This is a genomic window from Deinococcus seoulensis (assembly GCF_014648115.1).
GTDB classification, from domain to species: Bacteria; Deinococcota; Deinococci; order Deinococcales; family Deinococcaceae; genus Deinococcus; species Deinococcus seoulensis.
Genome location: NZ_BMQM01000009.1, coordinates 57,672 through 115,342, shown reverse-complemented (window position 1 = coordinate 115,342; position 57,671 = coordinate 57,672). Strand labels below are relative to the sequence as shown.

The following is a 57,671-nucleotide window of genomic DNA, read 5'->3' as shown; positions in this document are numbered from 1 at the left end:
CTGCTGCTGGGCGCCGTCGCGGACCGCCTGCCGCCCCGCGCGGCCATGCTGGGCATGAACGTGGCGCGCGGGGCACTGCTGCTGGGCGCGGCAGGGCTGGCGCACGCGGGCGCGCTGTCTGCTCCGGTGCTGGCGGGCATGGCGCTGCTGCTGGGGAGCCTGGGGGCGCTGCACGACGCGTCCACGCAGCGCTGGCTGGCGCACTTCGAGGACCGCCGGGACGCGAACCGGGCCGTGCAGGCCGGAGAGCAGGCGGCGCTGGCCGCCGCGCCGGGCCTGAGCGGCCTGCTGATCGCGCAGGCGGGCGCGGCGGCGGCGCTGCTGGGTGAGTCCCTGAGTTTCCTGGCGGCCAGCCTGCGCCTGCTGGGTCTGCGCGCCCCGGTCCTGGCGGACCGTGAAGTGCGGGGCACGCTGTTCGGGGACGCGGCGCGCGGCATGGCGTTCGTGTGGCGGCACGGGCTGCTGCGGCGGCTGGCGGTCACGGCGGCGTTCGTGAACTTCGCGCGGGCCATGACGTTCACGCTGCTGTCGTTTCATCTGTTACGCGTGTGGCAGGTGCCGCCGGTCTTGATGGGCCTGACCCTGACGGTGGGCGGGCTGGGCGGACTGACAGGCGCGTCCCTGAGCCGCCGCCTGTCGGGCGTGCCGGACGACCGGGTCATGCGCGGCGGCCTGCTGGCCCTGGCGGGCGCGGGCCTGCTGGTGCCGCTGGCCGCGCCGGGCGCGCTGGGGCTGGCACTGATCATGCTGGGCCGCGCCGCCGGAACGGCCTGCGTGGTCACGTACAACATCCGGCAGGACGCGCTGCGCCAGTCGCTCTCGCCGGCCGGCATGGAGGCGCGGGTGGCGACCGCCTCGCGCACGCTGCTGTGGGGCAGCCTGCCGCTCGGCGCGGCGCTGGGCGGCTGGCTGGGCACGGTCCTGGGCACGCAGACGGCGCTGACGGTCGCGGCGCTACTGGTGTTCGCCGCGCCACTGCTGCTGGGCCGCGCCCCCGTGCAGGACGTGCCTGCGCCCACCGGGCAGCCGGGCACGGCCTGATGCGGGCAGGCCCGTAAGGCTCAGCGGGTTTTCGTGACCTTGCTGAGCAGCGGGGGCTGGTCGGGGTTCAGGCCGCGTGCCAGTGAGAGGTGCGCGGCGAACAGGTAGAACGCCAGGGCGCTGGGGACCGTGTCGGTCAGGCCGTGCCCGGTGGCGGGCGTGGTGAGGGTGCTGCCGCTGGCGGGGCCGATGGTGCGCAGGTCCGCGCCGTCGGCCTGCAGGGCGTCCAGCGCGGCGCGGGTGGCGGCCCCGGCCTGATCGGCGGGCGTGAACGCCAGGACCGGGAGGCCCTCGGCGAGCAGGCGTCTGGGGCCGTGGCTGAACTCGGCGGCGGAGTACGCCTCGGCGTGAATGCCACTGGTTTCCTTGAGTTTCAGGGCGGCTTCCTGCGCCACGCCGTAGTGCAGGCCACGCGTGAGGACGATCAGGTTCTCCGCGAAGCGGTAGCGGTCGGCCAGATCGCGCGCCTGATCTTCGAGGGCCAGGGTGGCTTCCAGCGCGGCGGGCAGGGCGTGCAGGCCGCGCAGCAGGGCGTCGTCGCCGCTGAGGTCGGCGATGACGGGCAGCAGGGCGGTCAGGCTGGCGAGGTAGCTCTTGGTGGCGGCCACGGCGCGTTCCTCACCGCCGCGCAGGGGCAGGACGAACTCGGCGGCGCGCGCGAGGTCGCTGTCTTCCACGTTGACCAGCGCGACGGTCAGGGCGCCGCTGTCGCGGGCGGCGCGGACGTTCTCGACCACGTCGGGGCTGGCGCCGCTCTGCGACACGGCGATCACCAGGGCGCCGCGCAGGTCCAGGCGGGTGCCGTACAGCGTGTGAACGCTGGGCCCGAGGCTGGCGACCGGCAGGCCCAGCTGCGTTTCCAGGGCGTACTTGAGGACCGTGCAGGCGTGGTCACTGCTGCCGCGCGCGATGGTAACGGCGTATGCGGGCTTCAGGGTGCGGATGGCGGCGGCCAGGGCGCGGCTGACGTCGGCGTTTTCGGCGAGTTGGCGGCGGGTGACGTCCGGGGACTGCCGGGCTTCCTGCAACATCAGAGGGTCGGTCATGGGTTCTCCAGGGTGGGTGTTGCGGCCATAGGGGTTCCGGCAATGGGTCTGCCGGCGACATGCACGCCCTGCACGGTCAGCTCCGGGTCCAGGGTGACGAGGTCGGCGCGCAGGCCGGGCCTCAGTTCGCCCCGGTCGTGCAGGCCAATCGAGCGGGCGGGGGTCAGGCTGGCCATGCGGCTCGCTTCCGGCAGGGGAATGCCGGCGGCGACGGCGCGGCGCAGGGCGGCGTCCATGGTCAGGACGCTCCCGGCGATGGTGCCGTCCGGGAGGGTGGCCTTCCCGCCGCGTACCGTGACGGGCTGCCCGCCGAGTTCGCTGGGGCCGTCACCCAGTCCGGCGGCGCGCATGGCGTCCGTGATCAGGATCACGCGTTCCGGCGCGGCGGCCCGCGCGAGGCGCACGGCCGTGTCGTGCAGGTGCATGCCGTCCAGAATGACTTCCAGCGTGGCGTGCGGGTCGGCCATGAGGGCGCCGGGCACGCCGGGGGTGCGGCCCTCAACGCCGCCCATGGCGTTGAACAGGTGCGTGGCGCAGGTCTGCGCGCCCGCCGCACTCAGCAGCGCGAGCAGGCCGGTCACGGTGTCGGCGTCGGCGCGGGTGTGCCCGATGCCGACGCGCACGCCTGCGCGGGCAAAGGCCAGGGCCGCTTCCCGCGCGCCCGGCAGTTCCGGGGCGAGGGTCACGGCCCGCAGGACGCCCGTCGCGATGACCTGCGCCACCAGTTCCTCGGCGGGGTCCACCGCGCAGGGGGGCTGCGCGCCCAGCCGGTGCGGGCTGATGAACGGCCCTTCCAGGTGCGCGCCCGCGATGTCCGCGCCGCCGGGCACGCCCGCGCGCATGACCTCCGCCACGCCGCGCAGCGCGTCCAGCACTGCCTCCCAGGGGTTGGTGATGGTGGTGGGCAGCAGCGTGGTCGTGCCGTGCCGGGCGTGCAGGCGGGCCAGGGTGCGCACGCCGTCCGGGCCGTCCATGGTGTCCCCGCCGCCGCCGCCGTGCACGTGGGTGTCCACGAAGCCGGGCAGGATCACCCGGTCACGCGGGGCCTGCGGGTCGGGTTCCACGGCGCGGATCAGGCCGCCCTGAAGGGTCAGGCGGCCCGGCGTGAGGCTCCCCTGCGGGCCGGGCATCAGCAGCAGGCCGCGCAGGACCGTCACGCCCCCCGGCTCGGGCATCGCCTCAGGCATCGGTGGGGGTCAGGTCGGGGTAGACGGCGCGCACGGCGGCCTCGACCTCGGCGGCGTGGCTGAGGGTCAGGGCGTGCGCGGCCAGTTCGCGGGCCTGCGCGGCGTTCAGATTCAGCACCTGCTCGCGGCGGGGCAGCAGCGCGGGCGCGCTCATGGACAGTTCCGTGACGCCCAGCCCGACCAGCAGCGGCAACGCCAGTGGGTCGCCCGCCATCTCGCCGCACACGCCCACCCATTTGCCGTGGCGGGCGGCGCCCTGGCAGGTCAGGGCGATCAGGGTCAGCACGGCCGGGTTCAGCGGCTGGTACAGGTTCGCCACGCGTTCGTTCATGCGGTCGGCGGCCATGGAGTACCCGATCAGGTCGTTGCTGCCCACGCTGAAGAAGTCCGCGTGCCGCGCGAACTGCTCGCTCAGGGCGGCGGCGGCCGGAATCTCGACCATCATCCCGACCGGAATGTCGGCGGCAACCGGCACGCCCTCGGCGGTCAGTTCGGCGCGGGCGGCGTCCAGGTGGGCGCGGGCCTCCAGGAATTCCTGCACGGTGGCGATCATGGGGAACATCACGCGCAGCTGGCCGTGCACGCTGGCGCGCAGCAGGGCGCGCAACTGCACGCGGAACAGCTCTGGCCGCGCGAGGCACAGGCGGATCGCGCGGAAGCCCAGGAAGGGGTTCTCCTCGTGCGGGAGGCCCAGGGCGGGCAGGGCCTTGTCGCCGCCGATGTCCAGCGTGCGGATGATCACGGGGCGGCCCGCCATGCCTTCAAGGACGGCGCGGTAGGCGCGGTACTGTTCGTCCTCGCCGGGCAGGTCGCCTCGGCCCAGGAACAGGAACTCGGTGCGGTACAGGCCCACGCCCTCGGCTCCGGCGTTCAGGGCGCCCGGCACCTCGGCGGGCGCGCCGATGTTCGCGGCGAGTTCCACGCGCAGTCCGTCGGCGGTGCGGCCCTCCTGGCCTTTCAGGGCGTCCAGGCGGGCGTGTTCGGCCTGCGCGGCAGTCTGCGCGGCCTGCGCGGCGTTCAGGGCGGCGGCGTCCGGGTGGACGGTCACGGTGCCCGCGTCGCCGCTCACGATCAGCGGCGTGCCACGCGTCAGGCCATTCAGGGCGGCCTCGCCCACGCCGACCACGGCAGGCAGGCCCAGGCCGCGCGCCATGATCGCGCTGTGGCTGGTGCGCCCACCCACGGCCGTGACGACGCCCCGCACCAGGGCGGGGTCCAGTCCGGCGGTGTCGCTGGGCGTCAGGTCGTGCGCGACCACGATGGCCGGTTCGCGCAGCTCGGTCAGGCTGGCCAGGGGTCGGCCCAGCAGGTGCGAGAGCACGCGGGCGCGCAGGTCGCGCAGGTCGGCGGCCCGCTCGCGCAGGTACGGGTCGTCCAGACTCTCGAACATCCCGATGAACGCCCCGAACGCGCCGTGCACGGCGGCCTCGGCGTTCGCGCCGCCAGTCAGGGTTTCCTGAATGGCCGCGCCGAGTTCCGGGTCGTCGAGCAGCAGCAGGTGCGCGTCGAAGATCGCGGCGGCGTCGTCACCCAGGCGGGCGCGGGCGCCCTCGCGGACCCCGTTCAGGTCGGTGCGGCTTTCCGAGAGCGCGGCGTCCAGGCGGGCGCGTTCGGCGGCCGGGTCCTGGCCGGTCAGGGTGTCGAAACTCAGGTCCGGGGCGCTCAGGATGAAGGCCGGGCCGATGCCGGTGCCGGGCGAGGCGGCCACGCCACTCAGTGTGACCGGAGAGGCGGCGGGCAGGGTTGCCGGGTCAGGCACGGCGGGCACAGTGGTCGGGTCAGGCACGGCGGGCGAGGCCCTGTTCTTCCAGGCGGGCGGCAATGGCATCCACGGCAGCCTGCGCGTCGTCCCCGGTCGCGCGGACGCTGAAGCTGGCGCCACTGGCAAGACCGACACCCATGACGGACATCATGCTCTTGAGGTTCACGGCCTTGTCGGCGGTGACGAGTTCGATGGCGCTGGCGAACGGCGCGGCCACCTGCACGAGCTGGGCGGCGGGGCGGGCGTGCAGGCCGTGTTCGGCGGTGACGATGAAGTTCTGTTCGGTGGGCTGTTCCATGATGGTTCTCCTTGAAGGGTGGGGGCGCGGGCGAACGTCATGGCCGCCCGCGCGGGCTTGAGGGTCAGGTGTCGGACTTCAGGACTTGAGGGTGACGGTCTGACCGTCGATCTGCACGCTCTGGTCCGGGGCGAGGTTGGTGAAGATCACGGGCGTGATCAGGCTGGGCACGCGGGGGCGCACCGCGTCCAGATCCACGTCCACCAGGGTCTGCCCGGCGGTCACGCGGTCGCCCTGCGCGACGCGGGCGGTGAAGCCCTCGCCGTTCAGGCTGACGGTGTCGATGCCGACGTGCACGAGGACTTCCAGGCCACTGTCGGCGCGCAGGCCGATGGCGTGACCGGTGGGGAACAGCGTGACGACCTCGCCGCTGACGGGGGCGACGACGCGGCCGCCCGTGGGTTCGATGGCGAAGCCGTCGCCCATGACCCGGCCGCTGAAAACGGGGTCGGGGACGTCCGTGATGGGCAGCACGCGCCCCGGCATGGGCAGCGTGAAGTCGGCGGGCAGGGCGGGCGCGCCGCCAGCGGTCTGCGGGATGGGGTTGGGCTGGGCGGTGATGGCCGGGGCGGGCGGGCCGGTGCGGACCTGGGTGGGCGTGGCGTCGGCGGGGCGGGTCGCGGCGGGGTTGGCCTCGGTGTACGCGCCTTCCTCGATCACGCGGCGCATCTCCTCTTTCAGCTGGTCGCTGCGGGTGCCGTACACGGCCTGCACGCTGTTGCCGACCTCCAGCACGCCGGCAGCGCCGAGCATCTGGAGCTGGCTTTTATTCACGCGGCTCCTGTCGTTCACGCTGACGCGCAGGCGGGTGATGCAGGCGTCGAGGTTGCTGATGTTGCTGGGGCCACCCAGGGCGCGCAGGATGTCCACGGCCAGTTCGCGGTCCCCACCGGCGGCGCGGACGGTGGCGGCGGCGGTGTCCTCGCTGCTGACCTCCTCACGGCCGGGGGTCATGATGTTGAAACGGCGGATGACAGCGCGGAACACCACGTAGTACACGGCGGCGAACACGAGGCCCACGACCGGCACCAGCCACGCGCGGGTGCTCTTGGGCATCAGCAAGAAGTAGTCGATGGCGCCGCCGCTGAAGGTGAAGCCGCTGTGCGAACCGAGGATGTTCATGACCATGAAGCTCAGGCCGGTCATGGCGGCGTGGAACACGTACAGCAGCGGCGCGACGAACATGAACGAGAACTCGATCGGTTCGGTGATGCCGGTCAGGAAGGAGGTCAGGGCCGCGCTGCCCATGATCCCGGCAATGACCTTGCGCCTCTCCGGGCGGGCTTCCTGCACGATGGCCAGCGCGGCGGCGGGCAGGGCGAACAGCATGATCGGGAAGAAGCCGGTCATGAAGATCCCGGCGCTCTTGTCCCCGGCGATGTAGCGGGTCAGGTCGCCGTGCACGACGCTGCCGTCGGGTTTGACGAAGTCACCGGCGATGAACCAGAACGGCTGGTACCAGATGTGGTGCAGCCCGAACGGGATCAGCAGGCGGTTCACGAAGCCGAAGATGCCACTGGCCGCGACGGGCGCACCCTCGGTCGCCACCGTCGAGAAGGCGTTCAGGCCCTGCTGCACCGGCGGCCACAGGTAGGTCAGCAGGATGCCGACCACGATGGCCGAGGCGGCCGTGACGATCGGCACGAAGCGGCGGCCCGCGAAGAAGCCCAGGAAGGCGGGCAGGCGGATGTCCTTGTAGCGGTTGTACAGGAACGCGGCGAGCAGGCCCATCAGGATGCCGCCGAACACGCCGGTCTGCAGCGAGTTGATGCCCAGCACCCTGGCGTACGCGCCCTTGCTGGCGGCGCTCAGGGTGTCGAAGGTCGCGGCGTCACCCAGGCCCAGGTAGGCGCTGATGGTGGCGTGCATGACCAGAAAGCCGACCAGCGCGGCCAGGGCCGCCACGCCCGCGCCGCCCGCGAGGCCGATGGCGACGCCCAGCGCGAAGATGACCGGGAGGTTCCCGAAGATCACGTCGGACGCGCCGACCATCATCTTGCCGACGAAGTGCAGCCAGTCGGGAATGCTGGCGTACCAGGAGTAACTGGGGTCGTTGAAGGCCGAGCCGAAGCCCAGCAGCAACCCGGCGGCGGGCAGGACCGCGACCGGGAGCATCAGGGCCTTGCCGATCTCCTGCAGGGCGGCAAAGGCGGTCTTGCGGGGCGGTTTGCCCGGCGCGGTGGCGGGCGTGGTGGTGGGTGTGGTCACTGTGAACTCCTGGGAGTGGAAGGATGTTCGCGTTCAGGCAGGAGCGGGGCCTGCGGCCGGGGAGGAACGGGACGCAACGACCGGGACGCGTGGGCTGCGCGGAGGCAGTCACGGGCGCGGCATGGGGGTGGTGCGTTGGGGCCTCCACGGTCTGGCAGGCAGGGGAAGTCGGAACGCGGCTCGCCTTCACTCTAGGAGTGAAAATAATTTCTGTCAATTTTCCAGAAGCAAAATTAATTTTCAGTCAATGCGGACTTCATGCCCCCAGCCCCATCCAGACAGCCCCATCCAGACAGGCCAATCCAGACAGGACGCCGCGCACGCACCGGCGGCGGCCACCCGGACCCTCACCGCCTGCACCCACCCCACCCGAAAGGGACTGCCGTTTGTTCCATATGAAACTCACCCGTCAATGGGGGGCGCATTGACAAGAATTCTTTTCAGGCGCTACCGTCGCAGCATCAGACCCTCGCCCCAGCCCACCCCCAGGCCAGCCCACAGGAGCCCCGCCGCATGACCCGCAGCACCCCCGCCACGGGCGGCGCACTCGGCCGCATCCGCCTGCACGCCGACTCGCTCTCACCCAGCCTGCGGCGCGTCGCCGACCACATCAGCGCGCACGCCGACACCGCCGTTCACCAGACCATCACCGAGGTCGCCCAGAGCGCCGGAGTCAGCGAGGCCACCATCACCCGGCTGTGCCACAAACTGAACTACGCCGGGTTCCACGCCTTCAAGATCGCGCTCGCCAGCGACCTGGGCGGCCTGCGCCCACAGGGCGGCCCGCACGCCAGCACCGACGCGCCCAGCCAGATGCAGCGCCTGACCCAGCAGGCCGTCCGCAGCCTCGAAGGCACCGCCCGCATGCTGGACGCCCAGGTGACCGCCGACGTCGCCGAGCGGCTCGCGCGCGCCCCGCGCGTCGACCTGACCGGGCAGGGCAACAGCAGCCTGACCGCGCAGTTCTTCGCGCACCGCCTGCTGCGCATCGGCGTGCCCGCCGCCACCTACCCCGACCCGCACCTCGCGGCCGTCAGTATCTCCACCCTCCCGCGCGGCAGCGTCGTGATCGGCCTGAGCGGCACCGGCAGCACCCTGGACACCATCGGGCACCTGAAACTCGCGCAGGAATGCGGGCTGTACACCGTCGCCGTCACGCACCGCGCCGCCAGCCCCATCACCCGGCACGCCAGCGCCGTCCTGTTCACCGCCAGCCAGGAAGACCCCATGACCGACGGCGTGCTGGACACCCTGACCAGTCAACTGCTGCTGCTCGAGGCGCTGTACGCCGCGCTGCTCACCCACCGCCCCGAGGCGGACGCCATGCTGCGCGTCACGGCGGGCAGCGTGGTCGAGAAGAAAGTCTGATCAAGTCCGGCCTGATCCGGGTGCGGGGCGGCTAGGGTTCCGTGGCGGGCGGCCGGGCGGGCCAGCGGGTCTGCCACTCCAGGAAGTCCCGCGCAGCCAGGCCCGGTGAGTACAGCCAGCCCTGCGCGACGTCGCATCCGACCTGCGCGAGTTGCGCGGCCTGCGCCTGCGTTTCCACGCCCTCGGCCACGACCGTGATGTCCAGCGCGTGCGCCATCAGCACGCTCGCGCTGATGATCGCGCGGCTTTCCCGCCCGGCCTGCGTGTCCTGCCCGAGATCCTGAATGAACGCCCGGTCGATCTTCAGTTCATCGACCGGCAGGGTCCGCACGCTCACCAGTGAGGAGTACCCGGTGCCGAAATCGTCGATGCTGATGCGCACGCCGTCGTCCCGCAGCGCCTGCAGCAGCTCGCGCGTGCGGGCCGGGTTGTCGATCAATCCGGTTTCCGTCACTTCCAGCACCAGCCTGCCGGGGTTCAGGCCACTGCTACTCAGCGCGGCGCGCACCTGCGCGGCGAAGTGCGGCCCGGCCAGTTGAACGCTGGACACGTTCACGCTGACGCTGAGCGTCCCGTCCGGCCAGCGGGCCGCCTCGTGGCAGGCGGTGTCCAGCACCCAGCGGCCCAGCGGGGCGATCAGGCCCGCGAGTTCCGCCACCGGAATGAACTGGTCGGGCGGCACGGGTCCCAGCGCCGGGTGCGTCCAGCGCAGCAGCGCCTCGGCGCCCATCAGGCGGCCATCCTGCACGCCGATCTGCGGCTGGAACACCAGCGTGAAGTCCTCGCGGCGCAGGCTTTCACGCAGCGCCGTTTCCAGCGTCAGGGTCTGTAGCCCGGTGCGGGGGGCCGCTTCGAACACCTGCGAGAACTCCTGGCGGCGTTTGGCGGTGTACATGGCGGCGTCGGCCTGCTGGTGCAGTTCGCTGGCGTCGGCGGCGGTGTCTGGGTACACGCTCCAGCCCAGGGACGCCTGCAGCAGCACGCTGCCCGTCCCGCCGCCCGCGCTGATCTCGAAGGGCGTGTCGAACACCTCGCTCAGGGCGTCCGTGAGGGCCGGAACGCCCCCGGCGTCCAGGACCAGCGCGAACTCGTCGCCGCCCATGCGCGCCAGGACCGGCACGCCGTGCGCGGCGCACACGGCGTCCAGGCGGGCCGCCAGTTGCCGCAGCAGTTGATCCCCGGCCGGGTGACCGTACCCGTCGTTCAGGAACTTGAAGCGGTCCAGGTCCATCAGGCCGAACGCGAGCCGCCGGTCCCTTTCGGCCGCGGCGCGCAGTTGCAGGTCCAGGTGTTCGGCCAGCGTGACGCGGTTCATCAGGCCGGTCAGCGGGTCCGTGAAGGCCAGCAGGGCCAGGCGCCGCTGCTGCAGGTGCTGTTCGACCAGCATGGCGGCGGTGGGCACGCGGGGCCGCAGGGCCTCCACGACCGGCGCGGCCCAGCGGTGCGGTTCCGGGTGCGCGGCGACCAGCACGCCCAGCAGTTGCCCGGCGCGGCCGTACAGCGGCAGTTGGGTCATGGTGCGCACGCCCAGGTGTGGGGCCATGTCCTGCGCGGCCGTGTCGTTCAGAGTGGTGTCCAGCAGGTCCGGCACGGTGAACGGTTCGCCCCTGCCGTCCGGGTCGATCTGCTGCCAGAAGCGCTGCATGGTCAGCAGCGGTTCGCTCTCTACCCGCCGGGCGAACTGCGCCGAGACGGTCCCGACCACCTGCATGCCGGTGGGGGTCGCCATGACCAGCGCGGCCCGCCAGCCGGGGTTCATGAAATCCACGCCTTCAAGCAGGGCCTCCATGCTCTCGTGCAGCGGGCGGCCGCTCAGGGCCAGGCGGTTGGCTCGCGCCATGTGCGACTGCGCCTGCGCGGCCTGGTGGGCCTCGGTCACGTCGCGCAGGTTGATGGCCCAGTGGGTGCAGGTGTCGCCGTCCCGGATGGAGCTGGCATTCACCTCGACCCACTGGTGCGCGTCGGGCAGGTGCAGCAGCCCCCGGTACCGGTCGGTGGGGCGCAGGAGGTTCAGCATCTCCAGGATGGCCCGGCGGTTCCAGTCGGCCAGAGGCCATTCGGGCAGGGGCGTGTCGGGGATACGTTCCAGGCCGTGCGAGCGCAGGAACGCGTGCAGGGCGGGGTTGCCGTACACGACGGTCTGGTAGGACGGGCCGGGGCGGGCGTCCATGACCAGCAGGGGATCCACGGAGGTGGTGACCATGGTTTCCAGCAGCGTCATGCGCCGCGCCTGATCGTCCGGGACGGTCACGTCGGAGCCGTAGCCGATCACCAGGCGGACCTGACCGTCGTCTGCCGTCACGGGCCACATGGCCCGGCGGATGATCCTGTGCCCGGCGGGGGTCTGGAAGTATTCCTCCCACTGCTGCGCCTCGCCCTGACGCGCCAGTTGAAAGTGATGGTCACGCAGGGCGGTCCGGTGGGCCGGATGGCCGCGCCACTCGCTGTACTCGCGGTGGGTCAGGCCGATCGCGCCGGCCCGCACGGCCGGGTCGCGGATGGCGACCGGATTCACGTACAGGTAGCGGCCCTGCGCGTCGAACACCGCCACGTCCACCGGAAGGTTGTGCAGCACGTCCTCCAGGAAGGCGGCGCGCGCGGCAGCCGGGTCGGCAGCCGGGTCGGCAGCCGGGTCGGCAGCCGGGTCGGTGGGCAGCGCCGGGGCGTGCAGGGCCAGCAGCAGGGCGGGCCGGTCGCCGCTCAGGGTCAGGCGCAGGGCGGTCAGGTCGGCCGTGACGGTCTGACCGTCACCTCGCCGCAGGTCGTGCCGGGCCGGGAACGGCTGGCCCGACTGCGCGAACCGCTGCGCGGCGGCCAGCGCCCCGTCACGGGCATGATCGGGGAACAGCGCGCCCAGCGGCTGGCCGTCCAGTGCGCCGCCGGGCCACCCGAGCCGCGCCGTCAGGGCGTCCGTGGCACCCAGGATGACCAGCGTGGGCAGGTCGATGACGGCCAGGGCGTGGGCGCTGCGCAGCAGGACAGACAGGACGGCGTCCTGTTCGGGTGTCCGGCCGGTGTCGTTCACCCATACAGTATTCACCTCCGGTCGGTCCGGCGTCCCGGTCACGCTTCCGTCAGGCCGCGCAGAGGCATTCACCTCTTGTTCATCTGCGGGGTGGGTGCGGGACTTCCCGGCAGTACCCGCAGGCAGTGACCGCGCAGAGGGGTCAGAAAGAGTGCAGTGAGGTTTTTTTAGGGATACTGACCGGAATGCCGGATCGCCTGACCGAACCCGACCCGACCGCGCTGCGCACCCTGACGGGCAGCGTGGACCCGGTCGTCGTGGTGGGCAGTGACCTTCAGGTGCTGGGCGTGTCCGGGGCGTTCCTGGCCCTGAGCGGCTGGACGGCCGCGCAACTGGTCGGGCAACCGCTGACGCAGCTGTGCATGCCGCACGACCGCGAGGCGTTGCAGACGGGCGCGCACCTGTTCCTGCACCAGGGCGCGCTGCCGGACCGGCGGGACTTCACGCTGCGCGGCGCCGACCACGCGCCGCTGCCGGTACAGCTGCGCGGCGTGCGCTACGACCTGCCCGGCGCGGGCCGGATCGCGGCGCTGCTGGTGCGGCCCGTCACGCCGTTGCGGCCCGTCACGCAGTTCTACCGGCAGGTGCTGCACGAGTTACCGCTGGGCGTGTCCGTGACCGACACGGCCGGACGGTACGTGTACGCCAACCCGGCCACGCTGCCCCTGCGCGGCGAACGCGAGGCCCTGATCGGCCGCACGGACCGCGAGGCCGCCGACCTGCTGAACCTGCCCGGGGACACCCTGCGGCTGCGCGAGGAGGCCCTGACGCAGATGCGGCGCGAACCGGCGCGGCTGGCATGGGATGAGCGGCTGGCGGGCGGCACCGTGCAGGAACGCAGTCTGATTCCCATCCACGACGCAAACGGAGAACTGAGCCTGCTGCTGTCGTACGCCACGGACCTGCCGGAACGGGCGCGGCAGTCCGAACGGCTGACACTGCTGGAAGGCAGCATGCAGGCCAGCACCTCGCCGGTGTGCATCCTGGACGCCCGGCGGGGCGCGCAGCACGGCCGGGTCGCGTACGCGAACGCCGCGATGGGCGCCCTGCACGCCAGCACGCAGGCGCTGGGCACGCACCCGCTGGAGTGGCCGTGGCTGCCGCTGGACCGCCAGAGCATCCGGGCGCTGCTGACGCACCTGAACGACACGCCGCAGCAGGCGTTCAAGTACGACCTGCACCTGCCGGGCCGCCGCGAATGGTGGGAAGTCTCGGCCACGCGGGTGGGCCGCGCCGCCGCGCCCGGCAGTCACTGGGCGCTGATCCTGCGGGACGTGCGCGAGGAACGCCACGCCGACCTGTTCCTGCGCAGTTTCGCGGACGCGACCGTGACCTCGTTGCAGGACGCGCCGCTGGAGGACGTGCTGGCCCCCATCTTCCGGGGCGTGCAGCAGGTGGCGCGCGGCTGGAGTCCCGGCGTCGCCACGCTGGACAGCGAGTTCATGCGGGTCATGGGGCCGGTCCCTGCCCCGCTGGAACGGATGCTCTCACGCTACCCCACCCGCGAGGCCCGCGCCCTGTGGAGCGGCCGGGACCTGGAACGCCAGGGAACCGCGCAGGTCATTCACGACCTGTGGGATCAGCTGCGGGTGGGCGAGCAGGTCGGGGACCGCTGGATTCCGGCGGTGCAGACCAGCGTGGAGGTGCCCATGTACGACCGCGACCGGCAACTGCTGGGCCTGCTGGCCCTGACGCACCCCAACCGCATGGACGTCCCGCAGGGCGTGCAGCGACTGGCCGAGAACGTGGCCAGTCAGATCGCGCTGTTCATCGACCGGCAACGCAAACTCGAGCAGTTGCAACGCCTGGCGTACACGGACACCCTGACGGGCCTTCAGAACCGCGCCGGGTTCACGCGGGCGGCCGGGGCGCTGCTGGACACGCCGGGCGCGGCCGGGTCACTGCTGGCCGGGTCGCCGCTGGCCGTGGCGCTGATGGACCTGAACCGCTTCAAGCTGGTGAACGACACGCTGGGCCACGACGTGGGCGACCAGTTGCTGGCGGCCATCAGCGAGCGGCTGGCAGAGGTCACGGCGCGGTACCCGGCGCCGGTCCTGGCCCGCATGGGCGGCGACGAGTTCGCGGTGATCCTGAGCGACCCGGCGCAGATCGACGCGCTGAGCGGCGACATTCACGACGCCGTGACCCGCCCGTTCATGATCGGGGGCCGGCAGTTGCGGGTGGGGATCGCCATCGGCTGGAGCGTGTACCCGGACACCGCGCAGGACAGCGCCGCGCTGCTGCGGCAGGCCGACACGGCCATGTACCACGCCAAACGCGCCGGGCAGAGTCATCAGGTGTTCAGTCCGTCGGCGCAGCCCCGCATCTCGCACCTGACGCTGGAAACGGCGCTGTTCGAGGCGCTTCAGGAAGAGCAGTTCAGTCTGGTGTTCCAGCCGCAGGTGAGCTGCGCCGACGGGCAGTTGTGCGGCGCGGAGGTGCTGCTGCGCTGGACGCACCCGGAACTGGGCGCCGTCTCACCGGCCGATTTCATTCCGGTGGCGGAATCCACGGGCCTGATCGGTGGGATCGGGCTGTTCGTCCTGCGCGCCGCGCTGCGCGAGGTGGCCACCTGGCCCGCGCAGGTGCCGGTCAGCGTGAACGTGTCGCCAGTGCAGTTGCGCCAGCCGGGCTTCGCGCAGCAGGTGGCGGCCATGCTGAGAGAAGCGGGGGTGGCGCCGCACCGCCTGACGCTGGAAGTCACGGAAACGGCGTTCATCAACGACCTGAACGCCGTGACGGAGGCCGTGCGCCGCTTACGGGCGCTGGGGATCCGGGTGGCCATCGACGATTTCGGGACCGGGTACTCGACCCTGATGACGCTGCGGCAACTGCTGGTGCATGAACTGAAGATCGACCGGGCGTTCGTGCGTGACCTGAACAGCGGGGGCCGTGAGGGCCGCGAGAACCGCGCGATCGTGCAGGCCACGCTGGGGCTGGGGCAGGCGCTGGGCCTGAACGTGGTCGCGGAAGGCGTCGAAACCCAGGCGCAGGCCGACGCACTGCTGGAACTGGGCTGCCCGGTCATGCAGGGCTGGCTGATCGCGCCGGGCCTGAGTGCCGCTGCGTTCCGTGAACGCTTCCTGCCGGGTATGGGCGGGCCGGGTGTGAGCGGGCCGGGTGTGGGTACCGCCGGAGCGGAGTCCTGATCTGGACTGCCGTCTGTTTCGCTGACAACCCACCCCCGCACCGATCTGCCGACTCCACGTCTGGAATCCGCCCGGACCCAGCGGCTCTGTAAGCCGTTCAATCGGAGTCCGTATGAGTGCCCGGACGGCGCTGGGCGCAGCCCGTGACCGGGTGTCGGGTGCGCTAAAGTGGGCTGCGAACACACAGAACGCTCTGTTCAGGGCATAATGAAGGGACTATGGCACGAGCAAAAACGAAAAACGAAACACTGACCTCCGGACCCGTCTCCCCGTACGCGGCCTTCGACGCGCTGATGGCCACCGCCGCCGTCGACGGCCAGATCCAGGCGCTCGCCGACAGCGGCGCCGACACCCTGACCCTCGACAGCGCCCTGACCGAAGCCCTCACGGCCGCGCAGCGCCGCTGGGGCCTGGGCCTGCACCACCTGACCCACACCGCCCGCACCGACGGCGACGACATCCTGTTCCTGACAGACGGCCGCGTGACCGCTCCCCTCAGCGGCGGCGTGCAGGCCCTGGCCCGCGCCTACGAGGACATGCGCGCCACCGACGAACGCGGCCTGAGCCTGTGGGGCGCACTCGGCGAGGGCCACCGCCTGAGCGGCGACGCTCCCGGCGCCCGCCTGAAAGTCCTGATCGAGGACGCCCGCGACTTCGAAACGCACTGGACCGCCGGACGCGCCGAACAGTACTGGCGCACCTGGCGCAGCGGCGAGACCCTGTTCACCGAGGTCGCCCGGCCCGCCAGCGCCGAGGCGGCCCTCTCGGACGCCGCGTGGGACGTGATCACCAGCATCAAGGACCGCGTGTTCCAGCGTGACCTGATGCGCCGCAGCGAGGAAGTCGGCATGCTCGGCGCGCTGCTCGGCGCCCGCCACGCCGGAGCGCGCAACAACCTGACCCTGCTGCCCGACGCGCACTTCACCGTGCAGGCCGCCGTGCACAGCGCCACCGGCCCCGACGCCCGCAACGCCGACACGCACCGCGCCCTGCTGCGCGCCGCCAGCGCCGAACTCGACGAACTGCAATCCCACACCACCCGCCAGCTGGCCGAAGTGCTGCGACACGGACTGAAGAACAGCTGACGGGAACCTGCTGATAGAGCGTGGGTGAAGGTTGATGGAAGGGGCGATCACTTCTCCATCTGTATCGACTACCGACCTTCAACCATCAACTTTCACCCATCAACCCTGTGACGGCGGCGAGGCTGCCGAGCAGCGCCCCCAGTGCGGGGTTACTGGCGTCCCGGCAGGTGACGAGGCCCACGTCGAGCGTGACACCGTCCTCCAGCGGCACGAAGGTCACGCCGTCCTGCCGGGGGTTCACGAGCGGTTGCGGGACCAGTGTGACGCCCTGCCCGGCGGCCACGCGGCCCACCACAGCGCTCTCGGTTCCCCCGACAGCGCGGATGCGGGGCAGCACGCCGAACGCCTGACACAGCGCCTGCACCTGCTCGGGCGGCAGGGTGGTGGCGTAGGGCGTGCAGGTCAGCCACTCCTCGGCGGCCAGTTCGCGCAGGTGCAGGCTGGTCCGGCCGGCCAGCGGGTGCGTGCTGGGCAGCGCGGCCAGCAGCGGAATGTGCATCAGGGGGCGGGCGCTCAGGCGGTCGTGCCAGACGGGCAGGGCCATCAGGCCGGCGTCCAGCTCACCGGCCAGCAGGGCCTGACGCTGATCGGGCGTGCATAGCTCGGTCGCGTCGATCTGAATATCCGGGTGCGTGGCCGTCATGTGCCGCCACAGTCGGGGCAGCAGGTGCAGGCTGGCGGCCCCCAGGTACCCCAGGCGCAGGTGCCCGGCGTGCCCGCTGGCCGTGCGGCGCGCCAGACTGGCCGCGCCGTCCATCTGCGCCAGGATCGCCTGCGCGTGCGGCAGGAAGGCCTGCCCGGCGGGGGTCAGGGTCACGCGGCGGGTCGTGCGGGCCAGCAGGGGCGTGCCGATCCGGTCTTCCAGCGTGCGGATCAGGCGGCCCAGCGGCGGCCCGGTCAGGTTCAGGCGCTCGGCCGCCCGCCCGAAGTGAAGTTCCTGGGCGGTGATCACGAACGCCTGCAGTTGCCGCTGATCCATCCCGGGATTATACCGGATCTGCTTTTAATCGCGGCCGATTAAGTGGTTGATCCGCCGCAATGCCGGGCGTAGCCTGCACCCATGACCGACTCCACCACCTCCAGCGATTCCAGGCTCGTGTACACCGCTACCAGCGAGGTCAGCGGCGGCCGCAGCGGGCAGGCGTTCGTGGGCCGCGACCGCCTGAACGTCACCCTGCGCCCCCCGCAGTCCCGCACCGAGGGAGCCGACCCCGAGGAACTGTTCGCTGCCGGGTACGCCTCCTGCTTCCTCAGCGCCCTGCAGAGCGTCGCCCGGCGTGACAACATCACGGTCGGCACGCCCCAGGCCCGCGCGCACGTCAGCCTGCACGCCGAACAGGGCGGCAGTTACCACCTGAGCGTGCAGCTTCAGATTCACCTGCCCGGCACCGACGACGCCACCGCCGAGGCGCTCATTCACGCCGCGCACGCCACCTGCCCGTACAGCCGCGCCATCGCCGGGAACGTTCAGGTAGACCTGGAACTGCACAGCAACCCGCTGCTGTAACCCGCCGCTGTCCAGATCGAACGCCGCCCCGGTTCGTACCCGGGGCGGCGTTCGGCGTGACGTGCTCAGCGTCCGGCGCGTTCGGGCCAGCTGGGCGTGCGGCTTTCCTTCCAGAAGCGCACGAAGGCGTCCACCTGCTCCATGAACGTCTGGAAGGAACTGCTCTTGACCATGTACGAACTGGCGTGCAGGGTGTAGGCCCGCTCGATGTCACCCGGGTGGGAGGACGTGGAGAGCATCACGACCGGAATCCACACCAGCGCCGGGTCGTCCTTGATGGCCTGCAGCACCTCGAATCCAGACATGACCGGCATGTTCACGTCCAGGATCACCACGTCCGGGCGCGGGCCGGGCGCGCGCAGCAGCTCCAGGGCCTCGCTGCCGCCCGAGCAGGTCGTGACGGACAGCGCGTCGCCATGCTCGTGAAAGACTTCCTGGGCCAGCAGCAGGTCGGCCGGGTTGTCGTCGACCAGCAGCACATGGAACGGGCGCGTCAAGTGAGCCGCCGGCAGGCGAACGCGCGGCCCGGCGGCAGGCGCGCGGGCAGGCACAGGAGAAGGTCGGGATTCATGCAGACAGAATACAGAATGACCGGTCGCGTAGCGCCGTGAAACAGCGTTCCGGTCAGGGCACAGGGCCAGAACGTAGGGCCGGAACGCAGGGCCGGCGCACGGGGGGCGACCGACCGCGCAGGTGACACCGGCGCTGCTGTGGTCAGGTGCTGGCCTGCGGGTCGCCGGGCACGCCACTGCTGATCGTCGGATCGGTGTCGATGACGCTGCGGTTCCGGCCGCTGCGTTTGGCGTGGTACAGCGCAGCGTCGGCCCGGGCCACGGCGCTGCGCGGGCCGGTGCTGGCATGCGCGCCACCGACCGAGACCGTGATGGGCCAGCGGTCCGGGGGGTGCGCGGTGGCCTGCACGGTGGCCTGCGCGGCGCCCAGTGTGGTGGCCTGTGCGGCGCCGTCCGTGGTGATCGCGGTCCCGGCGGCCCGGGGAGCGGCCCCATCCTCACCGGGCGCGGCCGGGCCGTGGGTGCCGTTCGTGCTGTGGGGGCCGTTCGTGCTGTGGGGGCTGTCCGGGCTGCGGGGGCTGTCCGGGCGCAGGTCCAGGGTCAGGCCAGCGGCGCGGCGCAGGCGTTCGGCGACCGCGTGCAGGTAGGGCTGCTGGGTGTTGCGCAGGATCACCGCGAATTCCTCGCCGCCGAAGCGGTAGGCGGTGTCGCCGGGCCGCAGGGCGGCCGCCAGGGCCTGCGCCACCTGCGTCAGCACGCGGTCCCCGGTGGGGTGGCCGAAGGTGTCGTTCACGCGTTTGAAGTGGTCGATGTCGATCATCAGCACGGCGTCGCGGGCGGTCAGGTACACGAGGTCCTGGTCGAACTGGCGGCGGTTCGCCAGGCGGGTCAGGGGGTCCAGCAGCGCCTGCGCCTGAAAGCGGGTGGTGAGTTGCAGCATCTGCAGGCGCGCGGTCAGGATCGACCCGCCGATCAGGAAACCCAGCATGTTGAACGCCAGCAGCGGCAGGTACGACGTGCGCAGCAGTTCCGGGCCGCCCGGCAGGAGACCCAGGGTCAGGCCGTACGGAATCAGGACCGGCGCGGCGTAGTACCAGCGTTGCAGCAGCGGCCGGTTGGGGTTGGCGAAGTTCACGTACGGACGCAGGAGACTGGCCGCCAGGATCACGAGCAGCATGCTGCTGACCCCTACCGGGACGCCCTGCCCGCCCAGGTAGACGCGGTAGGCGACGCTGGGCACGGCGATCAGCAGGCCCATGGGCGCCCCGTACCGCAGCGCGGCGAAGGCCAGCGGCACGGCCCGCAGGTCCATGACGACGCCCGGTGCCAGCTGGGCGGGGAACATCATCAGGATCACGCCGATCGATGAGAGCAGCGCGGCGCGTAGCCACAGCATGGGGCCGGTCTGCTCGGGGGGCCACGAGCGGTACGTGGCGCTCAGCAGGTAGGCCAGCGTGACGAACACGCACAGGTTGACGATCAGGTCCTTCCACATCATCGGTTGCCCGCCTGACCCCGGGGGGCGCGCATCAGGTGCGGACCGGTGGCAGGCCAGTGAAGTCCGCTGCGGGGGCGGGATCGCCCAGGTCCGGTGCGCCTGAGTCCGGGGTGCGGGGGTCCGGGTCGAGCGGGGTCACCTGACCGGCCTGCTTGGCGCGGTACATGGCCTGATCGGCGCGGCGCAGCAGGTCGGCCGGGGTGCCTGGGGTGGACGCGCCACTCAGGCCCAGGCTCACGCCGACGCGCAGACCGGACGGCATGCGCAGGGTCTGGGGCAGGTCGGTCGCCAGTTGCTGGGCGCGGCGCGCGGCGTCCGGGCCGGTCAGCAGCAGCGCGAACTCGTCGCCGCCGTACCGGGCGAGCAGTTCACCCGGCCTCAGCAGCGCGCTGATCCGCTGCGCCACGAAGCGCAGCACGGCGTCCCCGACCGCGTGGCCCAGGGTGTCGTTGATGGCTTTGAACCGGTCGAGGTCCATGACGCCCAGCACCAGCGTGCCGCTGGCCGGGGCGGCGCAGGCCAGCGCGAGTGCCCGGTCGAAGGCGCGGCGGTTGGGCAGGCCGGTCAGGGTGTCGGTGTGCGCCATGAGGTCCAGTTCCCGCAGGGCCAGTCGCAGGCGCAGTTCCGAGAGCACCAGTTCCGAGAACTGCGTCAGGACGTCGAGGTCGGCGGCGCTGAACGCGCGCGGGCGGGTGTCCATGACGCACAGGGTGCCCACGGCGTACCCGTCGTCGGTGACGAGCGGCACCCCGGCGTAGGCACGCAGGTGCGGGTCGTGCCGGACGGAGCGCAGCGCGGCGGTACGCGGGTCCAGCAGGGTGTCGGGAATGACCAGCGGCGCGCGCTGATCGACCGTGAGGGCGCAGATGGACTCGGCGCGCGGGTCCTGGCGGGTTGTGAAGCCGGTGGATGCCTTGAACCACTGGCGGTGGTCGTCCACGAACGTGACCGAACCGTACGGCGCGCGGAAGTACCGGGCGGCGAGGTCCATGATCCGGTCGAACTGCGGTTCCGGGTCGGTGTCCAGGATGCCCAGTGCCAGCAGTGATGCCAGCCGCGACGCTTCGGGACCGGCAGGTGCGGATTGTGGGGGCCGTTGTTCGGTCACGGTGTGTGCGGTTCCACCTCCCGGCGGTCCTGTGGCCGTTCGCCGGGCGTCGGAGGTGACGGCTGGAAACGGGGCGCGGAGCGTTGTTGGCGGGTTTATCGTAGCAGGTTCCGTCTGCACGCAGTCCTGACAGGGTCCGGGCGTTGCGGGGGCGGCCGGCTGGGTAGGCAGGCGTTTTGACAGGGGGGGGCCGGGTGGGTACGCTGGGCGTGTTATTCGTTAGCCGTCTAAGTACATTGAAGCTACGCGCTCCGCGCGGTTTACCCGAAAGATGAACGCAGTGAGTATTTCCGAGTCGTTCCAGTCTTCTGCCGCTCGCCCGTGCGTTCCCGGAGGTTCCCCTTGACCCGCCCCGCCCGCCTGACCCTGACCGAACTGAACGCCCTGAGCACCGACGCCTTCGCCGCGCACTTCAGCGGGGTGCTGGAGCACTCGCCGCGCTACGCCGCGCAGGTGGCCGCCGCCCGCCCCTTCCCGGACGCCGAGGCCGCCGCGCAGGCCTTCATGACCGCCGCCCGCAGCGGCACGCCCGACGAGCAACTCGCACTGATCCGCGCGCACCCGGACCTCGCCGGGAAGGCCGCCCTTGCCGGTGACCTGACCCCGGAAAGTGCCAGCGAACAGGCCAGCGCCGGACTGGACCGCCTGAGCGCCGACGAGTACGCCGAATTTCACCGCCTGAACGCCGCGTACCACACGCAGTTCGGGCTGCCGTTCGTGGTGTGCGTGCGCGAACACGACAAGGCCAGCATCTTCCGCGCGGCCCGCGAGCGACTGTCGAACACGCCGGAGCAGGAACGAGGGGCCGCCCTGCACGAGATCGGGCGCATCGCGCGCCTGCGGGTGCTGGACCTGATCGACCCCACTCCCTCCCCCACTCACACCACAGGAGCCACCATGACCGACCCCACCCACACCGACCCCTCCAGCCGCCCCGCGCCCGTGAAGGTCCGCCTGGGCAGCAACAACTACGGCAAGGCCGACGTGCGCCTGTTCAAGGTGTTCCGTGACCAGCCGGGCCAGCCGCAGGGCCGCCACGACATCAAGGACGTGTGGGTGCGGGTCGGGATGCGTGGCGATTTCGACGCCGCGCACGAGGCCGGGGACAACACCGGACTGGTCGCCACGGACACCGTCCGCAACACCATCTACGCGCTGGCCAGGGATCACCTGACGGGCAGCGTGGAGGCGTTCGGCAAGGACCTGATCCGGCACTTCGTGAGGGGTGGCCCGCGCGTGAGCGGCGCGTACGCGACCTTCACCGAGCACCTGTGGGACCGCCTGCCCGACCCGGCCCAGGCGGGCGGACACGACCACGCCTTCGTGCGGCAGATGCCCAAACGCACCGCCCGAGTGGACGGCGACGGGCAGACCTTCACCGTCGAGAGCGGCATCGACGAACTGTTCATCCTGAAAACCACGCAGAGCGGCTGGGCGGGCTTTCACCGCGACACCTTCACCACGCTGCCCGACACCACCGACCGCATCCTGGCGACCACCGTCACCGCCCGCTGGACGTACCTGAACGCCGAATGCGATTACGACGCCGTGTGGGCCGAGGTGTACCGCACGCTGCTGGAGGTCTTCCCGGACCACTACTCGCACTCCATGCAGCACACCCTGTACCGGCTGGGCGAGGCGGTCCTGACCCGCTGCCCGGACATCGAACGGATTCACTTCTCGTTCCCGAACCGGCACCACATTCCGTACGACCTGGCGCGCTTCGGGATCGAGAACGGCGGCACGATCTTCCACGCGGACGCCGAACCGTACGGCGTGATCGAGGGCTGGGTGGAACGCGAGTGAGTGGCACCGGCAACAGCACAGGCAGCCACGCAGGGCTCAGTACCCACGTGCTGGACACCGCGCGCGGCCGCCCCGCCGCAGGCATCCCGCTGGAACTGCACGCCGTGCAGGGCGACACGCGCACGCTGGTCACGCGCGCCGTCACCAACAGCGACGGCCGCACCGACGCGCCCCTGATTGCGCGCGGCGAGCTGCGGCGCGGCACCTTCGAACTGGTGTTTCACGTCGCGGAGTACTTTGCCGCGCACCGCCCGTCCGACCCGGCTGCGCCCGACACGACACAGGCCGCCCCCACGCAGGCCGATCCCTTCCTGGATGTGATCACGCTGCGCTTCACGGTCGCCGACGCGGGCGCGCACTATCACGTGCCGCTGCTGGTCAGCCCGTGGTCGTACAGCACCTACCGGGGCAGCTGAGGGGCGCGTGCCCACCGACCCGCCGCAGACCCGACCGGCGCAGGACGCCCGGCCCAGCACGGCCGCGCTGCTGGAGCGCCTGCGCCGCGACTGGCAGGCCACCCGACCCGACCTGAACGCCCAGCCCATGCTGAGCGTGCTGCGCCTGACCCGCCTGGGCGCCGCCCTGCAGGCCGAGGTGGACGCCCCCCTGCACGCCGAGGGCCTGAACGCCGCCGGGTGGGACCTGCTGCTCACGCTGTACCGTTCCGGCCCGCCGGAGGGCCTGAGCCCCGGACAGTTGAGCGAACTGAGTGCCGTCAGTGGCCCCAGCACCACCAACCGCGTCGCGCGCCTGCAAGCCCGTGGGCTGGTCACGCGCCGCACCGACGACCGCGACCGCCGCTCGGCCCGCATCACGCTGACGCCCGCCGGACGCGCCGCCGTGGAGCGCCTGCTGCCCGGCCACCTGCACCGCGAGGTGCGCGCGCTGGCCGCCCTGACCCCCGCCGAACTGGACACCCTGGACAGGCTGGCCGCGCGGCTGCTGGGCGCGCTGGAAGGAGGCGCCAGGGAGTAGACACTGGGGAGTAGGCAGCGCGCTGGAAGTCGGCGGAAGTACACACACAGAAAGGGGGGCCGCACGTTCAGCGCGGCCCCTCCCCTCTGTGTCTGTCTGTCCCCGCTTCAGTCGGCGGCGTTCACGGCCTGGGGGGCGTTCTTCACAATGGGCAGACCGTCGGCGTCCAGGGGTTTTTTCAGGACGCCCAGCATGACGGTGCTGATCACGGTGCCCGCCAGGATGGCGACCACGTACATGGGCAGGTTGGTCACGGCGTTCGGGATGAACAGCACGAAGATCCCGCCGTGCGGGGCGCGCAGCAGGCACCCGGCGGCCATGCTGATGGCTCCGGCGGCGGCGCTGCCGACCATCAGGCTGGGAATGACGCGCAGGGGATCGCGGGCCGCGAAGGGAATGGCGCCCTCGGTGATGAACGAGATGCCCAGCACCCCGGCGGCCTTGCCGGCCTCGACCTCGTCTTTCGTGAAGCGGTTCTTGAAGACCAGCGTCGCCAGGAACAGCGCCAGCGGGGGCGTCATGCCGGCGGCCATGGTCGCGGCGATGGGGCCGTAGACCTTGGCGCCCAGCAGGCCAGTGCTGAAGGTGTACGCGGCCTTGTTGATGGGGCCGCCCATGTCGAAGGCCATCATGGCGCCCAGCAGCGCGCCCAGCAGACCCGCGCTGGTGTTGCCCAGGCCCTGCAGCCAGGTGGTCAGGCCGGTCAGGGCGGCCGCGACGGGTTTCCCGATCACGAACATCATCAGCAGGCCAACGGCCAGCGTGCCCAGCAGCGGCAGCAGCAGCGTGGGTTTCAGGCCCTCCAGGGTGCGGGGCAGTTTGATGGAGCGGGTCAGCCACAGCACGATGTACCCGGCCAGGAAGCCCGCGATGATGCCGCCCAGGAAGCCGCTGCCGGTCAGTCCGGCGAGGAAACCGCCGATCATGCCGGGCGCGAGGCCGGGCCGGTCGGCAATCGAGAACGCGATGTATCCGGCGAGGACCGGCACGAACAGCCCGAACGCGCCGTTCGCGCCGATCTTGAACAGGGTGTTGCCGAGCGTTCCGGCGTACTTGTCCTCGTAGATGAAGATGCCCTGATCCCCGAACTGGAACGAACCGATGGCGAACGCGATGGCGATCAGCAGGCCGCCCGCCACCACGAAGGGCAGCATGTGCGACACGCCGGTCATCAGGTGCTTGTAGAAGGGGGGGACGCCCGCGTTCTTGCTGGCCTTGGCAGCGGCGGCCTGCGCCACGAAGTCCGGGCTGCTGGCATCCGCGCCGCCAGTGGCCGACGCGCCGTGCACGGTCGCCTGGGCCTGCGCGGTACGGATGACTTCCGAGCCGTCCTTGATGGCGGGCTTGGTGCCGGTCACGTACACGCGCTTGCCGGTAAAGCGTGACAGGTCCACGTTCGTATCGGCGGCAATAACGACCAGGTCAGCGCGTCGGATGTCCTCGGGCGTCAGGGTGTTCCCGGCGCCGACGCTGCCCTGCGTCTCGATCTTGGCGGTGTACCCGAGTTTCTTCGCGCCGCCCTCCAGGCCTTCGGCGGCCATGAAGGTGTGCGCGATGCCGGTGGGGCAGGCGGTGATGCCGACCACGTGCAGCGGGCCGCTGGCAGCGGCGGGTGCGGCGGGTGTAGCAGCGCCGCCGGGCGCGGCGCGGCCGATCAGGGCGGCGGCGTCGCGGATGGCGTCCTGGGTGCTGGCGCGCACGACGGTCTTCCCGGCGAAGCGGGACTCGTCGATGTTCACGTCGGCGGCGAGGATCACGGCGTCGGCGGCGGCGATGTCGGCGGCGCTCAGGGCGTCCTGCGTGCCGACGCTGCCCTGCGTTTCCACGCGGACGGTGTGACCGGCGGCCTGCGCGGCGCGGCGCAGCGCCTCGGCGGCCATGAAGGTGTGGGCGATGCCAGTGGGGCAGGCCGTGACTGCAACGATGTGTGCCATGGGTGAACTCCTGGGAAGGACGGACGCTGCCGGAAGGGAGGTGGCAGGAGGCGGGCGGAGGGGAACGGCGGGCATTCGGCGCGCAGGTGCGGGTGCACCGGCGGAAGGTTCAGGCAGGCGGGAAGGTCAGGCAGGCGGGAGGTTCAGGCGGGCGTGACCTCGACCTGCGCGGCCAGCGCGGCCAGCGCGGCGGGGTCCGGCAGGTGCGGGCCGAGGCGGGTGATGCTGCCGGCGCTGAAGCTCGTGGCGCGCCGCGCGGCATCCTCGACGCTCAGGCCGTCCAGGTGGGCGCTGACCAGTCCGGCGACCATGGCGTCCCCGGCCCCGACGGTACTCAGGACCTGCACGCGCGGCGGACGGGCGAACACCGCCCCGGCGGCCGTGACGATCAGCGCGCCGCGTTCGCCCTGCGAGACGGCCACGATCTGCGCGCCACGCGCGATTAGGTCACGGGCCGCCTGCAATACCTCGGCGTCCCCGTTCAGGCGGCGGCCCAGCGCACCTTCCAGTTCGTGGATGTTGGGTTTGATCAGGTCCGGCAGGACCGGCGCGGCCAGCGCGGCGTTCAGGGCGGCGCCGCTGGTGTCCAGCGCCACGAACACCCCGGCGGCGCGCAGCCCGGCCGTCAGGGTGGCGTAGTAGTCGGCGGGCACGCCGGGCGGGAGGCTGCCGGCCAGCACGAAGGCGTCCGCGTCGGCACTCAGGGCGCTGAGAGTCGCGTGCAGTTCGGCCAGGGTTTCGGGAGTGGCGCTCAGGCCGGGCAGGTTGATGTCGGTGGTTTCCTGCGCGGCGCCGTCCACGAGTTTCACGCCCACGCGGGTCGCGCCGCTCACGCGGATGAAGGCGTCCGTGACGCCCTTCTCGCGGAACAGGGCCTCGAAGGGCGCGGCGTTGTCGCGGCCCAGCAGGCCGGTCGCGGTGACGCTGAGCGCGCCGTCCTGACCGGCGCGGTTCCAGTCCGCGAGGATGCTGGCGACGTTCACGCCCTTGCCTCCGGCGTCCTGTTGCAGGCTCTGTCCGGCGTTCACCTCGCCGCGCTGCCAGCCGTCGGCGCGGACGGTCAGGTCCAGCGCGGGATTCATGGTCAGCGCCGTGACGCGCCGCGCCCCGCCGTGGCGTGCTTGCGGCATGCTCATGGGCGGCGTGCTCATGGGCGCAGCAGGGCGCGGACGGCTTCCGCGTTCGGCTGGGTGAGGGCGCGGGCGGCCAGGTCGCGCAGTTCGGTCAGGTCGTGCTGGCGCAGCGCGGCTTTCACGGCCGGAATCTGGGGCGGGCTGACGGACAGTTCCCGCACGCCCAGCCCGGTCAGGATCAGCGCGCCGACCTCGTCCCCGGCGGCGCCGCCGCACACGCCGACCCACTTGCCGTGCGTCTCGGCGGCGTCCACGGTCAGCTTGATGAGTTGCAGCACGGCCGGGTGCATGGCGTCGGTCTGGCGGGCCAGTTGCGGGTGCAGGCGGTCCATGGCGAGGGTGTACTGCGTCAGGTCGTTCGTGCCGACGCTGAAGAAGTCCACCTCGGCGGCCAGCAGCGGGGCCAGCAGCGCGGCGGAGGGCACCTCGATCATCACGCCCAGCGGAATGCGGGCCGCGCCGAGTTCCTCACGCACGCCGTCCAGGATGGCGCGGGCGCGGCGGAAGTCCTCGAGGGTGCTGATCATGGGGAACATGACGTGCACGTTCGGGTGGTCTTTCGCCACGCGGGCGATGGCGCGCAGCTGCGGCATGAACAGGTCCGGGCGTTCGAAGCACAGGCGGATGCCGCGCAGGCCCAGGAAGGAGTTGTCCTCGCGTTCCAGGCCCAGGTACGGTACTTCCTTGTCGCCGCCGATGTCCAGCGTGCGGATGATCAGCGGGCGCTCTCCCATGGCCTGCGCCATGGCGCGGTACTCGCGTTCCTGCTCGTCCTCGCTGGGCACGCTGTCGCGTTCCAGGAACAGGAACTCGGTGCGCATCAGGCCCACGCCCTGCGCCCCGGCGTCCAGGGCGCCGCTGGCGTCGGCGGCGCGGTTGATGTTCGCGGCGATCTCGACGGGTGTGCCGTCGCGGGTCGCGCCGGGTTCGTGGCGGGCGGCGCGGGCGCGGTCACGTTCGGCGTTCAGGACGCCCTGACGGTCCCGCGCGGACTGCAGGTCGGCCTCGCTGGGGTTCAGGTACAGGCGTCCGGCGCTGCCGTCCAGGATGGCGGGCGTGCCGTCCGGGATGTCCAGCAGGCCGGTTCCGGCGGCGACCACGGCGGGCAGGCCCAGGCCGCGCGCGATGATGGCGGTGTGGCTGGTCGGGCCGCCCTGCGCGGTCACGAAGCCCAGCAGGGCGTCCGGGCCGAGGCGGGCGGTGTCGCTGGGGGTCAGGTCCGGGGCGAGCAGGATGGCGGGGCCGCCCTCGTAGGCGCGTTCCTCGCCGACGCCCAGCAGGCGCCGCAGCACGCGCCGCTGCACGTCGCTCAGGTCGGCGGCGCGTGCGGCCAGGGTGGGATCGTCGAGTTTCTGCAACTGGCTGATGCGGTCCTGCGTGACCTGCTGGTACGCCCAGGCGGCCCCGTGCCCGTCGAGGATCAGGTTCACGGCGTCCTGCACGACACCCTCGTCGGCCAGCAGTTCCTGGTGCGCGGCGAAGATCGCGGCCCGCTCCTCGCCGTACTGCGCGCGGGTGCGGGTGATCAGGCTGTCGAGTTCGGCGCGCGCGTCGCTCAGGGCGCCGTCGAGTTGCGTGGCGGCCTCGCCGGGGTTGCCGGGCTGGTCAGTGACGGTGAGTTCCCCGGCGGCGTACTGGCGGGTCTCGCCGATCACGAGTCCGTCGGCGGCGGGCACGCCCTCGATGGTCGCGCCGACCTGGGTGGGCTGCCATTCGGGCGCGCGGCCAGCGCTGGCGGGCGCTCCGGCCTGCGGGACGGGGGCGCTCAGGTCGTCGCCCAGTCCGGCGCGGATGGCGTCGGTCACGGCGCGCAGGGCGGCCTCGCTGTCGGCGCTGACGGTGAAGGTCGTGCCGCGCGTCAGGCCCAGGCTCAGGATCTCCATCAGGCGCAGCGCGTCGGCGCTCTGGTCGCTGTCGGTACGGGTCAGGCGCACGCGGGCGCCCAGTTTGCGGACCAGTCCGGCCAGTGCGGTGCCGGGGCGGGCGTGCATGCCCAGCGGGTTGGGCAGCGTGACCTGCGCGCTGAACGGCAGGGCGGCGGCCGGGGCGGCGCCGGAGGTGGCAGCGGGGCGCGTGCCGGTCAGGGCTTCTTGCAGGTCGGCCGGGCTGCGGGTGGTGGACAGGCGCTCCACGAGGTTGTCGTCGGACAGCACGCGGGTCAGGCGGCGCAGGATGTCGAGGTGTTCGTCGCTGGCGGCGGCGATACCGACCACCAGGCGCACCTGCTCGCCGCCCTCGCCCCACGAGACGCCCTGCGGGAGTTGCAGCACGGCGATGCCGGTGCGGTGGATCAGGTGGCGGGTGTCGGGCGTGCCGTGCGGGATGGCGATGCCGCTGCCGAGGTAGGTGTTGGCCTGGGTTTCTCGCGCCAGCATGCCCTGCAGGTACGCGGGGTCGGTGTTACCGGCGCCTGCGAGCAGCGCGGCGACCTGTCTGATGGCGTCGTCCTTGCTGGCGGCCTGCGCGCCGAGTCGGATGAGCTGTTCTGGAAGCTCGATCATGTGCCCTCCTTGGTGGGCCGCATTCGGCGCGGCCGTCACTCAAACCTGCTGATTCCTGACGAATCGTGATTAATTTTGAGCAATTAAGAGCATACGGTCCACGGGTCAGGAAAAGCAAGTCCCTGTCCGGTCAGGCCACCCACACCGGGAGAACCACCGACCAGAACGCAAAAACGAACCACCAGACGCCACGCCGCCCACGCACACACACGGAACAATCCTGATCATACCCACCCGCCCGGCGCGCTAGGATGTGCGCAGATGAACGCACCCCTCGCGGAGGACCGCCTCCAGCGCATCCTGGACCTGCTGGCCCGCAACGGCAGCATGCGCACCACCGCCCTGACCCAGGCACTCGGCGTCAGCGGCGCCACCACCCGCCGCGACCTCGACACCCTCGAACGGCGCGGCCAGATCCGCAAGATGCATGGCGGCGCCGCCCTGGCCAGCCAGGACCAGCAGTACCAGGACCGCGCGCAACTCCAGCAGACCGCCAAGCAACGCCTCGCCGGGGCCGCCCTGAACCTGATCCGCCCCGGACAGATCCTGTACCTCGACGCCGGCACCACCGCCCGCACCGTCGCCCAGGCCCTGCGCCGCACCCCCGAACTGACCCGCACCCTGCGCGTCGTCACGCACGGCATCGACGTGGCGTACGAACTGAACGGCGAGTGCCCGCTGTACGTGGTGGGCGGCGACCTGTACGGCAGCACCTTCAGCCTCACCGGCCCCGACGCCCTGGACACCGTCCGCCGCTACCGCTACGACCTGTTCCTGGTCGGCTGCACCAGCATCGACCCCACGCGCGGCCTGACGAACAGCAACCTGATCGAGGCGCAGCAGAAGGCCGCCATCATCGCGCAGTCCACCCGCACCGCCCTGATCGCCGACAGCAGCAAGTGGGGCCCCGCCGGATTCGCCACCTTCGCCACCCTCGACCAGATTCACGACTGGGTCACGGACCACGCGCCCGGCGCCGCCCGCACCGCCTTCGAGGCGCGCGGCGTGACGGTCCACACCACCGACTGAAGCGGACTCCGATTGAAGGGGCTGCAAAGCCCGCCGGGTCCGAGCGGATGCGAGTTGGAGAGGAAGCGGACATCCGCAGTGAAACTGGCGACCCGGTCACGCATCGGGTCGCCAGTTTCATGTGACTGCGCCCCGTCTGCCTGCATGGCGGGTGTGGCGGGTGTTCCTGCGCCGGACACACCTGCGGGGCTTCACAGCGTGAAGTTGATTGCCGTACAGTGAAATTCAAGTTCAGCTTCTGAAAAATCCACGCCTGCCCCAGTGCCCCCCAGGAGACTCCCATGACCCAGTCCACGACCCAGCCGACCACCCTGACCGACCTGCCCGCCGGAATGACCATCAGCGCCCCCGTGACCGACGCGCAACGCGAGATCCTGACCCCCGAGGCCCTGGCGTTCGTGGCGGACCTGCACCGCCGTTTCGAGGGCCGCCGCCAGGAACTGATGGCCGCCCGCGAGGCCCGCCAGGAACGCCTGGACGCCGGGGAACGCCCGGACTTCCTGCCGGAGACCGCGCACGTCCGTGAAGGGGACTGGCGGATCGCGCCGCTGCCCGCCGACCTGCACGACCGCCGCGTGGAGATCACCGGCCCGGTGGACCGCAAGATGATCATCAACGCGCTGAACAGCGGCGCGCGGGTGTTCATGGCGGACTTCGAGGACGCCAGCAGTCCCACCTGGGAGAACTGCGTGGACGGGCAGATCAACCTGCGCGACGCCGTGCGCCGCACCATCCGCCTGGAAACGAACGGCAAGACGTATGTGCTGAACGAGAAGACGGCCGTGCTGCTGGTCCGCCCGCGCGGCTGGCACCTGCCGGAAAAGCACGTTCAGGTGGACGGCCAGACCGTGTTCGGGGCCTTCTTCGACTTCGGGCTGTACGCCTACCACAACGCGGCGGAACTGCTCGCGCGCGGCTCCGGGCCGTACTTCTACCTGCCCAAGATGGAGTCGCACCTGGAGGCGCGGCTGTGGAACGACGTGTTCACGCACGCCGAGGCGACACTCGGCCTGGATCACGGCGTCATGAAGGGCACGGTGCTGATCGAGACGATCCTCGCGGCCTTCGAGATGGACGAGATCCTGTACGAACTGCGCGACCACTCGGCCGGACTGAACTGCGGGCGCTGGGATTACATCTTCAGTTACATCAAGAAACTGCGCGCCCAGCCGGGGCACACGCTGCCGGACCGCGCGAAGGTCACGATGGCCGTGCCCATGATGCAGGCGTACAGCCGCCTCGCCATCCGGACCTGCCACCGGCGCGGCGCGCCCGCCATCGGCGGCATGAGTGCCTTCATCCCGGTCAAGGGCGACGAGGCCAAGAACGCCGCCGCCTTCGAACAGGTCCGCATCGACAAGGAACGCGAGGCGACGAACGGGCACGACGGCACCTGGGTCGCGCACCCCGGCATGGTGGCCCTGGCGACCGAGGTGTTCGACCGCCTGATGCCCGAACCCAACCAGATCGGCAGCGACAAGCAGATGGACCTGACCGTCACCGCCCGCGACCTGCTGACCCCCCCGGAGGGCACGGTCACCGAAGGAGGCGTGCGCGTGAACATGAACGTGGGCATCCAGTACCTCGCCGCGTGGCTGCGCGGGTCGGGCGCCGTGCCCATCCACAACCTGATGGAGGACGCCGCCACCGCCGAGATCAGCCGCGCGCAACTGTGGCAGTGGCGCACCGAAGGCGTGAAGTTGGACGACGGCCGCACCCTGACCCCGGAACTGTTTGACGCGCTGTATGACGAGGAGAGCAGCAAGCTGGGCGCGGACTTCGCGGACGCCGCGCGCCTGTTCCGGCAGACCGCCACGCAGTCCCCTCTGATGGACTTCCTGACCCTGCCCGGCTACGAGGCCCTCGCCTGACCCGGATTCCACTCGCATCCGCCCGGACCCGGCGGTCTTTGCAGCCCCTTCAACCGGAGTCCGTATGAGCAGCGACGAACCGCGCGCGCGCGCGGGCCGGGCGCGCGGCACGGACGCACCGGGCAGCGTCCGCACGCTGGAACGCGGGCTGGGCGTGCTGTGGGCGCTGGCCGGGCTGCGCGAGGCGACGCTGTCGCAGGTGGCGCGCGCCGCCGGACTGTCCCCCAGCACCGCCTACCGGCTGCTGGAAACGCTGCGGCAGCAGGGCTTCGCGGAGTGGGACGAGGCGTCCGGGCTGTTCCGGGTGGGCCTGCGGGCGTATCAGGTGGGCGCCGCCTTCGACGCCGCGCAGGCACTGATCGGCGCGGCGGGCAGCGAGATGCGCGCCCTGGTGGCCGAACTGGGCGAGAGTGCCAACCTCGCCGTGCTGCGGCCCGCCGCAAGCGGTCTGGAGGCCGCGTACGTGCATCAGGTGGAGGGGCCGCAACTGGTGCGGATGTTCACGCAGACGGGTGCCAGTGCGCCGCTGCACGCCTCGGGCGTGGGCAAGGTGCTGCTGGCCCCGCGCGACCCGGCCGAGGTGCGCGCCGCGCTGGAGGCCGCGCCCCTGGTGGCGTTCACGCCGCACACCCTGACCACGCCGGACGCCGTGCTGGCCGCACTGCAACGCGTGCGAGAGCAGGGGTTCGCGCTGGACGATCAGGAACGAGAACTCGGTGTGCGCTGCGTGGCCGTCCCGGTGCGCGGCGTGGGCGGCGAGGTCACGGCGGCCCTGAGCGTCTCGGCGCCCACCTCGCGCCTGACGCCGGGGGACGTGCCGCGCTTCCTGGCGGCGGCGCAGGCGGCGGCCGCGCGGATCGGGGCGCGGCTGGGCTGGACAGGGTGAGTGGGCTGGCAGAGTTGACCGGGCTGGATGGGTTGACCGGGCTGGACGGGTGGCGCCCGGACCACGGCGCGCGGCCTATGCTGCGGCGCATGGCGATCCCCCCCACCGGCGGGCGCACGTGAGCGCCGCGCCCCTCCTCTCCCCCGCCGCCCGCGAACTGGCCGCGCAGCTGCACGCGGCCCTGGCCGACCGCTGCGCCCAGCTGGACGGCACCGATCTGGACCACACCACACCGGCTGCCCCCGAGCCCCTCCCGGATTACCGCGCCGCGCCGGTCCCCGCCGACCTGCGGCCGGGCCGCGCGGAACTGATCGTGGAGGCCAGCGACCTGCACGCCCTGCGCGCCGCCCTGGTCAGTGGAGCAGACGCGGTCGTGATCGACTTCGACGATACCTTCTCGCCCACCCGCGCGAACGTGGCGGCGGCCTACGCGGCGCTGCCGGAGTGGCTGGCGGCCGCGGTGCCGCTGCTGGCGAGGCCACGGGCGCTGTACGCGCTGGAGGCGCACGAACCTTTCGGCGGGCAGCCGGGCCGCGCGGCGCTGTGCGACCTCGCCGCGCTTCTCACCGCAGGAGCAGGGCTAACGGCCGGGGCGGGCCGCACGCCACACCTGTACCTGCCGAAACTGGAATCGGTCGCGCAGGCGCAGGTCTGGGCGGACGCGCTGGCGCTGGCCGAGGCGCATCTGGGCCTGGGGCGCGGCACGCTGCGCGTCTGCCTGCAAGTCGAGACGTTCCCTGGCCTGCTGGCCGCCGACGCGCTGCTGTTCACGCTGCGCGACTGGGCGTTCGGGCTGAACGCCGGGCGCTGGGATTACGTGTTCAGCCTCGTGAAGACGGTGGGCGCGGACCTGGGCCGCCCGGTCCCGCCGCGCGCAGGGCTGGGCATGGACCTGGACGCCATGCAGGCCTACGCGCAGGCGCTGGTGGACGTGTGCCGGGCACGCGGGGCGCAGGCGGTGGGCGGCACGGCGGCCGTCGCGCCGGACCCCCGCGACCCGCAGCCCGCGCTGGACGCCGTGCGCGCCGACAAGGCCCGCGAGGCCGCGCAGGGCTTCCAGGGGGCCTGGGCGGGCCTGCCCGAGTTGCTGGACGCCGTGCGCGAGGGCCTGCGAGCCCCGCCTGCCGCTTCAGATGTGGTTCCGGTCACGCGCGGGCGACTGCTGGACCTGCCCCACCCCGGCCCGCTTGAGGGGGCCGAGGTGCTGGACACGGCGGGCCTCGCGCTGGACGTGTTCCGCGCGTGGCTGGCCGGACAGGGCGTCGTGACGCGCGGCGGGCGCATCGAGGACACCGCCACGGCGGAACTGGCGCGCGCGCTGCTGTGGCAGTGGGTGACGGTCCGCGCGCCCCTCGGCGGGGGCGATGCCCTCACGCCCGACACCTACCGCGCGCTGCGCCGCCGCCTCTGCCCGGACGACGCGCCCGAGGCGCAGTTGCTCGACCACCTCGTCCTGAACCCCGCGCCGCCCGCGTACTTCCCGGCCGAGGCGGCGCGGTTGAACCTCACCGACCCACCTGAAAGGATGCCGCATGACTGAAATCGACCCTATCGCTGGGCTGGCCGCTCGCGCCCGCGCCGCCTGCCTGGATCTCGCGCGCCTGACCGAGGTGCCGGGCGAGATCACCCGCACGTTTCTGAGCCCGCCCACGCGCGACGTGACCGCGTACCTGAGCGCCTGGGCTGCCGAACTGGGCCTGAGCGTGCGCGTGGACGCCGCCGGGAACCTCCGCGCGCGCCGCGAGGGACCGTCACCGGACGCGCCGACGCTTTACCTGGGCTCACACGTGGACACCGTGCCTGACGCCGGGGCGTTCGACGGCGTGCTGGGCGTCACGCTGGCCTTCGCGGTCGCAGGGGCGCTGCGGGACACGCCGCTGCCGTTCGCGCTGGAACTGCTGGCGTTCAGCGAGGAGGAAGGCGTGCGTTTCGGCGTGCCGTTCATCGGGAGCCGCGCCCTGACCGGCACGCTGGACCCGCTGCTGACCCTGGAGGACGCGCGCGGCGTGAGCGTGCGCGGCGCGCTGGAAGGGTACGGCCTGGACCCGGCCGAGCTGCCCGGCGCGCGGGTGAGCGGCCCCAGCGTGGGTTTCCTGGAATTCCACATCGAGCAGGGGCCGGTGCTTCAGGCGGCGGGCGCCAGCGTGGGCGTCGTGAGCGCTGTTGCCGGGCAGGACCGGCTGCTGCTGGACTTCGTGGGGCAGGCCTCGCACGCCGGGACCACGCCCATGGCTCACCGCCGGGACGCGCTGGCCGCCGCGGCGCGCTTCGCGGTGGCCGCCGAGGACCTCGCGCGCTCAGTGCCCGGTCTGGTCGCCACGGTCGGCGTGATGACCGCCCGGCCCGGCGCGATCAACGTGATTCCCGGCGAGGCGCACTGCACGCTGGATATCCGCCACGAGCACGACCCGGTGCGTGCCGGGGCGCTGAACACGCTGCTGGAAGCGGCGCAGGGATTCGCGCAGGAGCGCGGCGTGACCCTGACCGTCACGCACAAGATGGCGCAGCCCGCCGTCCCGATGGCCCCTGCCTTCCGCGACGGCCTGCGCCGCGCCGCCGCGCAGGTGGGCCAGCGCGCCCCGGACCTCGTGAGCGGGGCCGGGCACGACGCCATGATCCTGGCGGACGTGATGCCCGCCGCGATGCTGTTCCTGCGCTCCCCGAACGCCCTGAGTCACCACCCGGACGAGATGGCCGAACCCGCTGACGTGGAGGCGGCCCTGCGGGTCGGCGTGGCGTTCGTGCAGGACCTCGCCGCGCAGGGAGGGCGCTGATGGCGCTGGACCTGCTGATCCGGGGCGGCACGCTGGTCACGCCGCACGGTCCCCTCCGGGCCGACCTGGGCGTGCAGGACGGGCAGATCGTGAGCCTCGCGCTGGACGTGTTCGCGCCCGCCCGCACCGAGATCGACGCGACGGGCCTGCACGTCTTCCCCGGCGTGGTGGACGCGCACGTGCACCTGAACGAACCGGGCCGCACCCACTGGGAGGGGTTCGACACCGGCACGCAGGCGCTGGCGGCGGGCGGCGCGACCACCCTGCTGGACATGCCGCTGAATTCCAGCCCACCGCTGCTGAACCGCGCGGCCTTCGACGCGAAACGCGCGGCGGGCGAGGCGCACTCGCGGCTGGACTTCGGGCTGTGGGGCGGCCTGACCCCACTGAACCTGGGCGAACTGGACGACCTCGCCGCCTGCGGCGTGATCGGGTTCAAGGCGTTCATGAGTCACAGCGGCCTGGATGAATTCCCGGCCGCCGACGACGCCACGCTGTTCGACGGGATGCGCGCCGCGCGCCGCCTGGGACTGGTCGTGGGCACTCACGCCGAGAGCGACGGGTTCACGCGCACGCTCTCGCAGGTGGCCCGCACGCACGGGCGGCTGGGCGTGCGCGACTACCTGGAGTCCCGCCCGCCCGTCACGGAGGCCGAGGCGGTGGGCCGCGCGATCCTGTTCGCCGAGGAGACCGGCGCGGCCCTGCACCTCGTGCACCTCAGCACCGCGCGCGGCGTGACCCTGGCCGCCGAGGCCCGCGCGCGCGGCTTGGACGTCACCGCCGAGACCTGCCCCCACTACCTGCACTGGACCGGCGAGGACGTCGAACGCCTGGGCGCGCTGCTCAAGTGCGCGCCGCCCATCCGGGACGCCAGCACCCGCGAGGCCCTCTGGGCGGCGCTGAAGGCCGGGCAGATCGACACGGTCGGCAGTGACCACTCGCCCGCCCCACACGACCTGAAAACCGGGGACGACTTCTTCGCCATCTGGGGCGGCATCAGCGGCGCGCAGTCCACCCTGAACGTCCTGCTGGACGGCGGCTACCGGGCGCGGGACCTGCCGCTGGAACTGATCGCGGCCGTCAGCGCCCTGAATCCCGCGCGGCGCTTCCGTCTGGGCGGCAAGGGCGTACTGGAGGTCGGCATGGACGCCGACTTCGCCCTGGTCGACCTGAACGAGACCTTCCAGCTCACCGAACTGTTCGACCGCCACCAGGGCAACCCCTACCGTGGCGAGACCTTCCAGGGCCGCGTGCAGGCCACGTACCTGCGCGGCCAGCCGGTCTTCACGCAGACACCCACCGGCGCGCAGTTCAGCGACACCGTGCGCGGGCAGCTGCTGACGCCCGGCATTCATCCCACAGGAGAGGCATGAAACACCTTGGTTCCACCCGTTCCGCGTTGCGTGAGGCGCACGCGGTGATCACGCCCGAAACCTTCGTCCGCACGGGTCTGGCCGAGTGGCCGGGCAGCGCGGTCGTGCTGCACATCGCGCCCGTGATGGGCCTGGGGGCGCGGTTCGTGCAGTTCACGGCCGAGATGCCCCCCCACGCGCAGGCGCGCGAGTCCGCACACGGGTATCAGCGCTTCGTGTTCGTGCTGAGCGGCGAGGTGGACGTGCAGGTAGAGGGCGGCGAGGCGCGCACGCTGCGCGAATCCGATCACGTGTTCTTCCCGGCGGGCGTGATGCACACGCTGACGGCACGCGAGGCCACGCGGCTGGCGGTGTTCGAGAAGCCGTACGAGGCCGCGCCGGGTGTGGACGCCCCCCCGGTCTGCTGGGGGAACGAGCGGGAGAATCCGGGTACGCCGTTCGAGGGCGACGAGGGGCTGATCGCCCGCAAGTTGCTGCCGGACGACCCGCGCTTCGACTTCATGATGAGCACCATGAGTTTCGCGCCGGGCGCGACCCTGCCGTACCCCGAGATTCATTACATGGAGCACGGGTTGCTGATGCTGGAAGGCGAGGGCCTGTACAAGCTCCAGGAGGTGTACTACCCAGTCGTGGCGGGCGACGTGATCTGGATGGGCGCGCACTGCCCGCAGTGGTACGGCGCGCTGGGGAAAGTGTGGAGTAAGTACCTGCTGTTCAAGGACATGAACCGCCACCCGCTGACCGTCCTTCCCGGAGGAACCCGATGAGCCGACGCACCCTGCCCCTGACCGACCATTACGACGTGAGACGCGGCGAGGACGGCCACCGCCGCCTGCACCCGCTGGTGCGCGGCTTTCCGCTGCTGCGTTACCCGCTGCTGAACAAGGGCACGGCGTTCACCGAGGAGGAGCGCGTGGCGCTGGGCCTCGACGGGCTGCTCGCGCCGCAGGTGGATTCGCTGGAGGCACTGGTGGACCGCCAGTACGCCGAGTACCGCCTGATCGCGGACCCGCTGGACCGGCACGTGTTCCTGCGTAACCTGCAGGACCGCAACGAGGTGCTGTTCTACGCGCTGCTGTCCGCGCATGTCGAGGAGATGCTGCCCGTCGTGTACACGCCGACCGTGGGGCTGGCCGTGCAGCGGTTCAGTCAGATCTACCGTTACCCGCGCGGCCTGACACTCAGCACCCGCAACATCGACCGGGCCGCGCAGGCGCTGGCGAACGTGCCGCTGAACGACGTGCGGATCATCGTGGCGACCGACTCCAGCGCGATTCTGGGCATCGGAGATCAGGGGTTCGGGGGCATGGCGATCAGCATCGGGAAGCTGTCGCTGTACACCGTGGCGGGCGGCGTCGGGCCGGACAAGACCCTGCCAGTGGAACTGGACGTGGGGACGGGACGCGCCGACCTGCGTGAGGACCCCGCGTACCTGGGCGTGAAACACGACCGCCTGACCGGGGGCGAGTACCTGAGCTTCATCGACCGCTTCGTGGAGGCCACCCTGGAACGCTACCCGAAGGCGATCATCCAGTGGGAGGACTTCTCGAAGGACGCCGCCTTCACCATCCTGCACCGTTACCGGCGGGTCGTGCCGAGCTTCAACGACGATATTCAGGGCACGGGCGCGGTCGTGCTGGCGGGCGTCCTGAACGCCTGCCGACTCAAGGGCGAGGCGCTGAAGGATCAGGTCGTGGTCGTGCACGGGGCCGGTGCGGGCGGCGCGGGCGTGGCTGCCGCCATCCGCGAGGGCATGCGCCGCGAGGGCCTGAGCGATGAACAGATCGCCGCGCGGGTGTTCGTGCTCGATTCACGCGGCCTGCTGACCGACGACCGGCCCATGGAGGACTACAAGAAGAGTCTCGCCACGCCCCGCGCCCTCACAGGCGGCTGGGCCGGACTGGACCTGGAAAGCGTGATCCGCGAGGGGAAGGCCACCGTGCTGCTGGGCCTGAGCGGACAGGCGGGCATCTTCAGCGAGGCCGTCGTGCGGGCCGCGCACGCCAACACGCCCCGCCCGCTGGTGTTCCCGCTGAGCAACCCCACCGCGAACACGGAGGCGCTGCCCCAGGACATCCTGGCCTGGACGGACGGGCAGGCCATCGTCGCCACCGGCAGTCCCTTCGACCCCGTGCAGCACGCGGGCGTCACGCACGAGATCGGGCAGGGCAACAACGCCTTCATCTTCCCTGGCCTGGGCTTCGGCGCGGTCCTGGCCCGCGTGCGCGAGATCACCGACGAGATGGTCACCGCCGCCGCCTACGCCCTGGCCGACTACACGGCCGCGCACTGGCCCGAACGCACCTACCCGCCCGTGTCCGAACTCGGCGCGGCCAGCGTGCAGGTCGCCGTGGCCGTCATCCGGCAGGCCCTCGCAGACGGCGTCGCCACCGAATTCAGCATCCGCGACCTCGGCGACGCCGACCTGCTCGCCCTCGTGGAGCGTAAGTTCTGGCAACCGAAGTACCTGCCGTTCCGCACGGACGGTTGATGGTTGATGGCTGATGGCTGATGGCTGATGGCTGATGGCTGATGGCTGATGGCTGATGGCTGATGGCTGATGGGCGTCCCCACCTGCGCGGGGACGCCCATCGTCGTGGGTGGGGCGGGTCTAGCTTCCGCTGGCCTGCACGTCACTGATCTGCACGGCGTGCGGGTAGTGGATCAGCGTGACGCCGTGGGGCGGCAGTTCGATCCGGGTGCCGGCGTCGCCGCCGTCCGGGAAGAGGGTGCCTCCGGCTGGGACGGTCAGGGTCAGGGTGTCGTGCGGGTGGGCGTTCAGGACGTGCAGCAGTTGCGTGCCGTCCGGGAGGGCCGAGACGCTCAGGTCGGCGTGGGCGGGCAGCAGGGTGTGGGGCACGCCCGCGCCTTCCAGCACGCCGCGCAGCACGTCCCGCAGGGCGACCGGGGGCAGTTCGGTGCCCACGTACCACGCCTGTCCCTGCCCGGTGGCGTGGCGGGTCACGGCGGCCTGACCGGCGTAATAGCGTCCGTCGTAGGTGGCGACGGCCTCGGCGCCGTCCAGGTGCAGCACGTCGCACCAGTCGGTGACGGTGACCTGGGCGCCGTTCAGGGTGACGGTGTTCGTCTGGCCGGGCAGCAGCACGTCCCACTCCTCGACCCACAGGCCCAGCACGTCCCGCAGCGGCCCGCCATAGCCGCCCAGGTGAATGTGTTCCTGGCCGTCCACGACGCCCGTGAAGTACCCGGCGATCAGGTGCCCGCCGCGCTCCGTGAAGGCGCGCAACTTCGCGCCGGTCGTGTCGTCCATCAGGTACAGGTTCGGGAGGACGACCACGTCGTACGCGCCGAGGTCGCCGCCGGGCGCGACGAAGTCCACGTTCTGCCCGAGCGAGCGCAGCGCGGCGTACCAGCGGCCCAGCAGCGGCAGCAGCGGAATCACACCGGGTTTGCTGTCGATGTTCAGCGCCCACCAGTTGTGCCAGTCGAACATCACGGCGACCCGCGCGGGCACGCGGGCGTCCAGCAGGGGCGTCAGGGTCTTGAGTTCCGCGCCGAACGCCGTGACTTCACGCCACACCCGCGAGCGCTCCGGGCCGACGTGCTGCACGAGGCCGCTGTGGAATTTCTCCGCGCCGGCTTTCGAGGCCCGCCACTGGAAGAACATGATCCCGCTGGCTCCCTTCGCCAGCGCGAGGTGGTTGAGCATCCGCATCTGCCCCGGCGCCTTGGGCGCGTTGCGCGTCCGCCAGTTCACGGCGCTCGTCGCCTGCTCCATCAGGATCCAGCGGTTCCCGCCGCCCAGTGACCGGGTCAGGTCGAACACCATTCCGGCCTCCAGGTGAGAGTCCGGCTGGCCGGGGTCCGGGTAGGCGTCCAGGGACACCACGTCCTCCTCCTGCGCCCAGCGGAAGTAATCCAGGCCCGGCAGGAACCCCAGGAAGTTCGTGGTGGCGGGCACGTCCGGCGTGATTTCGGTCAGGATGCCGCGTTCCAGGGTGTGCAGTTCCAGGATGTTGTCGCTGCTAAAGCGCCGCCAGTCGAGCTGCTGGGTGGGATTGGCGTAGGTGGGCGCGCGGCGCGGCGGTTGGATCTCGGCCCAGTCGGTGTACCGCTGACTCCAGAAGGCGGTGCCCCAGGCGTCGTTCAGCGCGTCGATGGTGGCGTAGCGGGCTTCCAGCCACGCGCGGAAGCGGCGGGCGCAGTGCTCGCAGTAACACTGGTCGATGTGGCAGCCGTACTCGTTGTTGATGTGCCACAGTTTCAGCGCCGGGTGGTCCGCGTACCGGGTGGCGACGGCGCGGGTCAGGCGGGCCACGCCTTCACGCAGCGCCGGGTGGCTCGGGCAGTACAGCTGCCGCCCGCCGACCTCCAGCCGCACGCCGTCCACCGTCACCGGACGGGAATCCGGGTACTTCAGTGAGAACCACGGGGGCGGCGAGGCTGTCGCCGTCGCCAGATTCACGTCCACGCCGCCCGCGTGCAGCAGGTCCATCACCTCGTCCAGCCACTCGAAGTGGAATTCCCCCTCGGCGCGCTCCAGCAGCGCCCACGAGAAGATGCCCAGCGACACCAGATTCACGCCCGCCTCGTTCATCAGGCGGACGTCCTCGGCCCACACCTCACGCGGCCACTGCTCCGGGTTGTAATCCGCTCCGTAAATCACGCCATCGAACCGACGAATATCGAACATACGCACGCCCCTCAGAGCCGGGTCGCCCCCACCCACGGCGGGAACGCCCGGCAACACACTGCAAACTGCCCCGGACTGTAGCAGGCGAGTCCCGCTGCGAACAGCGGGGGGGTCTGGGCAGCTGGACAGCGCACCCAACGGGCGGCGGCCCCGCACCGTGAAGGAGGGGGCCGCCGCCGGGCCGGAGGGGGTCAGCCTCGCAGCACCTGTTCGATGCGTTCCAGCGCCCAGTCGAGGTCCTCGCGGGTGGTGACCAGCGGCGGCGCGAGGCGCATGGTGGTCTCGTGAGTTTCCTTGCACAGCACGCCCAGGTCGCGCAGCGCCTCGCAGTACGGGCGGGCCGGGACGTGCAGTTCCACGCCGATCAGCAGGCCGCGCCCACGCACTTCCCTGACCAGGGGGCTGTTCATGGCGCGCAGGCGCCCGCGCAGGTACTCGCCGAGTTCGGCGGCGCGGGCGGGCAGATTCTCGTCTTCCAGCACTTCCAGGCTGGCCTGCGCCACGGCGGCCGCCAGGGGGTTGCCGCCAAAGGTGCTGCCGTGATCGCCGGGCTGGAACAGGTCCATCACGGCGCGGCTGGCCAGCACGGCGCTGACCGGGTACACGCCGCCGCCCAGCGCCTTGCCGAGAATGACCACGTCGGGGCGCGCGGGCTCGTGATCCCCGGCCAGCCACTGACCGGTGCGGCCCAGGCCGGTCTGGATCTCGTCGGCGATCATCAGGACGCCGTGACGGTCGCACACGCCGCGCAGCGCGGTCAGGAAACCCTCGGGGGGCACGATCACGCCCGCCTCGCCCTGAATGGGTTCGTACAGCACGGCCGCCGTGTTCGGCGTGATGGCCGCCTCGATGGCCGCCGCGTCACCGTACGGGACGCGCACGAAGCCGGGCGTCAGCGGCCCGAAGGCGTCCCTGTACTGCCCCTCGCTGCTGAAGCTGACCAGGGTGGTGGTGCGCCCGTGGAAGTTGCCGTCCATGACGATGATCTCGGCCTGGTGGTGCGCCACGCCCTTGACCTCGTACGCCCACTTGCGCGCCAGTTTGATGGCGGTCTCCACGGCCTCGGCGCCGGTGTTCATGGGAATCACGGCCTCGAAGTTCAGGAGGCGCGTGACGGTCTCGTAGAACGCGGCGAGGCGGTCGTTGCGGAACGCGCGGGAGGTCAGCGTGACCTGCTGCGCCTGCTCGGTCAGCGCGCCGATGATGCGCGGGTGGCAGTGCCCCTGGTTCACGGCGCTGTACGCCGAGAGGCAGTCCAGGTAGCGGCGGCCGTCGGTGTCCCACACCCAGGACCCCTGGGCGCGGTGAATGACGACGTTCAGCGGCTTGTAGTTGTGCGCGCCGAGGGCGTCCTCGCGGCGCAGCAGGTCGGCGGCGGTGCCGGGGGCGGGGGTCCGGCGGGTCTGTTCGAGGGTACTGGTCATGGTGCTCCTTCGCGGCGCGCGGGCCACGGTCCGGGTCAGTGAACGGCCCACGGGGAGGGCCGGTGCGGTTCTTCACCCTGATGGTAAGGGCTGAACTGGCTGGCGAAAAGAGCCAGAACCCACCAGAAACGACCAGCCAGTTGCACATGGCCCGGCCCGGAAGCGACCGGAAAAAGCCCCCTCCCACGCGGGAAGGGGGCCGGGACCGGCAGGGCAGGTCAGCCGCTTACTTGCAGCGCACGTCCTGTCCGAAGTACGACTTCGAGATCTTCGCGTACGTGCCGTTCGCCTGCACGGTCTTCAGGTTCTGGTTCACGGCGCTCAGCAGGGTGCTGTTGCCCTTGGCAACCGCCATGGCCAGTTTCTCCTGGAACATCATCTCGCCCTGCTGCAACTTCTTGCCGTTCAGTTTCAGGGCTTCCAGGCCGTAGAATTTCTCGTTCACCATGGCGTCCACGCGGCCGCTCATCAGGGCCTGCAGGGCGTTGGCGTTGTTGGGGTACACGCGCAGGTTCTTCTCGCCCGTGACCTTCTTGATCTGATCGACGTAGGTGGTGCCGACCTGCGTGGCGACCGTCTTGCCTTTCAGGTCCGCCGCCGTTTTCGGGCCGCCGGGACGGCTGACGATCAGGCCGCCGCTGCAGTAGTGCGGGAGGCTGAAATCCACGGCCTTGGCGCGCTCGGGCGTGATGCCGTGCGAGGAGATCACGAGATCGAAGCGGTTCTGGTTCAGGCCGATCAGCAGGCCGTCGAACGGCTGGTTGATCCACTCGGCCTTCACGCCCATCTGCTTGGCGATGGCGTTCCCGAGGTCGTACTCGAAGCCTTTCATGGTCTTGCCCTCGAAGTACGTGAACGGTTTGAATTCGGCGTTCGTGCCGATCTTGATGGTGCCGGACGCCTTGATTTCTTTCAGGGTGCGGGCCTGCGCGCCCGTGGACAGCAGAGCGGCGGAGAGAACGGCGGCGCCGGTCAGCAGGGGAAGAATTCGGGTCATGATGCCTCCAGAGGAGCAGAGTGTGAGGTGAACAGTGAGAGGTGCAGGACGTGCAGGGGCCGGTGCCCCGTGAACCCCGAGCGGGACCGGGGCGGGGCGGGCCGGAACCCGCAGGGGATCATAGCCGAGGTTTCTGTCACCAGTCTGATAGGAGGGTTCAGGCTGACCGGACGCGGCCAGCCTCTTCACCGCCCATCTATTCGCGGCTGGCCTGTTCGATGGCGCGCGCCAGCACCTCTGCGCCGCGCTGCACGTCCGGCAGGGTCAGGCCGCCGTACCCGAGCAGCAGCCCGTTGCGGTCCGGGGCGTTCAGGTAGTACGGGTCGAGGCTGGGAATCGTCACGCCCTGCGCGCGGGCCAGTGCGGTCACGCGGGCCGCGTTCAGGTGCGGCGCGAGTTCCAGGTGGGCGTGCAACCCGGCTTCCAGGCCCATCAGGCGGGCGTTCCCGCCTGATGGGTGCAGGGCGCCACTGAGGGCGGCGCGGCGCGCGGCGTACGTCTTGCGCATGCGGCGGATGTGGCGTTCCAGGTGCCCGTCCGTGACCATCAGCGCCAGGGCGCGCTGCACCGGCCAGGACGTGTGAAAGTCCGCCTTGCTCTTGATGCGCAGCAGCCGCTCGCGCAGCGGCCGGGGCGCCACGACGTACCCGACCCGCACGGACGGAGCCAGGACCTTCGAGAAGGTGCCCAGGTACACCACGTTCCCGCCAGTATCCAGGGACGCCAGTGACGGCAGCGGGCTGGCCCCGTAGCGGAATTCGCTGTCGTAGTCGTCTTCGAGGATCAGGGCGTCGTGCGTCTGCGCCCAGTCCAGCAGCGCCAGCCTCCGGGCCACGGACAGCCGCACGCCCAGCGGGAACTGGTGGCTGGGCGTGGTGTACAGCAGGATCGGGGCGTCTGCGGGCCGCGCAGTCAGCAGCGGCTCCAGGTTCAGGCCGTCATCGTCGACGGGCAGCGGCACGATCCGCGCGCCCGCCTCCTGAAAGATCTGCCGGGCCAGCCGGTACCCGGGTTCCTCGAACGCCACGCGGTCACCGGGTTGCAGGGTCGCCTGCGCGATCAGGTTCACGCCCTGTACCGCGCCGCCCGTGATGATCACGTCGTCCGCGCGGCACGCGAAACCACGCGCGCGTTTCAGGTACGCCGCGACCGCCTCCCTGAGCGCCGGGTCGCCCGCCGGGTCGCCGTAATCGCCGGGCAGGGCCGTCAGGGTCGCCCCGCGCCACACGCGCCGCCAGCCGCTGCCGTCCAGCGTGGCCGTGTCGGTCTGCCCCACCCGGAATTCCAGCGTTCCGGCCGGACTGGGCGCCTCGATCAGCGGTTCCGGCACGGGCCGCTGCAACCAGCGCGCCCCGGTCGCCGGAGCGGGCCGCGCCGCCTGGGCCGCCTGCGTGCCGTCCGGAAGGTCCGGCGCGACGAACGTGCCCGAACGGTCCCGGCCGCTCAGGTACCCCTCGGCCAGCAGGTGCTCGTACGCCTCGAACACCACGTTGCGGCCCACGCCCAGCGACGCGGCCAGCGCGCGGGTCGAGGGCAGACGCTGACCGGGTTCCAGCAGCCCGCCGCGCACCGCACCCCGCAACTGACCGGCCAGTTGCCGCGACAGGCTGCCGGGCCGGGCGCGGTCCAGCGTGAGGATCAGATCGGCCGGGAGGGCCGCCCGGCGCGCGGGCACGGGGTCCGGCATGAGCAGTGATACCACGCGGGTCCGCCGGGCACAGCCGAACGGCGCACCCCGAACCCCTGCGGTTCGTGAATCACCACCGGATGCAACTGAAAGAATTCTGATGCAGTTCACGGCCTACCATGTCCGCATGACACGGATTCCGTCTGTTTCGCTGATACCCCGGAACCCCACCGGGTTGTCAGCTCCACGCCCGGAACCCGCCCTGATCCCACTCGCATCCGTTCGGATTGAATGGGTTTTGCAGTCCATTCAATCGGAGTCCGTATGACACCCCCGACCGCCGCCGACCTCCCGGACCCGCGCGACGGGACCGGCAGCACACCGGACCTGTCACCGGAACAGCTGTACACCGCGCAACTGGAACGGTACGCCGCCGAGTTCGGCACGTTGTTCCTGCGCTACAAGACCCAGGCGGCAGAACTGGAAGCCGCCACGCGCGCCGTCGTGAACGCGTTCGTGATCGCACTCGGCGCGCACGACCCGTACACGCGCGAACACACGCAACGCGTGCAGAACGCGGCGCTGCGGACCGCCCGCACGCTCGGCTGGTCCCCGGAACAACTTGAGGACGTGCGGCTAGGCGCGGTCCTGCACGACATCGGCAAGACGTCCATCTCGGACACCATCCTGCGCAAACCGGGCCGACTGAGCGACGAGGAGTACGGGCAGGTGCGGCGCCACCCGGTCATCGGGTCGCACATGATCGCCGGGTTCCCCGCGCTGGCATCCGCGCGGGCCTTCGTGCTGCACCACCATGAACGCTGGGACGGACGCGGATACCCCGACCGGCTGGGCGGCCTGGACATCCCGGTACAGGGACGCCTGCTGGCCGTCTCGGACGCCGTGGACGCCATGCTGGCCGACCGGCCCTACCGCGCGGCCCTGAGCCTGAATCAGGTGCTGACCGAACTGAAGGCCGGAAGCGGCACGCAGTTCGACCCGGACATGGTCGAAGCGTACCTCGCGTCCGGCGCGCTGGACCTGTACCTGCTCCGCCCCGACGACACCACCCCGGACGAGCACCCCACCGGCACCTGATACGGACTCCCATTCAATCGGAGTCCGTATCAGCCCTGGTTGCCCCGGTACGCCCAGCCGGTCAGGCGCGACTCGATCAGCGCGAAGATGGCGTACAGCACGACGCCCATGGCGCTGACCAGCAGCACACCGCCGAACACCAGCGGCACCTGGAAGGAACTGGCCGCCTGGTTCATCATCACGCCGATGCCCTTGTTGCTGGCGGCCAGTTCGCTGATGATGCTGCCCACGAAGGCCAGCGTCACCGCGACTTTCAGGGACGCGAAGAAGTACGGCAGGGCGCGCGGCAGGCTGACCTTCGAGAAGACCTCCCAGGGCGAGGCGCCCAGCGCGCGCAGCAGCTCGCGCGGCTCGGGCTCCACGGTGGCGAGGCCGGTGGCGACGTTCACGACCACCGGGAAGAACGAGATCAGGAACGCGGTCAGCACCGCCGGGACGGGTCCCACGCCGAACCAGATGACCAGTACCGGCACCAGCGCCGCCTTCGGCACGGCGTTGAAGCCGATCAGCAGCGGGTACAGCGCCTGATACGCCGTGCGGTTCAGGCCCACCAGCGCGCCCAGCGCGACCCCCAGCACGACGCTCAGGGCAAAGCCGATCAGGGTGGTGGTCAGCGTCTGCGCGGCGTGCCCCGCCACGGCCGGCGCGAACTGGAAGACCGACGCGACCGACGCGCTGGGCGTGGGCAGAATGAACGGCGGGATGCTGAACAGTCGGCACGCCAGTTCCCACACGGCGAAGAACGCCAGGATCGCCAGGGTGGGCGGCACGAGCGGGCGCAGTCTGCTCAGGGCGGCGGGCGGCAGGGCGCGCGGCACCGGGGCCACGCCGGGCGTTCCGGTTTCCAGACTCACGGCAGTACCTTCACGAGACAGCCTCCATGAGTTCCTCGGCGCGGATGGGTGAGCGCAGGCCGCCCACGTGGGCGCGCAGGTCGTGGATCACGTCCGTGAATTCGGGCGTGAAGGTCAGGTCCAGCGTGCGGGGCCGCGCGAACGGCACCTCGTGTTGCGCGGTGAACGTGCCGGGCCGGGCGCTCATGACGTACACCGTGTCGGCCAGCAGCGCCGCCTCGCGCAGGTCGTGCGTGACCAGGATCACGGTGGGCCGCGCGCCCATCCACAGCGCCTGCAACGCCAGCCACAGTTCCTCGCGGGTGAAGGCGTCCAGCGCGCTGAACGGTTCGTCCAGCAGCAGGAACTCCGGCGCGTGGATCAGCGACCGCACGAGGTTCACCCGCTGCTGCATCCCGCCCGACAGCTCCCAGGGGTGTTTATCCACGAAGTCACCCAGGCCCACCGCCGACAGCAAGCGCCGCGCGCGGGCCACGTAGGGCGCGGGGTCGCGGCGGTACGCGGCCCTGTGTTTCGGTGAGACCTCCAGCGGCAGCAGCACGTTCTGCAACACCGTGCGCCACAGCAGCAGGCTGGGATTCTGGAACGCGATGCCGGTGTTGCCGGTCGCTTTCGGGGGGACGCCGCTGATCAGTGCCTTGCCCGCCGCCGGGGGCATCAGCCCGGCCACGAGGCGCAGCAGCGTGCTCTTGCCGCAGCCGGACGGGCCGACGATCGCGACGAACTCGCCTTTCTTCACGGTCAGGTTCACGTCCTGCGCGGCCAGTGTGCCGCCGGGGCCGCCGTAGCGCATGTGTACGCCGCGCAGGTCGATGGCCAGCGGCTCCGTGGTGGAGGCGGCCGTGGTGGGCGCGGCCGTGATGGGCGCGGCGCTCACTTCACCTTCCGGTCGGCGGCGGGCGGCAGGTACGACGTGTCGAACACGTTCGTGGGCGTCAGGCCCCTGGGCAGGTCGAAGGCGTTCTGCACGACCGTGATGCTGCTTTTCAGGCGGTCCGGGCGCACCAGCCCCAGCCCCAGCGCGCGGGTGTCCTTCGTCAGGACGCTGCCGCTCAGGGCCAGTTTCAGCCGCTCGGTTTCCAGCGCCGGGTTGATCAGCGCGTTCTTCTTCTGCAACGAGGCGATGGCAGCTGCCGGGTCCCTGATCGCGTCCTTGAGGCCCTGGTTGATGGCGACCAGCATCCCCTTGACGACCGCCGGGTTCTTCTTCGCCCAGTCGGCCCGCACGATGATCGCGTTGCCGTACAGGCCGCTGATGCTCTGCGCGTACGGGAAGACCGTGACCTCGTCGGCCTTCACGCCCAGTTGCCCCAGGCTCAGCAGGGACGTGAACGTGAAGCCCGCGATGCCGTCCGCCTGCTTGCGGGCCAGCATCGGCTCGCGCAGCCCGCCGTCCACGCTGACCCACTTCACCTTGCTGGCGTCGATCCCGTTGGCCTCGGCAAACGCCGGGAACAGGCGGCGCGAGGCGTCCCCGACCGGGGCGGCCAGCGTCCTGCCTTCCAGATCCTTGGGTGTCTTGATGCCGCTGCTCTTGAGGACCAGGATCGCGTGCGGGGGCGCGTTGTACACCATGTACACCGCCACCAGCCGCTGCGCCGGGTTGCGGGCGTTGAATTCCATCATGGCGTTGATGTCGCCGAAGCCCATGTCGTACGTGCCGCTCGCGATCTTGGTGACGGCGTCCCCGGAACCGAAGCCCCGGTCGATGGTCACGTTCAGGCCCTGCTTCGCGAAGTACCCCCGGTCGGCGGCCAGCAGGTACGGCGAGCCGGGCCCCTCGAAGGCCCAGTCGAGCGTGAAGCGCACGTTCGTGCCCTGCGCGGCGGCCAGCGAGGAGAGCGTCAGGGCCAGGGTGGCGGTCAGGATTCGGTGGGTCATGGATCTCCTTGAGAGGTGCATTCAGACGCCCAGGTAGCGCTGGACGGTGTGGGTGGGCGTGTCGGCGGTGTGGCCGGTCTCGACGACGCGCCCCTTCTGCATGACGTAGTAGCGGTCGGCGAAGGCCCACGCGAAGTCCAGGTACTGCTCGACGAGCAGCACGGCGACGCGCAGTTCGGTGCGGATGCGGGTCAGGGCCACCTCGATCTCCTGCACGACGCTGGGCTGGATGCCCTCGGTGGGTTCGTCCAGCAGCAGGTAGCGGGGTTGCGTGACGAGCGCCCGGCCGATGGCGACCTGCTGTTGCTGCCCGCCGGACAGGTTCCCGGCGCGGCGTCCGGCCATGTCGCGGCAGATGGGAAACAGGTCGTACACGAGGTCCGGAATCTCGCGTTTCGCGGCGGCGCGGCCTGACAGGGCCGGGAGGCCCATCAGCAGGTTCTCCTCGACGGTCAGGTGCCCGAACAGCCCGCGTCCCTGTGGCACGTACGCCAGCCCGCTGCGGGCGCGGGTGAAGGCGGGTTCCTGCTCGACCTGCGCGCCGTTCAGGCGCACGCCGCCGCCCGTGACCGGGTGCAGGCCCGTGATGGCGCGCAGCAGGGTGGTCTTGCCGACGCCGTTGCGGCCGATCAGCGTGACGGCCTCGGCGTCCGCGATTTCCAGGTCGATGCCGAACAGCACGGGGCTCTGCCCGTACGCGGCGGTGACGCCTTCCAGTTTCAGCATGGGGGCTCCTTTGAAGTGCCGGAGGCAGAAGGCGGATGGCTGAAGGCCGACAGGGGCGGGAGGAGCTTTCTGCGTTCAGCCATGCGCCATCAGCTCCCTGGGTCTGCCGAGGTAGATCTCCATGACGTCCGGATCGGCGCGCAGGGTCTCCAGGTCGCCCTCGCGGAACACCTGTCCCTGGTGCAGCACCGTGATGGGCGCGTTCAGGAGTTCCACGAAGTGCATGTCGTGGTCGATGACGAGCACGGTGTGCCGCCCGGCCAGGGTGTGGATGAGGTCGGCGGTCTGCGCGGTCTCCTGCGCGGTCATGCCGGCGGTCGGTTCGTCCAGCAGCAGCAGTTGCGGGTCGGCGGCGACGACCATGCCGATCTCCAGCCACTGCTTCTCTCCGTGCGCCAGGGAGGCGGCGGGCACGTCGGCCCGTGCGGTCAGGCCGGTCAGGTGCAGCAGTTCGTCGGCGCGGTCCTGTTCGGCGCGGGTGGGGGCCTTCAGGATGCCCAGCACGCCCTTGTCGCGGCGGGCGGTGAGCAGCAGGTTCTCGCGGACGCTCAGGCCTTCCAGCACGCCCGGAGCCTGGAATTTGCGGCAGATGCCCAGGCCCGCGATGCGGTGCTCGGGCAGCTTCGAGATGACCTGCCCGGCGAAGCGCACCTCGCCGGTGTCGGGGCGCACCTTGCCGATGATCGTGTCGAGCAGGGTGCTCTTGCCCGCGCCGTTCGGTCCGATCAGCACGCGCAGGCTGCCCTTCGGCACGGACAGGCTGAGGTTGGTGATGGCCTTGAAACCGTCGAAGGATACCGTGATGTCCCGCACGTCAAGGAGTGTTTGTGTGTCAGACGGCATCGCTCACCTCGCGGGTGACCGGGTTCTGCGTCACGGGATTCTGGGGCGCGGGGTTCTGGGGCGTGGGCGTGGGCGCAGGCGCGCGGCGGCGGCCTCCGATCAGCCCGGCCGCGCCCTGCGGCATGACCAGTACCACCAGCACGAACAGCGAGCCCATGACGTACAGCCACGCGTCCGGCGCGGCGCTGGAGATGCGGTCCTTGGCGAGTTGCCCGACGACCAGCCCGGCCGCCGCGCCGATCAGGCTGGCGCGGCCGCCGAGTGCCACCCACACGACCAGTTCGATGCTGAACGCCGTGCCGATCATGGCCGGAGAGATGGTGCCCAGGTGCAGCGTGTACAGCGCGCCGGACACACCGGCCAGCAGGCCGCCCAGCATGAACGCCGCGATCTTGAACGCCGCCGGGTTGAAGCCCAGGAAGCGGGTGCGGTTCTCGTTGTCGCGGATGGCGGTCAGGATCGCCCCGAACGGCGTGCGCAGCAGCAGGGCCGTGCCGCCCAGCGCGAGCGCCACGAACAGCAGCGTCACCCAGTACAGGCCGTGCGCCACACCGGCGCCGCGCAGGTTCACGCCCAGGAACGTCTGGAAGTCCGTGATGCCGTTCGTGCCGCTCGTCAGGCCCTGCGAGCCGTTCAGCCACGTCACGAACGCCAGCAGCAGCGCCTGCGTGATGATGCTCACGTACACGCCGGTGATCCGGCGGCGGAACATCAGCCACGCGACCAGTCCGGCCGCCGCCGCCGGGAGGATCAGCACCATCGCCAGCGCGAACGGCGCACTCGCGAACGGCGCCCAGAACCACGGCAACGCCTCCACGCCGTTGTACAGCATGAAGTCCGGCAGTTCGCCCTTCGGGGTCGCCACGAGTTTCAGGTGCATGGCCAGCGCGTACCCGCCCAGCCCGAAGAACAGCCCCTGGCCCAGGCTCAGGATGCCCGCGCGGCCCCACACGACCATGACGCCGACCGCCGCGATGGACAGCGCCAGCACCCGCCCCAGCAGCGTCAGCGGGTACGCGCCCAGGTACAGCGGCGCGAACGCCAGGGCGATCAGCACGGCGATCACGGCGACAGTGCTTGAGGACAGGCGCGTCACGCTTCCTCCAGTGCCCGCGACTTCGTGGGAATCAGGCCGCGCGGCTTCCACTGCAGGAACGCCACGACCAGGACCAGCAGGATCGCCTGCGCGAGGCTGACGCTCGTGAAGCCCTCGGCCAGCGCGGTCACGAAGCCGAGCAGCACGGCCGCGACCGCCCCGCCCAGCACGCTGCCCACACCGCCCACCACAACGACCAGGAACGCGTTCACGATGTACGCCGCCCCGACCGTGGGGTTCACCGGGGCGATCAGGGCGAGGCCCACGCCCGCCACACCCGCGATCCCCGCCCCGAGCGCGAAGACGAGCATGTCCAGCGAGCGGGTGTTCACGCCCAGCGCGGCGGCCATCTCGCGGTTCTGGTTCACGGCGCGGACGTGCATGCCGAAGCGTGAGCGGTTCAGCAGCCACCACATCCCCGCCAGCACCACGGCCGCCAGGACGATCACGAACAGCCGCACGAACGGCAGGGTCACGTCGCCCAGTTGCCACGCGCCGCCCAGCCACGCGGGCGCCGTGACGGGCACGCCGGTACTGCCGAACAACTGCCGCGCCGCCTGTTGCAGGATCAGGCTGATCCCGAACGTGGCGAGCAGCGTGTCCAGCGGGCGGCCGTACAGGCGGCGGATGACCGTGAACTCCATGACGGCGCCCAGCAGCGCGGCGCCCAGGAACGCCAGCGGGAACGCCGCCCACAGCCACGCGTCGCCCAGGGTCGGCCCGGCCCACTGCGCCGCGAGGTACGTGAGGTACCCGCCGACCATCAGGAACTCGCCGTGCGCCATGTTGATCACGCGCATCAGCCCGAAACTCAGCGCGAGGCCCAGCGCAGCCAGCAGCAGGATCGACGCGACCGACAGGCCCGTGAACAGCTGCCCGGAAATAAACGTGAAGTCCATCTTCCCTCCTCGAAAGGGTGAGCGGGACGCAGAAGTGGCTGTTCGCCGCTTCCCGCGTCCCACTCAGCCGGGGCGGCTTACGGGCAGGTCTTGCCGGGGAAGGCGAGCTTGTCGTACGGTTCGGGCTTCACGACGCCCTTGCTCTGCGCGACGACCCTGAACTGCCCGCCCGCACCGGAAATGCCGGTGTACACGGCCTGCGTGAGGCTGCCGTTGGGCGCGACGGTGATCTTGCCGAGCGGGCTGTCCATGCTGATGCCCACGATGGCCTTGCGGACCGCCATGGGGTCGAAGCTCTTGGCCTTCTCGACGGCGGCCTTCCAGAGGTACACGTCCATGTACGCGTGCGCCATGGGGTCGGTGATGGCGGCATCCTTGCCGTACTTCTTCTGGTACGCGGCGACGAACTTCCTGTTCGCGGGGTTGGGGAGGCTCTGGAAGTAGTTCCAGGTGGCGTACTGGCCGTTCAGGAGCCCCGTGCCGATGGCCTGCGCTTCCTGCTCGGCGATGGAGAAGGAGATCACGGGCAGGGTGCTGGCCTTGTACCCGGCGGCCTGGTACTGCTTGAAGAACGACACGTTGGAGTCGCCGTTCAGGGTGTTGATGATCACGTCGGGTTTGGCGGCCTTGATCTTGTTGATGACGGAGCTGAACTCGGTGCCGCCCAGCGCGACGTACTCCTCGCCGGACAGCGTGGCTTTCTTCGCGGCGATGTGCTTTTTCAGGATGAGGTTGGCGGTGCGGGGGTACACGTAGTCGCTGCCGAGCAGGAAGATCTTCTTGTAGCCCTTGCCCAGCGCCCATTCCAGGGCGGGCAGGGCCTGCTGGTTGGGTTGCGCGCCGGTGTAGATGATGTTCGGGCTGCATTCGTTGCCCTCGAACTGCACGGGGTAGAACAGCAGCCCGCCGTTCTTCTCGAACACCGGGAGCATGGATTTACGGCTGGCGCTGGTCCACCCGCCGAACACCGTGGCGACCTTGTCCTGGGTCAGGAGTTTCTCGGCCTTGGTGGCGAAGGTGGGCCAGTCGCTGGCGCCGTCCTCCTTGACGACCACGATCTTCCTGCCCATCACGCCGCCCGCCGCGTTGATCTCGTCGATGGCGAGTTGCGCGGCGTTCGCGACCGTGATCTCGCTGATGGCCATGGTGCCGGTCAGGGAGTGCAGGACGCCGACCTTGACGGTGCCCTGCGCGCTGGCGGTGCTGGCGGCGGCGAGGACGAGGCTGAGGGTGGTGGTGCAGACGGAACGGAGCTTGCTCATGAGGGTCTCCTTTTGGGTGCGCGTTGCACGCACCGGCGCTGCCTTGCGGTGAATCGTAGTCTTTTTCTGCGTTTTGTTCAAGATTTTCTTAACAGATTGCGCAGATGGGCGAACTATAGGAGCGCCCCCGCCCCCCGGCATGCAAGTTGTTTAGAAAAACGAGCGTTCCTTGACCCTTAGGCAGGTACGCTGCACCCTGACAAGCCGTCACAACCGCCCACACCCACCCAGGAGGCCACCCAGCGATGCAACTCACGGAACGCGAACGCGACAAACTCCTGATCCACGCGGCCGCCCAGGTCGCCCGTGACCGCCGCGCCCGCGGCCTGAAACTCAACCACCCCGAAGCCGTCGCCCTGATCACCGCCGCCGTCCTGGAAGGCATCCGCGACGGACGGCGCGTCGAGGACCTCATGAGCTGGGGCGCGACCATCCTGACGCCGGACGACGTGATGGACGGCATCCCCGAACTCATCCACGACATCCAGGTCGAGGGCACCTTCCCCGACGGGACCAAACTCGTGACCATCCACGACCCCATCCGCGGCGGCCACAGCGCCGTCATTCCCGGCGAGTACCTGCTCGAAGACGGCCACATCGAACTGAACGCCGGACGACCCGTCACGCCCCTCACCGTCGCCAACCGCGCCGACCGCCCCATCCAGATCGGCAGTCACTTCCACTTCTTCGAGGTGAACGCCGGACTGCACTTCGACCGAGACAGCGCCTACGGCCAGCGCCTCAACATCCCCGCCGGCACCGCCGTGCGCTTCGAACCCGGCGAGGAAAGAGACATCGAACTCGTGCCCCTCGGCGGCACCCGCGAAGTCCACGGCATGAACGCCCTCGTCAGCGGCGAACTGGACGGGAACGGCATGAAGGACGCCGCGCTCGGCCGCGCCCGCGAGCAGGGATTTGGAGGGGCGGAATGAGGGCAGCGTCGCGTGTTAACCCCTCAGTCCGCTTCGCGGCCAGCTCCCCTCTCCTGCGGAGCTTTGCAAGTCAAGGGGAGGCAGAGAGCACTTGCCTCCCCTTGAGGGGAGGTGCCCCGAAGGGGCGGAGGGGTTCACCTTCGACCCGACCGGAGGTTTCCCCATGCGTGTAACCCGGAAGCAGTACGCCGACCTGTACGGCCCGACGGTGGGGGACCGGGTGCGCCTGGGTGATACGGGTCTGCTGATCGAGGTGGAGCGGGATTTCACCACGTACGGCGAGGAGGTGAAGTTCGGGGGTGGGAAGGTCATCCGCGACGGCCTGGGTCAGAGCAGCACCGCCACCCGCGAGGATGCGAACGTGCCGGATCTGGTGATCACGAACGCGTTGATTCTGGATCACTGGGGCGTGGTGAAGGCGGACGTGGGCGTGAAGAACGGGCGCATCACGGCCATCGGGAAGGCGGGGAATCCCGGCACGCAGGACGGCGTGACGCCGGGCCTGACGATCGGGGCGAGTACCGAGATCGTGGCGGGCGAGGGGCACATCCTGACGGCGGGCGGGGTGGACACGCACATTCACTTCATCGCGCCGCAGCAGTGCTGGACGGCGCTGGAGTCAGGCGTGACGACCATGATCGGTGGCGGCACCGGCCCCACGGCGGGCACGTCCGCGACGACCTGCACGCCGGGCGAGTGGCACATCCACCGCATGCTGGAGAGTCTGGCGGGCCTGCCGCTGAACTTCGGTCTGCTCGGCAAGGGGAACGCCAGTACGCAGCCGCCGCTGGCGGAGCAGATCCGCGCCGGGGCGCTGGGACTCAAGCTGCACGAGGACTGGGGCACCACGCCCGCCGCCATCCACGCCGCCCTGAGTGTCGCCGAGGACTTCGACATTCAGGTCGCGATCCACACCGACACGCTGAACGAGTCGGGGTTCGTCGAGGACTCCATCCGGGCGTTCGCGGGGCGCACCATCCACACCTTCCACACCGAGGGTGCCGGGGGCGGGCACGCGCCGGACATCATCAAGGTGGCGGGCCTGCCGAACGTGCTGCCGAGCAGCACCAACCCGACCATGCCGTTCACGGTGAACACCATCCACGAGCACCTCGACATGCTGATGGTCTGCCATCACCTGTCGCCCCGCATTCCCGAGGACGTGAGTTTCGCCGAGAGCCGCATCCGCCCCGAGACGATCGCCGCCGAGGACGTCCTGCACGACCTGGGCGTATTCAGCATGATGAGCAGCGACAGTCAGGCGATGGGCCGCGTGGGCGAGGTCATCACCCGCACGTGGCAGACCGCGCACAAGATGAAACTCCAGCGCGGCCCGCTGGGCATCCCCGGCCTGGGCACGGACACCCGCGCCGACAACCTGCGCGCCCGGCGGTACGTCGCGAAGTACACCATCAACCCTGCCGTCGCCCACGGCATCGCGCACGAGGTCGGCAGCGTCGAGGTCGGCAAACTCGCCGATCTGGTGCTGTGGAAACCGGCGTTCTTCGGTGCGAAGACCGCGCTGGTGATCAAGGGTGGTCTGGTCGTCGCCGCGCAGATGGGCGACGCGAACGCTTCAATTCCCACGCCGCAGCCCGTGTACCCGCGCCCCATGTTCGCCGCGCACGGCGGCGGGCCGGACGCCACCTGCCTGCACTTCGTGTCGCAGGTCAGCTTGGAAGAAGGCAACCTGCCGGACCTGGGCCGCCGCTACAGCGCCGTGCAGCACACCCGCGACATCGGCAAGCGGGACATGATCCTGAACGCCGAGACACCCGACATTCACGTCAACCCCGAAACCTACGAGGTCCGCGTGAACGGCGAGGTCGTCACCTGCGAGCCCCTCGACGAGTTGCCGCTCGCGCAGCGGTACTTCCTGTTCTGATGCGGTCATTCCCCTCACAGCCCAGAGCTCAGAGCTCGGAGCCTGCTTCCCGTGCATGAGGCGTCCATTGCCCTGTCGCTGATCGACGTGGCCTCCGAAGTGTTGCGTGAGAACGGCGCGGCGCGGGCGTCCGCACTGACGGTGCGGGTGGGTCAGTGGTCGAGTGTGGTGCCGGAGGCGCTGACGGCGGCGTTTCCGACCTGCGCGCAGGGCACGCCGCTGGAGGGCGCGCGGCTGAGCGTGGTGACCGTGCCGGGTGTGGGTGAGTGCCCGGTGCATGGGCGGGTGACGCTGGACGTGACGCGGGGGCTGCGCTGCCCTGAGTGCGGCGCGCCGACGCCGACGCTGCTGGCGGGCGATGAACTGGAGCTGGACGAGATCGAACTGGCTGAACCTGATCTGGAGGACGTATGACGG

46 protein-coding genes (2 of these 46 cut by a window edge) are annotated in these 57,671 nt (G+C 71.0%); 21 read left to right on the top strand and 25 right to left on the bottom strand.

The features are described 5' to 3' along the window. Window positions 1–1,041, top strand: partial view of an MFS transporter gene (locus IEY70_RS08790; protein ID WP_189064622.1) — the 3' portion only. Its footprint begins 213 nt before the window's first position; only the last 1,041 of its 1,254 coding nucleotides appear in the window; its start codon lies off the left edge, out of view; its stop codon occupies window positions 1,039–1,041. 20 nt (window positions 1,042–1,061) lie between these two features. Here the strand turns inward: IEY70_RS08790 and IEY70_RS08785 are convergent, their stop codons facing one another. The 5 genes from IEY70_RS08785 to ptsG all read right to left on the bottom strand — a co-directional run bounded on the left by IEY70_RS08785 (window position 1,062) and on the right by ptsG (window position 7,542). After that, a complete protein-coding gene (locus IEY70_RS08785; protein WP_189064621.1) occupies window positions 1,062–2,087 on the bottom strand; it encodes an SIS domain-containing protein in 1,026 nt (341 codons plus the stop codon). Beyond that, window positions 2,084–3,262, bottom strand: coding sequence for an N-acetylglucosamine-6-phosphate deacetylase (gene nagA, locus IEY70_RS08780; protein WP_229777791.1), 1,179 nt, complete (start codon window positions 3,260–3,262; stop codon window positions 2,084–2,086). The genes IEY70_RS08785 and nagA overlap by 4 nt, the downstream gene beginning before the upstream one ends. A 4-nt stretch (window positions 3,263–3,266) precedes the next feature. Next, on the bottom strand, window positions 3,267–5,033 hold the full coding sequence (ptsP, locus tag IEY70_RS08775) for a phosphoenolpyruvate--protein phosphotransferase (protein ID WP_229777790.1): 1,767 nt from the start codon (window positions 5,031–5,033) through the stop codon (window positions 3,267–3,269). 19 nt (window positions 5,034–5,052) lie between these two features. Continuing rightward, entirely contained in the window at window positions 5,053–5,334 is a 282-nt protein-coding gene (locus IEY70_RS08770) for an HPr family phosphocarrier protein (RefSeq protein ID WP_189064619.1), read from the bottom strand. A gap of 78 nt (window positions 5,335–5,412) precedes the next feature. Then, complete coding sequence (gene ptsG / locus IEY70_RS08765; protein ID WP_189064618.1) at window positions 5,413–7,542, bottom strand: glucose-specific PTS transporter subunit IIBC; 2,130 nt, start codon at window positions 7,540–7,542, stop codon at window positions 5,413–5,415. Window positions 7,543–8,055: 513 nt separating this feature from the next. On the opposite strand from ptsG, the gene IEY70_RS08760 reads away from it, so the two are divergent. Continuing rightward, complete coding sequence (locus IEY70_RS08760) at window positions 8,056–8,910, top strand: MurR/RpiR family transcriptional regulator (RefSeq protein ID WP_189064617.1); 855 nt, start codon at window positions 8,056–8,058, stop codon at window positions 8,908–8,910. A 31-nt stretch (window positions 8,911–8,941) separates the two neighbouring features. On the opposite strand, the gene IEY70_RS08755 is transcribed toward IEY70_RS08760, so the two are convergent. Further along, the gene (locus IEY70_RS08755; RefSeq protein ID WP_189064616.1) at window positions 8,942–11,935 is read right to left on the bottom strand and encodes an EAL domain-containing protein; all 2,994 of its coding nucleotides are present in this window, start codon (window positions 11,933–11,935) and stop codon (window positions 8,942–8,944) included. A gap of 185 nt (window positions 11,936–12,120) precedes the next feature. On the opposite strand from IEY70_RS08755, the gene IEY70_RS08750 reads away from it, so the two are divergent. Further along, entirely contained in the window at window positions 12,121–15,084 is a 2,964-nt protein-coding gene (locus tag IEY70_RS08750) for a bifunctional diguanylate cyclase/phosphodiesterase (protein WP_189064615.1), read from the top strand. Between the two features lie 218 nt (window positions 15,085–15,302). Continuing rightward, window positions 15,303–16,169: a DNA repair protein gene (locus IEY70_RS08745; RefSeq protein ID WP_189064614.1), complete on the top strand. Its 867-nt coding sequence runs from the start codon at window positions 15,303–15,305 to the stop codon at window positions 16,167–16,169. Between the two features lie 85 nt (window positions 16,170–16,254). Here IEY70_RS08745 and IEY70_RS08740 read toward each other — a convergent pair whose 3' ends face one another. Next, a complete protein-coding gene (locus IEY70_RS08740) occupies window positions 16,255–17,148 on the bottom strand; it encodes a LysR family transcriptional regulator (RefSeq protein ID WP_189064613.1) in 894 nt (297 codons plus the stop codon). 81 nt (window positions 17,149–17,229) lie between these two features. Here IEY70_RS08740 and IEY70_RS08735 point away from each other — a divergent pair, with 81 nt between their 5' ends. Beyond that, the gene (locus IEY70_RS08735; protein ID WP_189064612.1) at window positions 17,230–17,676 is read left to right on the top strand and encodes an Ohr family peroxiredoxin; all 447 of its coding nucleotides are present in this window, start codon (window positions 17,230–17,232) and stop codon (window positions 17,674–17,676) included. 65 nt (window positions 17,677–17,741) lie between these two features. Here the strand turns inward: IEY70_RS08735 and IEY70_RS08730 are convergent, their stop codons facing one another. From IEY70_RS08730 to IEY70_RS20980, 3 genes are all read right to left on the bottom strand, one after another. Further along, window positions 17,742–18,173 (bottom strand): response regulator, encoded by a 432-nt coding sequence (locus IEY70_RS08730; protein WP_189064662.1) that lies wholly within the window; start codon window positions 18,171–18,173, stop codon window positions 17,742–17,744. A gap of 217 nt (window positions 18,174–18,390) precedes the next feature. Continuing rightward, window positions 18,391–19,686 carry a GGDEF domain-containing protein gene (locus IEY70_RS21375; RefSeq protein ID WP_189064611.1) on the bottom strand — a complete coding sequence of 432 codons (1,296 nt, stop codon included), beginning with the start codon at window positions 19,684–19,686 and terminating at the stop codon, window positions 18,391–18,393. 31 nt (window positions 19,687–19,717) lie between these two features. Continuing rightward, window positions 19,718–20,794, bottom strand: a complete 1,077-nt coding sequence (locus tag IEY70_RS20980) for a GGDEF domain-containing protein (RefSeq protein WP_229777789.1) — start codon at window positions 20,792–20,794, stop codon at window positions 19,718–19,720. 342 nt (window positions 20,795–21,136) lie between these two features. On the opposite strand from IEY70_RS20980, the gene pucL reads away from it, so the two are divergent. The 3 genes from pucL to IEY70_RS08705 are packed head-to-tail and all read left to right on the top strand — an operon-like array spanning window position 21,137 to window position 23,575. Further along, window positions 21,137–22,600: a factor-independent urate hydroxylase gene (gene pucL, locus IEY70_RS08715; RefSeq protein WP_189064610.1), complete on the top strand. Its 1,464-nt coding sequence runs from the start codon at window positions 21,137–21,139 to the stop codon at window positions 22,598–22,600. After that, on the top strand, window positions 22,597–23,016 hold the full coding sequence (uraH, locus tag IEY70_RS08710) for a hydroxyisourate hydrolase (protein WP_189064609.1): 420 nt from the start codon (window positions 22,597–22,599) through the stop codon (window positions 23,014–23,016). The genes pucL and uraH overlap by 4 nt, the downstream gene beginning before the upstream one ends. Window positions 23,017–23,023: 7 nt before the next feature. After that, a complete protein-coding gene (locus tag IEY70_RS08705) occupies window positions 23,024–23,575 on the top strand; it encodes a MarR family winged helix-turn-helix transcriptional regulator (protein ID WP_229777788.1) in 552 nt (183 codons plus the stop codon). Window positions 23,576–23,682: 107 nt separating this feature from the next. On the opposite strand, the gene IEY70_RS08700 is transcribed toward IEY70_RS08705, so the two are convergent. The 3 genes from IEY70_RS08700 to ptsP (IEY70_RS08690) form a co-directional block, all read right to left on the bottom strand. Further along, window positions 23,683–25,509, bottom strand: a complete 1,827-nt coding sequence (locus IEY70_RS08700) for a PTS fructose-like transporter subunit IIB (protein ID WP_189064608.1) — start codon at window positions 25,507–25,509, stop codon at window positions 23,683–23,685. A gap of 143 nt (window positions 25,510–25,652) precedes the next feature. Next, window positions 25,653–26,660, bottom strand: coding sequence for a 1-phosphofructokinase (gene pfkB / locus IEY70_RS08695; RefSeq protein ID WP_229777787.1), 1,008 nt, complete (start codon window positions 26,658–26,660; stop codon window positions 25,653–25,655). Next, entirely contained in the window at window positions 26,657–29,143 is a 2,487-nt protein-coding gene (ptsP, locus tag IEY70_RS08690; protein WP_189064607.1) for a phosphoenolpyruvate--protein phosphotransferase, read from the bottom strand. The genes pfkB and ptsP (IEY70_RS08690) overlap by 4 nt, the downstream gene beginning before the upstream one ends. Before the next feature lie 261 nt (window positions 29,144–29,404). Here ptsP (IEY70_RS08690) and IEY70_RS08685 point away from each other — a divergent pair, with 261 nt between their 5' ends. The 8 genes from IEY70_RS08685 (at window position 29,405) to IEY70_RS08650 (ending at window position 39,567) form a co-directional block, all read left to right on the top strand. After that, window positions 29,405–30,172 carry a DeoR/GlpR family DNA-binding transcription regulator gene (locus tag IEY70_RS08685; RefSeq protein WP_189064606.1) on the top strand — a complete coding sequence of 256 codons (768 nt, stop codon included), beginning with the start codon at window positions 29,405–29,407 and terminating at the stop codon, window positions 30,170–30,172. A 281-nt stretch (window positions 30,173–30,453) separates the two neighbouring features. Further along, complete coding sequence (aceB, locus tag IEY70_RS08680; RefSeq protein ID WP_189064605.1) at window positions 30,454–32,043, top strand: malate synthase A; 1,590 nt, start codon at window positions 30,454–30,456, stop codon at window positions 32,041–32,043. 64 nt (window positions 32,044–32,107) lie between these two features. Then, window positions 32,108–32,929 (top strand): IclR family transcriptional regulator, encoded by an 822-nt coding sequence (locus IEY70_RS08675; protein ID WP_189064604.1) that lies wholly within the window; start codon window positions 32,108–32,110, stop codon window positions 32,927–32,929. 118 nt (window positions 32,930–33,047) lie between these two features. After that, window positions 33,048–34,469, top strand: coding sequence for an aldolase/citrate lyase/malate synthase family protein (locus tag IEY70_RS08670; RefSeq protein ID WP_189064603.1), 1,422 nt, complete (start codon window positions 33,048–33,050; stop codon window positions 34,467–34,469). Continuing rightward, window positions 34,462–35,703, top strand: a complete 1,242-nt coding sequence (locus tag IEY70_RS08665) for an allantoate amidohydrolase (RefSeq protein WP_189064602.1) — start codon at window positions 34,462–34,464, stop codon at window positions 35,701–35,703. The genes IEY70_RS08670 and IEY70_RS08665 overlap by 8 nt, the downstream gene beginning before the upstream one ends. Then, on the top strand, window positions 35,703–37,076 hold the full coding sequence (locus IEY70_RS08660) for an allantoinase (protein ID WP_189064601.1): 1,374 nt from the start codon (window positions 35,703–35,705) through the stop codon (window positions 37,074–37,076). Before IEY70_RS08665 ends, IEY70_RS08660 begins: the two co-directional genes overlap by 1 nt. Continuing rightward, a complete protein-coding gene (allE, locus tag IEY70_RS08655) occupies window positions 37,073–37,843 on the top strand; it encodes a (S)-ureidoglycine aminohydrolase (protein WP_189064600.1) in 771 nt (256 codons plus the stop codon). The genes IEY70_RS08660 and allE overlap by 4 nt, the downstream gene beginning before the upstream one ends. Continuing rightward, a complete protein-coding gene (locus IEY70_RS08650; protein WP_229777785.1) occupies window positions 37,840–39,567 on the top strand; it encodes an NAD-dependent malic enzyme in 1,728 nt (575 codons plus the stop codon). The genes allE and IEY70_RS08650 overlap by 4 nt, the downstream gene beginning before the upstream one ends. Window positions 39,568–39,687: 120 nt before the next feature. On the opposite strand, the gene IEY70_RS08645 is transcribed toward IEY70_RS08650, so the two are convergent. The 4 genes from IEY70_RS08645 to pdxR all read right to left on the bottom strand — a co-directional run bounded on the left by IEY70_RS08645 (window position 39,688) and on the right by pdxR (window position 45,853). Continuing rightward, window positions 39,688–41,730 carry a beta-galactosidase gene (locus IEY70_RS08645; RefSeq protein ID WP_189064599.1) on the bottom strand — a complete coding sequence of 681 codons (2,043 nt, stop codon included), beginning with the start codon at window positions 41,728–41,730 and terminating at the stop codon, window positions 39,688–39,690. 191 nt (window positions 41,731–41,921) lie between these two features. Next, complete coding sequence (rocD, locus tag IEY70_RS08640; protein ID WP_189064598.1) at window positions 41,922–43,154, bottom strand: ornithine--oxo-acid transaminase; 1,233 nt, start codon at window positions 43,152–43,154, stop codon at window positions 41,922–41,924. Window positions 43,155–43,380: 226 nt separating this feature from the next. After that, window positions 43,381–44,151, bottom strand: a complete 771-nt coding sequence (locus IEY70_RS08635; RefSeq protein WP_189064597.1) for an ABC transporter substrate-binding protein — start codon at window positions 44,149–44,151, stop codon at window positions 43,381–43,383. 196 nt (window positions 44,152–44,347) lie between these two features. After that, window positions 44,348–45,853, bottom strand: coding sequence for a MocR-like pyridoxine biosynthesis transcription factor PdxR (gene pdxR, locus IEY70_RS08630; protein ID WP_229777783.1), 1,506 nt, complete (start codon window positions 45,851–45,853; stop codon window positions 44,348–44,350). Between the two features lie 249 nt (window positions 45,854–46,102). Here pdxR and IEY70_RS08625 point away from each other — a divergent pair, with 249 nt between their 5' ends. Continuing rightward, a complete protein-coding gene (locus IEY70_RS08625; RefSeq protein ID WP_189064596.1) occupies window positions 46,103–46,876 on the top strand; it encodes an HD-GYP domain-containing protein in 774 nt (257 codons plus the stop codon). Window positions 46,877–46,905: 29 nt separating this feature from the next. Here IEY70_RS08625 and IEY70_RS08620 read toward each other — a convergent pair whose 3' ends face one another. From IEY70_RS08620 to urtA, 8 genes are all read right to left on the bottom strand, one after another. Next, on the bottom strand, window positions 46,906–47,730 hold the full coding sequence (locus tag IEY70_RS08620; protein WP_229777782.1) for an ABC transporter permease: 825 nt from the start codon (window positions 47,728–47,730) through the stop codon (window positions 46,906–46,908). 10 nt (window positions 47,731–47,740) lie between these two features. After that, window positions 47,741–48,607 carry an ABC transporter ATP-binding protein gene (locus IEY70_RS08615; RefSeq protein WP_229777781.1) on the bottom strand — a complete coding sequence of 289 codons (867 nt, stop codon included), beginning with the start codon at window positions 48,605–48,607 and terminating at the stop codon, window positions 47,741–47,743. Next, window positions 48,604–49,611, bottom strand: a complete 1,008-nt coding sequence (locus IEY70_RS08610) for an ABC transporter substrate-binding protein (protein ID WP_229777779.1) — start codon at window positions 49,609–49,611, stop codon at window positions 48,604–48,606. The genes IEY70_RS08615 and IEY70_RS08610 overlap by 4 nt, the downstream gene beginning before the upstream one ends. 21 nt (window positions 49,612–49,632) lie before the next feature. After that, window positions 49,633–50,337, bottom strand: coding sequence for an urea ABC transporter ATP-binding subunit UrtE (gene urtE / locus IEY70_RS08605; protein ID WP_189064594.1), 705 nt, complete (start codon window positions 50,335–50,337; stop codon window positions 49,633–49,635). Between the two features lie 75 nt (window positions 50,338–50,412). Next, entirely contained in the window at window positions 50,413–51,150 is a 738-nt protein-coding gene (gene urtD, locus IEY70_RS08600) for an urea ABC transporter ATP-binding protein UrtD (protein WP_229777777.1), read from the bottom strand. 19 nt (window positions 51,151–51,169) lie between these two features. Continuing rightward, window positions 51,170–52,276, bottom strand: a complete 1,107-nt coding sequence (gene urtC, locus IEY70_RS08595; RefSeq protein ID WP_229777775.1) for an urea ABC transporter permease subunit UrtC — start codon at window positions 52,274–52,276, stop codon at window positions 51,170–51,172. After that, window positions 52,273–53,175: an urea ABC transporter permease subunit UrtB gene (gene urtB / locus IEY70_RS08590; protein ID WP_189064592.1), complete on the bottom strand. Its 903-nt coding sequence runs from the start codon at window positions 53,173–53,175 to the stop codon at window positions 52,273–52,275. The genes urtC and urtB overlap by 4 nt, the downstream gene beginning before the upstream one ends. Window positions 53,176–53,252: 77 nt before the next feature. Continuing rightward, window positions 53,253–54,437, bottom strand: a complete 1,185-nt coding sequence (urtA, locus tag IEY70_RS08585) for an urea ABC transporter substrate-binding protein (protein WP_189064591.1) — start codon at window positions 54,435–54,437, stop codon at window positions 53,253–53,255. Window positions 54,438–54,682: 245 nt separating this feature from the next. Between urtA and IEY70_RS08580 the strand changes: the two genes are divergently transcribed. From IEY70_RS08580 to hypB, 4 genes are all read left to right on the top strand, one after another. Then, entirely contained in the window at window positions 54,683–55,369 is a 687-nt protein-coding gene (locus IEY70_RS08580; protein WP_189064590.1) for an urease subunit beta, read from the top strand. Window positions 55,370–55,532: 163 nt separating this feature from the next. Beyond that, entirely contained in the window at window positions 55,533–57,254 is a 1,722-nt protein-coding gene (ureC, locus tag IEY70_RS08575) for an urease subunit alpha (protein ID WP_189064589.1), read from the top strand. Between the two features lie 51 nt (window positions 57,255–57,305). Beyond that, window positions 57,306–57,668, top strand: a complete 363-nt coding sequence (locus IEY70_RS08570; protein ID WP_189064588.1) for a hydrogenase maturation nickel metallochaperone HypA/HybF — start codon at window positions 57,306–57,308, stop codon at window positions 57,666–57,668. Then, window positions 57,665–57,671: the beginning of a hydrogenase nickel incorporation protein HypB gene (hypB, locus tag IEY70_RS08565; RefSeq protein WP_189064587.1), read on the top strand. It continues 656 nt past the right edge of the window; only the first 7 of its 663 coding nucleotides appear in the window; the start codon lies at window positions 57,665–57,667; its stop codon lies off the right edge, out of view. Before IEY70_RS08570 ends, hypB begins: the two co-directional genes overlap by 4 nt.

Bases quoted from the DNA above. Each gene is read 5' to 3' on its own strand.
- IEY70_RS08785 (WP_189064621.1), bottom strand. From the start codon at position 2,087: ATGACCGACCCTCTGATGTTGCAGGAAGCCCGGCAGTCCCCGGACGTC.
- nagA (WP_229777791.1), bottom strand. From the start codon at position 3,262: ATGCCCGAGCCGGGGGGCGTGACGGTCCTGCGCGGCCTGCTGCTGATG.
- IEY70_RS08770 (WP_189064619.1), bottom strand. From the start codon at position 5,334: ATGGAACAGCCCACCGAACAGAACTTCATCGTCACCGCCGAACACGGC.
- IEY70_RS08760 (WP_189064617.1), top strand. From the start codon at position 8,056: ATGACCCGCAGCACCCCCGCCACGGGCGGCGCACTCGGCCGCATCCGC.
- IEY70_RS08750 (WP_189064615.1), top strand. From the start codon at position 12,121: ATGCCGGATCGCCTGACCGAACCCGACCCGACCGCGCTGCGCACCCTG.
- IEY70_RS08745 (WP_189064614.1), top strand. From the start codon at position 15,303: ATGGCACGAGCAAAAACGAAAAACGAAACACTGACCTCCGGACCCGTC.
- IEY70_RS08740 (WP_189064613.1), bottom strand. From the start codon at position 17,148: ATGGATCAGCGGCAACTGCAGGCGTTCGTGATCACCGCCCAGGAACTT.
- IEY70_RS08735 (WP_189064612.1), top strand. From the start codon at position 17,230: ATGACCGACTCCACCACCTCCAGCGATTCCAGGCTCGTGTACACCGCT.
- IEY70_RS21375 (WP_189064611.1), bottom strand. From the start codon at position 19,686: ATGATGTGGAAGGACCTGATCGTCAACCTGTGCGTGTTCGTCACGCTG.
- IEY70_RS08700 (WP_189064608.1), bottom strand. From the start codon at position 25,509: ATGGCACACATCGTTGCAGTCACGGCCTGCCCCACTGGCATCGCCCAC.
- pfkB (WP_229777787.1), bottom strand. From the start codon at position 26,660: ATGAGCACGCCGCCCATGAGCATGCCGCAAGCACGCCACGGCGGGGCG.
- ptsP (WP_189064607.1), bottom strand. From the start codon at position 29,143: ATGATCGAGCTTCCAGAACAGCTCATCCGACTCGGCGCGCAGGCCGCC.
- IEY70_RS08685 (WP_189064606.1), top strand. From the start codon at position 29,405: ATGAACGCACCCCTCGCGGAGGACCGCCTCCAGCGCATCCTGGACCTG.
- aceB (WP_189064605.1), top strand. From the start codon at position 30,454: ATGACCCAGTCCACGACCCAGCCGACCACCCTGACCGACCTGCCCGCC.
- IEY70_RS08675 (WP_189064604.1), top strand. From the start codon at position 32,108: ATGAGCAGCGACGAACCGCGCGCGCGCGCGGGCCGGGCGCGCGGCACG.
- IEY70_RS08665 (WP_189064602.1), top strand. From the start codon at position 34,462: ATGACTGAAATCGACCCTATCGCTGGGCTGGCCGCTCGCGCCCGCGCC.
- IEY70_RS08660 (WP_189064601.1), top strand. From the start codon at position 35,703: ATGGCGCTGGACCTGCTGATCCGGGGCGGCACGCTGGTCACGCCGCAC.
- allE (WP_189064600.1), top strand. From the start codon at position 37,073: ATGAAACACCTTGGTTCCACCCGTTCCGCGTTGCGTGAGGCGCACGCG.
- IEY70_RS08650 (WP_229777785.1), top strand. From the start codon at position 37,840: ATGAGCCGACGCACCCTGCCCCTGACCGACCATTACGACGTGAGACGC.
- IEY70_RS08645 (WP_189064599.1), bottom strand. From the start codon at position 41,730: ATGTTCGATATTCGTCGGTTCGATGGCGTGATTTACGGAGCGGATTAC.
- rocD (WP_189064598.1), bottom strand. From the start codon at position 43,154: ATGACCAGTACCCTCGAACAGACCCGCCGGACCCCCGCCCCCGGCACC.
- IEY70_RS08635 (WP_189064597.1), bottom strand. From the start codon at position 44,151: ATGACCCGAATTCTTCCCCTGCTGACCGGCGCCGCCGTTCTCTCCGCC.
- IEY70_RS08625 (WP_189064596.1), top strand. From the start codon at position 46,103: ATGACACCCCCGACCGCCGCCGACCTCCCGGACCCGCGCGACGGGACC.
- IEY70_RS08610 (WP_229777779.1), bottom strand. From the start codon at position 49,611: ATGACCCACCGAATCCTGACCGCCACCCTGGCCCTGACGCTCTCCTCG.
- urtE (WP_189064594.1), bottom strand. From the start codon at position 50,337: ATGCTGAAACTGGAAGGCGTCACCGCCGCGTACGGGCAGAGCCCCGTG.
- urtB (WP_189064592.1), bottom strand. From the start codon at position 53,175: ATGGACTTCACGTTTATTTCCGGGCAGCTGTTCACGGGCCTGTCGGTC.
- urtA (WP_189064591.1), bottom strand. From the start codon at position 54,437: ATGAGCAAGCTCCGTTCCGTCTGCACCACCACCCTCAGCCTCGTCCTC.
- IEY70_RS08580 (WP_189064590.1), top strand. From the start codon at position 54,683: ATGCAACTCACGGAACGCGAACGCGACAAACTCCTGATCCACGCGGCC.
- ureC (WP_189064589.1), top strand. From the start codon at position 55,533: ATGCGTGTAACCCGGAAGCAGTACGCCGACCTGTACGGCCCGACGGTG.